Origin of the sequence: Nocardioides sp. YR527 (assembly GCF_900101045.1) — a bacterium.
GTDB lineage: Bacteria > Actinomycetota > Actinomycetes > Propionibacteriales > Nocardioidaceae > Nocardioides.
In genome coordinates this window covers 112,113-168,811 of record NZ_FNFN01000009.1, presented here as the reverse complement: position 1 = coordinate 168,811, position 56,699 = coordinate 112,113, and the positions used below count along the sequence as shown (strand labels likewise).

At 68.6% G+C, this 56,699-nt stretch carries 52 protein-coding genes (2 of these 52 cut by a window edge); 13 read left to right on the top strand and 39 right to left on the bottom strand.

Features of this window, described 5'->3' with window-relative positions; genetic code table 11:
- The 3 genes from BLT25_RS24720 to BLT25_RS24710 all read right to left on the bottom strand — a co-directional run.
- Positions 1-623, bottom strand: the 5' portion of a protein-coding gene (locus BLT25_RS24720) for a DUF1684 domain-containing protein (protein ID WP_256328773.1). Its footprint begins 163 nt before the window's first position; 623 of the gene's 786 nt are visible here — the first part of the coding sequence; its start codon is at positions 621-623; its stop codon lies beyond the left edge, outside the window.
- 65 nt (positions 624-688) lie between these two features.
- Entirely contained in the window at positions 689-1,504 is an 816-nt protein-coding gene (locus BLT25_RS24715) for a hypothetical protein (protein ID WP_091051810.1), read from the bottom strand.
- A 148-nt stretch (positions 1,505-1,652) separates the two neighbouring features.
- Entirely contained in the window at positions 1,653-3,176 is a 1,524-nt protein-coding gene (locus BLT25_RS24710; protein ID WP_091051807.1) for an LVIVD repeat-containing protein, read from the bottom strand.
- A gap of 132 nt (positions 3,177-3,308) precedes the next feature.
- Between BLT25_RS24710 and BLT25_RS24705 the strand changes: the two genes are divergently transcribed.
- Complete coding sequence (locus tag BLT25_RS24705; protein WP_091051805.1) at positions 3,309-3,977, top strand: DUF305 domain-containing protein; 669 nt, start codon at positions 3,309-3,311, stop codon at positions 3,975-3,977.
- A 19-nt stretch (positions 3,978-3,996) separates the two neighbouring features.
- Positions 3,997-4,746, top strand: a complete 750-nt coding sequence (locus BLT25_RS24700; protein WP_091051802.1) for a glycoside hydrolase family 25 protein — start codon at positions 3,997-3,999, stop codon at positions 4,744-4,746.
- A gap of 49 nt (positions 4,747-4,795) precedes the next feature.
- Here the strand turns inward: BLT25_RS24700 and groL are convergent, their stop codons facing one another.
- The 3 genes from groL to BLT25_RS24685 all read right to left on the bottom strand — a co-directional run bounded on the left by groL (position 4,796) and on the right by BLT25_RS24685 (position 7,743).
- The gene (gene groL, locus BLT25_RS24695) at positions 4,796-6,415 is read right to left on the bottom strand and encodes a chaperonin GroEL (RefSeq protein ID WP_091051800.1); all 1,620 of its coding nucleotides are present in this window, start codon (positions 6,413-6,415) and stop codon (positions 4,796-4,798) included.
- Between the two features lie 90 nt (positions 6,416-6,505).
- Positions 6,506-6,799, bottom strand: a complete 294-nt coding sequence (gene groES / locus BLT25_RS24690; RefSeq protein WP_008362423.1) for a co-chaperone GroES — start codon at positions 6,797-6,799, stop codon at positions 6,506-6,508.
- Positions 6,800-6,987: 188 nt separating this feature from the next.
- Entirely contained in the window at positions 6,988-7,743 is a 756-nt protein-coding gene (locus BLT25_RS24685; RefSeq protein ID WP_091051797.1) for a hypothetical protein, read from the bottom strand.
- Between the two features lie 134 nt (positions 7,744-7,877).
- Between BLT25_RS24685 and BLT25_RS24680 the strand changes: the two genes are divergently transcribed.
- Positions 7,878-9,056: a class I SAM-dependent methyltransferase gene (locus BLT25_RS24680; protein WP_091051794.1), complete on the top strand. Its 1,179-nt coding sequence runs from the start codon at positions 7,878-7,880 to the stop codon at positions 9,054-9,056.
- Between the two features lie 12 nt (positions 9,057-9,068).
- Here BLT25_RS24680 and tsaD read toward each other — a convergent pair whose 3' ends face one another.
- From tsaD to glmS, 10 genes are all read right to left on the bottom strand, one after another.
- Positions 9,069-10,130, bottom strand: a complete 1,062-nt coding sequence (gene tsaD / locus BLT25_RS24675; RefSeq protein ID WP_091051793.1) for a tRNA (adenosine(37)-N6)-threonylcarbamoyltransferase complex transferase subunit TsaD — start codon at positions 10,128-10,130, stop codon at positions 9,069-9,071.
- A gap of 345 nt (positions 10,131-10,475) precedes the next feature.
- A complete protein-coding gene (locus BLT25_RS24670; RefSeq protein WP_091051790.1) occupies positions 10,476-11,039 on the bottom strand; it encodes a hypothetical protein in 564 nt (187 codons plus the stop codon).
- 45 nt (positions 11,040-11,084) lie between these two features.
- Positions 11,085-11,540 carry a ribosomal protein S18-alanine N-acetyltransferase gene (gene rimI, locus BLT25_RS24665; protein ID WP_091051789.1) on the bottom strand — a complete coding sequence of 152 codons (456 nt, stop codon included), beginning with the start codon at positions 11,538-11,540 and terminating at the stop codon, positions 11,085-11,087.
- The gene (gene tsaB / locus BLT25_RS24660; RefSeq protein ID WP_091051786.1) at positions 11,537-12,187 is read right to left on the bottom strand and encodes a tRNA (adenosine(37)-N6)-threonylcarbamoyltransferase complex dimerization subunit type 1 TsaB; all 651 of its coding nucleotides are present in this window, start codon (positions 12,185-12,187) and stop codon (positions 11,537-11,539) included. The genes rimI and tsaB overlap by 4 nt, the downstream gene beginning before the upstream one ends.
- Positions 12,188-12,197: 10 nt before the next feature.
- A complete protein-coding gene (gene tsaE, locus BLT25_RS24655) occupies positions 12,198-13,142 on the bottom strand; it encodes a tRNA (adenosine(37)-N6)-threonylcarbamoyltransferase complex ATPase subunit type 1 TsaE (RefSeq protein ID WP_091051783.1) in 945 nt (314 codons plus the stop codon).
- Positions 13,139-14,236 (bottom strand): alpha/beta fold hydrolase, encoded by a 1,098-nt coding sequence (locus BLT25_RS24650; protein WP_091051782.1) that lies wholly within the window; start codon positions 14,234-14,236, stop codon positions 13,139-13,141. The genes tsaE and BLT25_RS24650 overlap by 4 nt, the downstream gene beginning before the upstream one ends.
- On the bottom strand, positions 14,233-15,420 hold the full coding sequence (gene alr / locus BLT25_RS24645; RefSeq protein WP_091051779.1) for an alanine racemase: 1,188 nt from the start codon (positions 15,418-15,420) through the stop codon (positions 14,233-14,235). The genes BLT25_RS24650 and alr overlap by 4 nt, the downstream gene beginning before the upstream one ends.
- Before the next feature lie 20 nt (positions 15,421-15,440).
- On the bottom strand, positions 15,441-16,880 hold the full coding sequence (locus BLT25_RS24640; RefSeq protein ID WP_256328772.1) for a bifunctional ADP-dependent NAD(P)H-hydrate dehydratase/NAD(P)H-hydrate epimerase: 1,440 nt from the start codon (positions 16,878-16,880) through the stop codon (positions 15,441-15,443).
- A gap of 112 nt (positions 16,881-16,992) precedes the next feature.
- On the bottom strand, positions 16,993-17,346 hold the full coding sequence (locus tag BLT25_RS24635; RefSeq protein ID WP_091051775.1) for a holo-ACP synthase: 354 nt from the start codon (positions 17,344-17,346) through the stop codon (positions 16,993-16,995).
- Between the two features lie 13 nt (positions 17,347-17,359).
- Positions 17,360-19,207: a glutamine--fructose-6-phosphate transaminase (isomerizing) gene (gene glmS / locus BLT25_RS24630; RefSeq protein WP_091051772.1), complete on the bottom strand. Its 1,848-nt coding sequence runs from the start codon at positions 19,205-19,207 to the stop codon at positions 17,360-17,362.
- Positions 19,208-19,277: 70 nt separating this feature from the next.
- Between glmS and coaA the strand changes: the two genes are divergently transcribed.
- Positions 19,278-20,243: a type I pantothenate kinase gene (gene coaA, locus BLT25_RS24625; protein WP_091051771.1), complete on the top strand. Its 966-nt coding sequence runs from the start codon at positions 19,278-19,280 to the stop codon at positions 20,241-20,243.
- 141 nt (positions 20,244-20,384) lie between these two features.
- Here the strand turns inward: coaA and glmM are convergent, their stop codons facing one another.
- The 4 genes from glmM to BLT25_RS24605 form a co-directional block, all read right to left on the bottom strand.
- On the bottom strand, positions 20,385-21,740 hold the full coding sequence (glmM, locus tag BLT25_RS24620) for a phosphoglucosamine mutase (protein WP_091051768.1): 1,356 nt from the start codon (positions 21,738-21,740) through the stop codon (positions 20,385-20,387).
- Positions 21,741-21,844: 104 nt separating this feature from the next.
- Complete coding sequence (rpsI, locus tag BLT25_RS24615; protein ID WP_176884242.1) at positions 21,845-22,345, bottom strand: 30S ribosomal protein S9; 501 nt, start codon at positions 22,343-22,345, stop codon at positions 21,845-21,847.
- 14 nt (positions 22,346-22,359) lie between these two features.
- The gene (gene rplM / locus BLT25_RS24610) at positions 22,360-22,803 is read right to left on the bottom strand and encodes a 50S ribosomal protein L13 (protein ID WP_091051763.1); all 444 of its coding nucleotides are present in this window, start codon (positions 22,801-22,803) and stop codon (positions 22,360-22,362) included.
- 282 nt (positions 22,804-23,085) lie between these two features.
- Positions 23,086-23,478 (bottom strand): hypothetical protein, encoded by a 393-nt coding sequence (locus tag BLT25_RS24605; RefSeq protein ID WP_091051761.1) that lies wholly within the window; start codon positions 23,476-23,478, stop codon positions 23,086-23,088.
- Between the two features lie 183 nt (positions 23,479-23,661).
- On the opposite strand from BLT25_RS24605, the gene rocD reads away from it, so the two are divergent.
- Positions 23,662-24,900 (top strand): ornithine--oxo-acid transaminase, encoded by a 1,239-nt coding sequence (gene rocD / locus BLT25_RS24600; RefSeq protein WP_091051758.1) that lies wholly within the window; start codon positions 23,662-23,664, stop codon positions 24,898-24,900.
- Positions 24,901-25,006: 106 nt separating this feature from the next.
- Here rocD and BLT25_RS24595 read toward each other — a convergent pair whose 3' ends face one another.
- From BLT25_RS24595 to BLT25_RS24585, 3 genes are all read right to left on the bottom strand, one after another.
- Positions 25,007-26,077: a nitrate- and nitrite sensing domain-containing protein gene (locus BLT25_RS24595; protein ID WP_091051757.1), complete on the bottom strand. Its 1,071-nt coding sequence runs from the start codon at positions 26,075-26,077 to the stop codon at positions 25,007-25,009.
- Positions 26,074-26,610 (bottom strand): SigE family RNA polymerase sigma factor, encoded by a 537-nt coding sequence (locus BLT25_RS24590; RefSeq protein ID WP_091051754.1) that lies wholly within the window; start codon positions 26,608-26,610, stop codon positions 26,074-26,076. Before BLT25_RS24590 ends, BLT25_RS24595 begins: the two co-directional genes overlap by 4 nt.
- Positions 26,611-26,754: 144 nt before the next feature.
- Positions 26,755-27,345 carry a TetR/AcrR family transcriptional regulator gene (locus tag BLT25_RS24585; protein ID WP_256328771.1) on the bottom strand — a complete coding sequence of 197 codons (591 nt, stop codon included), beginning with the start codon at positions 27,343-27,345 and terminating at the stop codon, positions 26,755-26,757.
- Positions 27,346-27,394: 49 nt separating this feature from the next.
- On the opposite strand from BLT25_RS24585, the gene BLT25_RS24580 reads away from it, so the two are divergent.
- The 3 genes from BLT25_RS24580 to BLT25_RS24570 are packed head-to-tail and all read left to right on the top strand — an operon-like array spanning position 27,395 to position 30,290.
- Entirely contained in the window at positions 27,395-28,918 is a 1,524-nt protein-coding gene (locus tag BLT25_RS24580; protein ID WP_091051750.1) for a flavin-containing monooxygenase, read from the top strand.
- Positions 28,915-29,751 carry an SDR family NAD(P)-dependent oxidoreductase gene (locus BLT25_RS24575; protein ID WP_091051748.1) on the top strand — a complete coding sequence of 279 codons (837 nt, stop codon included), beginning with the start codon at positions 28,915-28,917 and terminating at the stop codon, positions 29,749-29,751. The genes BLT25_RS24580 and BLT25_RS24575 overlap by 4 nt, the downstream gene beginning before the upstream one ends.
- Positions 29,752-29,765: 14 nt before the next feature.
- The gene (locus tag BLT25_RS24570) at positions 29,766-30,290 is read left to right on the top strand and encodes a ribonuclease FAU-1 family protein (RefSeq protein WP_091051746.1); all 525 of its coding nucleotides are present in this window, start codon (positions 29,766-29,768) and stop codon (positions 30,288-30,290) included.
- Here BLT25_RS24570 and BLT25_RS24565 read toward each other — a convergent pair.
- Positions 30,285-31,628, bottom strand: coding sequence for a threonine/serine exporter family protein (locus BLT25_RS24565; RefSeq protein WP_256328770.1), 1,344 nt, complete (start codon positions 31,626-31,628; stop codon positions 30,285-30,287). The genes BLT25_RS24570 and BLT25_RS24565 overlap by 6 nt on opposite strands.
- An 82-nt stretch (positions 31,629-31,710) precedes the next feature.
- Here BLT25_RS24565 and BLT25_RS24560 point away from each other — a divergent pair, with 82 nt between their 5' ends.
- Positions 31,711-32,838, top strand: a complete 1,128-nt coding sequence (locus tag BLT25_RS24560) for a glutamate--cysteine ligase (RefSeq protein ID WP_091051742.1) — start codon at positions 31,711-31,713, stop codon at positions 32,836-32,838.
- 98 nt (positions 32,839-32,936) lie between these two features.
- Here BLT25_RS24560 and BLT25_RS24555 read toward each other — a convergent pair whose 3' ends face one another.
- From BLT25_RS24555 to BLT25_RS24535, 5 genes are all read right to left on the bottom strand, one after another.
- Positions 32,937-34,052 (bottom strand): FUSC family protein, encoded by a 1,116-nt coding sequence (locus tag BLT25_RS24555; protein WP_091051739.1) that lies wholly within the window; start codon positions 34,050-34,052, stop codon positions 32,937-32,939.
- 129 nt (positions 34,053-34,181) lie between these two features.
- On the bottom strand, positions 34,182-34,832 hold the full coding sequence (locus BLT25_RS24550) for an HNH endonuclease family protein (protein WP_091051738.1): 651 nt from the start codon (positions 34,830-34,832) through the stop codon (positions 34,182-34,184).
- Positions 34,833-34,942: 110 nt separating this feature from the next.
- Positions 34,943-35,755, bottom strand: coding sequence for an MBL fold metallo-hydrolase (locus BLT25_RS24545; protein WP_091051735.1), 813 nt, complete (start codon positions 35,753-35,755; stop codon positions 34,943-34,945).
- Between the two features lie 18 nt (positions 35,756-35,773).
- A complete protein-coding gene (locus BLT25_RS24540; RefSeq protein ID WP_091051732.1) occupies positions 35,774-37,015 on the bottom strand; it encodes a site-specific DNA-methyltransferase in 1,242 nt (413 codons plus the stop codon).
- Between the two features lie 10 nt (positions 37,016-37,025).
- Entirely contained in the window at positions 37,026-37,595 is a 570-nt protein-coding gene (locus BLT25_RS24535; RefSeq protein WP_091051729.1) for a hypothetical protein, read from the bottom strand.
- A 77-nt stretch (positions 37,596-37,672) separates the two neighbouring features.
- On the opposite strand from BLT25_RS24535, the gene BLT25_RS24530 reads away from it, so the two are divergent.
- Positions 37,673-38,248 carry a mismatch-specific DNA-glycosylase gene (locus BLT25_RS24530; protein WP_091051727.1) on the top strand — a complete coding sequence of 192 codons (576 nt, stop codon included), beginning with the start codon at positions 37,673-37,675 and terminating at the stop codon, positions 38,246-38,248.
- A 101-nt stretch (positions 38,249-38,349) separates the two neighbouring features.
- Here the strand turns inward: BLT25_RS24530 and BLT25_RS24525 are convergent, their stop codons facing one another.
- Positions 38,350-39,507, bottom strand: a complete 1,158-nt coding sequence (locus tag BLT25_RS24525) for a hypothetical protein (protein WP_143033848.1) — start codon at positions 39,505-39,507, stop codon at positions 38,350-38,352.
- A 139-nt stretch (positions 39,508-39,646) separates the two neighbouring features.
- Positions 39,647-43,627: a carboxypeptidase regulatory-like domain-containing protein gene (locus BLT25_RS24520; protein ID WP_091051721.1), complete on the bottom strand. Its 3,981-nt coding sequence runs from the start codon at positions 43,625-43,627 to the stop codon at positions 39,647-39,649.
- A gap of 394 nt (positions 43,628-44,021) precedes the next feature.
- On the opposite strand from BLT25_RS24520, the gene BLT25_RS30050 reads away from it, so the two are divergent.
- Complete coding sequence (locus BLT25_RS30050) at positions 44,022-45,857, top strand: hypothetical protein (protein WP_176884239.1); 1,836 nt, start codon at positions 44,022-44,024, stop codon at positions 45,855-45,857.
- Positions 45,858-45,861: 4 nt separating this feature from the next.
- On the opposite strand, the gene BLT25_RS30045 is transcribed toward BLT25_RS30050, so the two are convergent.
- Positions 45,862-46,401, bottom strand: a complete 540-nt coding sequence (locus tag BLT25_RS30045) for a TOPRIM nucleotidyl transferase/hydrolase domain-containing protein (protein ID WP_176884236.1) — start codon at positions 46,399-46,401, stop codon at positions 45,862-45,864.
- A gap of 75 nt (positions 46,402-46,476) precedes the next feature.
- On the opposite strand from BLT25_RS30045, the gene BLT25_RS30040 reads away from it, so the two are divergent.
- Entirely contained in the window at positions 46,477-47,226 is a 750-nt protein-coding gene (locus BLT25_RS30040) for a helix-turn-helix domain-containing protein (RefSeq protein WP_176884234.1), read from the top strand.
- The gene (locus tag BLT25_RS24510) at positions 47,220-48,005 is read left to right on the top strand and encodes a Fic family protein (RefSeq protein ID WP_218131473.1); all 786 of its coding nucleotides are present in this window, start codon (positions 47,220-47,222) and stop codon (positions 48,003-48,005) included. Before BLT25_RS30040 ends, BLT25_RS24510 begins: the two co-directional genes overlap by 7 nt.
- 4 nt (positions 48,006-48,009) lie before the next feature.
- Here BLT25_RS24510 and BLT25_RS24505 read toward each other — a convergent pair whose 3' ends face one another.
- The 7 genes from BLT25_RS24505 to BLT25_RS24475 all read right to left on the bottom strand — a co-directional run.
- A complete protein-coding gene (locus tag BLT25_RS24505) occupies positions 48,010-48,627 on the bottom strand; it encodes a nucleoside/nucleotide kinase family protein (RefSeq protein WP_091051715.1) in 618 nt (205 codons plus the stop codon).
- A gap of 128 nt (positions 48,628-48,755) precedes the next feature.
- Positions 48,756-50,291 carry an arabinosylfuranosidase ArfA gene (locus BLT25_RS24500; RefSeq protein WP_091051712.1) on the bottom strand — a complete coding sequence of 512 codons (1,536 nt, stop codon included), beginning with the start codon at positions 50,289-50,291 and terminating at the stop codon, positions 48,756-48,758.
- Between the two features lie 254 nt (positions 50,292-50,545).
- Positions 50,546-51,568: a LacI family DNA-binding transcriptional regulator gene (locus BLT25_RS24495; protein WP_091051709.1), complete on the bottom strand. Its 1,023-nt coding sequence runs from the start codon at positions 51,566-51,568 to the stop codon at positions 50,546-50,548.
- 118 nt (positions 51,569-51,686) lie between these two features.
- The gene (locus BLT25_RS24490; RefSeq protein WP_143033846.1) at positions 51,687-52,832 is read right to left on the bottom strand and encodes a PP_RS20740 family protein; all 1,146 of its coding nucleotides are present in this window, start codon (positions 52,830-52,832) and stop codon (positions 51,687-51,689) included.
- Complete coding sequence (locus tag BLT25_RS24485; RefSeq protein WP_091051933.1) at positions 52,829-54,772, bottom strand: ATP-binding protein; 1,944 nt, start codon at positions 54,770-54,772, stop codon at positions 52,829-52,831. Before BLT25_RS24485 ends, BLT25_RS24490 begins: the two co-directional genes overlap by 4 nt.
- A 155-nt stretch (positions 54,773-54,927) precedes the next feature.
- Positions 54,928-55,746, bottom strand: coding sequence for a protein NO VEIN domain-containing protein (locus tag BLT25_RS24480; RefSeq protein WP_176884233.1), 819 nt, complete (start codon positions 55,744-55,746; stop codon positions 54,928-54,930).
- Between the two features lie 73 nt (positions 55,747-55,819).
- Positions 55,820-56,699, bottom strand: the 3' end of a protein-coding gene (locus BLT25_RS24475; RefSeq protein ID WP_176884231.1) for a DEAD/DEAH box helicase. The gene runs 959 nt beyond the window's last position; only the last 880 of its 1,839 coding nucleotides appear in the window; the start codon falls outside the window, past its right edge; its stop codon occupies positions 55,820-55,822.

The window sequence follows — 56,699 nt, the reverse complement described above, 5'->3', positions numbered from 1 at the left end:
TCGACGGCTAGCTGGCGGCAGGCGGCGTAGGTCGTCACGCCGCTGGTCTCGTCGGTGAACAGCAGCCACAGCTCGCCGTCGCCACCGTCGAACGCGATCAGCCGCTGCGGCCGACCACCCACCTCGAACGCGACCTCCCCCACGGCGTCGATGACGCTCGAACGGCCCTCGACCACGGAGCCGACCGAGATCGGGCGGCTCGTCTCGTAGGCGGTGAATGCGGCCTTGATCTGCCACGACGGGTCCGGAGCGTACGTCGGTGTGCCGGTGTAGTCGCGCAGGAACGGCCCGTCGGGCTGCCGCGGCCGCAGGACCGGAGTGCCGAAGCGGTCGGCGACCTCGACCGTTCCGCCGTCGAAGGTCGCGGTCACACCGTACGGATCCACGTGACCGAAAACGTACCGACCGGCGAGGGTCGTCCCGCCGAGCTCGAGCCACTCACCTTCGCCGAGCTCGACGACAGCGCCCTCCGGACCGGTCGACCAGACCCCCGGGACCCCGGGAAACCGCACCGGCCTGCGCCCCAGCCAGTGCAGGGCGGTGATCGCGAGGAAACCTTCGGGGCTTCTCAGCTCGGCTTCCCGCTCATCGCGCCACCGTTGCCAAGCCCGCTCGAAAGTCACGCGCTGCACTCTACAAAGAGTTGCGTTGCCAGGTCTTGCAATGATCGCCGAACTTTACCTCGGGTTTACCTTCGGCGCGCCTGATCCTTCGCCCGCGCGAGCCTGGCCAGCCGGATCGTGCCGCGGGCCGCGGTGACCAGGACGAGGTACCAGATCGCCGCCACCACCAGCAGCGGGATGATCAGGTGGTTGCGCTCCTCGAGCGCCTGGACGACCCCGAGCAGGTCGGTGATCGAGAGCACCGAGACCAGGCTCGTCACCTGGAGCGTCGTCACCAGGAGGTCGCCCAGCGCGGTCAGCCGGTCACCACCCGGGAGAGCCCTCGCCGCGTACGCTCCCATCGCCAGCGCCAGCCCCGCGATCGCCGCGTAGACCGGCGTGACCAGCCGGACCGCGTCGATGTGCACCCCCGGGATCCCGAAGGTGATGTCGGGAAAGACCAGCGCGATGTTGCTCCACAGCAGCAGCTGGACGAGCACCGGGACGCTGCCGAAGACCCAGACGTACGCCGCCGCGATCCCGCTCAGCACCGGGTTTCCCGACCTCTCCATCGAGATCGCGACGAGTCCGATCGCCCAGGCCACCGCGAAGACCAGCGCGGTCAGCCGGATCGTGAGCCAGACGCCGGCCAGGACGTCCGGGTGGAGCAGATGCCCGAGGACCGCACCCGGGAGCAGGTTCTCGTTGGCCACCAGGCTCCACAGGAACCTCGCGAGGAGTAGGGCGAGGAGGGCGGCGATCACCCATTCGACTGTGTTGGTCTCGACACGCCTCCGCCTAGCGGCTCCGGCGGCTCGACCAGCGTCCCCGTCGGTCGAGCCGCGAGCGCCAGCGAGCGTGTCGAGACCAACACAGTCGTCGTCGGCAGCCGTCTCGGTCATCGAGGTGAACCATGGCCTCACCTGGTGACCAGAAGGTTTCGACGAGCTGGTCATTCACTGAAATCGCCGAGTCGGCGCATCTGTCCCATCCCGCTCGCTTCGCTTCGCTTCGCGAGACATGGGACAGATGCGCCGACTCGGCTGCTTGTCAGTAGGAGGGCTGAGCCTGGACGTTCAGCTCATCGAACCTGACCCGCTTCGCCGAGGCGACCCGCGGGTCGCGCAGGTCGAAGACGTCGAAGCCGCGCTGGATCTCGTTGGAGTAGATGTAGCCGTTGTAGTAGTAGGTCGACCAGGGCCCGGCGATCGTCGTGGTGTCCTCGAACGGACCACGGTCGAACCAGGCGATCTCCTTCGGGTTGGCGGAGTCGGTGAAGTCGTAGACCGACACACCACCCTGATACCAGGCCTGGACCATGATGTCCTTGCCCTTGACCGGGATCAGCGAGCCGTTGTGGGCGACGCAGTTCTCGGTGTTGGACTGGGTGCGCGGGATCTTGTAGTAGGACTTGAAGACGAGCTGGCCGCCCTCGATGTCGTAGATGCCGTTGGCGCCTTTCTCCATCCCGGTCTCCGGGTTGCAGGTCGGCGCACCGCCGCCGCCTAGCTCGTCGGTGAAGACGACCTTGGTGCCGGTGTTGTTGAAGGTGGCCGAGTGCCAGAACGCGAAGTTCGCGGTGTCGGTGACCTGCTCGGTCACCACCGGGTTCTCACGGTCGGAGATGTCCATCAGGATGCCGTCGCCCATGCAGGCGCCGGCGGCGATGTCCTTGGACGGGTAGGTGGTGATGTCGTGGCAGCCGGCGGTGTTGGTGTATCCGCCGTCAGGGAACAGCACCGGCTCGTTGACCACCGCGGCCCGCTCCGGCGCCCGCTTCGGGATCTTCACGATGCTGATCCGGTCGTGCGGGGGCTGGCAGTCAGGGTACTCAGCGCGCGGACCGTAGGAGGAGACGTACGCATAGACCGATCGTCTGTCCTTGCTCGGCGCCAGCGAGTGGGTGTGGGAGCCGCACTTGGTCTCGACCGCCGCGACGTACTGCGGGTCTCTCGGGTTGCTGATGTCGAAGACGCGGATGCCTTCCCACGACTCCTTGATCGTGGCCGGCTGCGCCACGTTGTCGCAGGTGTTGTTGCTGCGGCTGGAGTCGACCGAGAGGACCAGCAGGTCGTCATAGACGGAGATGTCGTTCTGGGACCCGGGGCAGACGTACTGCTTCACGAGTCGAGGGCGGGTCGGGTTCTTGATGTCGATGACGTTGAACCCGTTGTAGTTGCCCGCGAACGCGTAGCGCCCCTGGAAGGCGAGGTCGCTGTTGAGGGCGGTGGTGGGCGTGAAGGCACCCGACTTGGGGATGTTGGCGATCAGGCGCATGTTGGGTGTGCCGTCGGACTCGCCGGCGGGTACCACCGGATTGTTGGCGCCGAGGTTGGCGAGGTCGTTGCCGGCGACGCAGGCGGAGGCGAAGTTGTCTCCGAGCTTGGTGATCGCCTGCTTCTCCTCGGCGGTGCAGCTCGTCTGGGCCTCGGGAGCATCGGTGGTCTCGGTGCTCTCGGTTCCGTGGGTATGGGACTCGTCTGCGGAGGACGGGGCGGCGACGGCCAGCCCTCCTGCGACAACCATGACCACCGCGATGGGGGCCAGGTATTGGGTGGGTCGTCTAAGCCTCATGTTCGCAAGCCTTCCGAGTCGGCCGCCGTGGGGTGGCACGGGCAGGACCTCTCAACTTTAGTAAAAGTCGTACACGGGAGGCATGGAATGTGAATAAATTGTTCACCTCTGCGGGATCTCGGAAGGAGACACATGCCCGGTCGGCGGTTCGGTCTCATCACCTCGGGTGTCGTCTTGGTGGCGATCTCGCTCGGCGGGTGCGGGGGCTCCTCGGACGCCGGGCACGGCGACCACGGCGGACATTCGCCCAGCCCGGCGGCGGCCACCCAGTCGGCCCCCGTGGTCCAGGGCGGAGCGCCGGGTGAGGCCGCGGCGACGATCTCACCCTCGGCCGCTGCCACGGACCCGTGGACCCAGACCGATGCCGACTTCGTGACGATGATGATCCCGCACCACGCCCAGGCGCTGGAGATGACCCGGCTGGCCCGCGAGCACGGCGTCCACCCCGAGGTCGTGTCCTTGGCCAAGCGCATCGAGTCGGCCCAGGGTCCCGAGATCGTGGCGATGAGCGGCTGGCTCAACACCCGCGGGCTGCGGGTGCCGCGCGCCTCGGACCCCGCGCACACCATGGCCGGCATGCTCACGCCGGATCAGATGAGCGAGCTCGGCAAGGCCCGTGGTGAGAAGTTCGACCGGCTCTTCCTGACCGGGATGATCCAGCACCACCAGGGCGCTCTCGAGATGGTCGAGCCGATGGCCGCCCAGGGCAGCGACGCGCTGGCGATCGAGATGGCGATGGACGTCGAGGCCACCCAGTCGGTCGAGATCGACATCATGGAGAAGCTGCTCCAAGAGCTGTGAGAACCGGTACGGTTCCGCGGTGCCCCTCGCCCCCGCCCGCCGTCGACGCGTCCTGATCGGCTCCGCCGTCGTCCTCTGCCTCGCCCTGATCACGACTGCGCTGGTCTACACCGGCGTCGTGATGCCGACCCGGCTGTTCGCGGCGAAGTACGACGTACGCGGCATCGACGTCTCCCACCACAACGGCACCGTCGACTGGCCACGGGTCGCCGAGCAGGACATCGACTTCGCCTGGATCAAGGCGACCGAGGGCTCGGCGCACGTGGACACACGCTTCGCGGCCAACTGGGCCGAGGCCCGGCGAGCCGGGCTCGCGACCGGCGCCTACCACTTCATGAGCTTCGAGAGCCCGGGCGCCGACCAGGCGCACAACATGATCGCCACGGTGCCCCGTGTGGCCGGCACCCTCGCCCCGGTCGTCGACCTGGAGCCCTATGGCTCCTTCAAGGGGAACCTGCCGCCCGCGACCGAGGTCCGCACCATCCTCGACCCGCTGCTGGCCAAGCTCGAGGCGCACTACGGCATCGCGCCGGTCATCTACACCACGCCGTCGGCCTACCGCGCCTACCTGGTCGACGCCTACCCCGACAACCCCATCTGGTTCCGCTCCGTCGCATGGCCGCCCCGGGTCCCCGACGGACGGTCGTGGACCATCTGGCAGTACTCCAACCGAGACCGGCTCAAGGGCGTCGGCAGCGAGGACGAGGCGTACGTGGACATGAACGTGCTCTCGGACGACACCGATCTCGACGAGCTGGTCGTTCGCTGAAATCGCCGAGTCGGCGCATCTGGGACAGATGCGCCGACTCGACTATGCCTCAGTGGCCGTGACCGTGGCCGTGACCGGCCGCGGGCGCCTCTTCCTCTTCCGGCTTGTCGACGACCAGGGTCTCGGTCGTGAGCAGCATGCCCGCGATCGAGGTGGCGTTGATCAGCGCGGAGCGGGTGACCTTGACGGGGTCGATGACGCCCTGGGCGACCAGGTCGCCGTACTCACCCGTGGCGGCGTTGAAGCCCTGCCCGACACCGAGGTCGCGGACCTTGGTGGTGATGACGTAGCCGTTGTCGCCACCGTTCTCGGCGATCCAGCGCAGCGGCTCGTCGGCGGCCTTGCGGACGACGCGTACGCCGACCGCCTCGTCGCCCTCGAGGCCGAGGTCCTTCTCCAGAACGGAGACGGCGTGGATCAGCGCGGAGCCACCGCCGGCGACGATGCCCTCCTCGATGGCGGCGCGGGTCGCGGAGACAGCGTCCTCGATGCGGTGCTTCTTCTCCTTGAGCTCCACCTCGGTGTGAGCGCCGACCTTGATCACGCAGACGCCACCGGCGAGCTTGGCGAGGCGCTCCTGGAGCTTCTCGCGGTCCCAGTCGGAGTCGGTGCGCTCGATCTCGGACTTGATCTCGTTGACGCGACCCTCGACCGCGGCAGCGTCGCCGCCGCCTTCGACGATCGTGGTGTTGTCCTTCGTGACCGTGATCCGGCGAGCGGTGCCGAGCACCTCGAGGCCGACCTGGTCGAGCTTGAGGCCGACCTCCTCGGCGACGACCTGCGCGCCGGTGAGGATCGCGATGTCCTGCAGCATGGCCTTGCGGCGGTCACCGAACGCGGGCGCCTTGACGGCGGTCGCGTTGAAGGTGCCCTTGATCTTGTTCACGACCAGGGTCGAGAGGGCTTCGCCCTCGACGTCCTCGGCGATGATGAACAGCGGCTTGCCGGCGGCGATGACCTTCTCCAGCAGCGGCAGGAGCTCCTGGATGGAGCTGATCTTGCCCTGGACGAGCAGGATCAGCGGGTCGTCGATGACGGCCTCCATCCGCTCCTGGTCGGTCACGAAGTACTGAGAGATGTAGCCCTTGTCGAACTGCATACCCTCGGTGAACTCGAGCTCGGTGCCGGTGGTGTTGGACTCCTCGACGGTGATGACACCATCCTTGCCCACCTTGGCGAAGGCCTCGGCGAGGATCTCGCCGATCTTCGCGTCGCGGGAGGAGATCGTGGCGACCGAGGCCATGTCGGACTCGTCGACGACCTCACGGGCGGCGGCACGCAGCGCGTCGCCGACGGCGGCCGCGGCGGCGTCCATACCGCGCTTGAGGCTCATCGGGTTCGCGCCGGCGGCAACCGCGCGCAGACCCTCGTGGACCATCGCCTGGGCGAGGACGGTCGCGGTGGTCGTACCGTCACCAGCGATGTCGTTGGTCTTGGTCGCAACCTCCTTGGTGAGCTGAGCACCAAGGTTCTCGAACGGGTCGTCCAGCTCGATCTCACGCGCGACGGTGACACCGTCGTTGGTGATGGTCGGGGCGCCCCACTTCTTGTCGAGGACGACGTAGCGGCCCTTGGGGCCCAGCGTCACCTTGACGGCGTTGGCGAGGGCGTCGACGCCACGCTCGAGGGCGCGGCGGGCGTTCTCGTCGAACTCCAGGATCTTCGGCATATGCATTTACTCCCTAGTACGCAGTGCGCGGCCGTGGCCCCAGGACTACTAACCCCGTCGGCCCGGCCGCGCTGTGCGAGACGGATGACGTCAGGCGATGACCGCGAGGATGTCGCGGGCCGAGAGGATGAGGTACTCCTCGCCGGCGTACTTCACCTCGGTGCCGCCGTACTTGCTGTAGATGACCTTGTCGCCCACGGCGACGTCGAGCGGGACGCGGTTGCCCTTGTCGTCGATACGACCCGGGCCGAGCGCCAGGACCTCGCCCTCCTGGGGCTTCTCCTTGGCGGTGTCCGGGATGACCAGACCGGAGGCGGTGGTCTGCTCGGCCTCGACGGCCTTGACGACGATCCGGTCCTCAAGAGGCTTGATGTTGACCGACACTGTGTCGACCTCCCCATTTCTTTTCTACGGAGTCAGACTTCGGTGGGTGTTGCTACGTCTGTGCTTGCGATCTGCCACGTACGCCGTCGCGGGGGTCGCACCCGGCTCGCAAGCGCTGGCACACTCAAGGGGAGAGTGCCAGAGCAGACGTTAGCACTCGACTGCAATGAGTGCCAGCAAAGCCCGGTCTATCGCCGTCCGGGGAGCCGCACGAAGATTGCGATCGCCCCGCCGAGGAGACCGACGATGACGATGCTTCCGGCGACGACGAGCGCACGCAGGCTCTCGTCGTCGTCCTCGGCGCGCTCGGCGAGCGAGGTGACCTTGAGCTCTTCGCCGTCGCTCAGGGCCGTCATCTGCGAGCCGTCCGGGGAGACCTCGGCAGAGGCCGAGCGGCTCGGCTCCGACTCGGACGCACGAGCCTCCGGCGTACGTTCCGGCTGCTCGTCCTGCTCAGCGTCTCCCGACGGCGCCGGCTCGACGCTCGTCTGGTTGTTCTGGCCTGCCGGCTCGCTCTGCTCGGGCTCGGCCGACTCTTCGTCACCGCCCGACCCGTTCCCGGCACCCTCGTCCTCGTCATCGTCCGAGCCGTTGCCGTTCCCGTTGCCATTGCCGTTTCCGTTTCCGTTGCCGGGGTCGGGGTCGGGTTGCTCGGACGCCGGGATCTTGACGTACGTCACCGAGTAGCCCCTCAACGGACGCCCCTCGCTGCCCCAGACGGTCGTGGTGCGCTGCGGCGGCTCCAGGGTGTGCACCTCCGAGCGGCCGTGACGGCCATCGCTGTCCACACAGTAGGAAGCGATCAGGTAGCCGTCGGGCGCCACCGCCGTGGCGGAGTACTCACCGTCCAGGTCGTGGTAGCCATCGCTCTGCGAGCAGTAGCGGACCGGGGTCACCGAATCCGCGGAAGCGGGCGCGGCGAACAGTAACGAGAGCAGTGTCATGACTGCTGCGAGTGCCCCGAGGCTCTCCAGGATTCGACGTGGGGGACGGCACACGTGACGGAATCCTAGATCAGTGACACACCGGAAGGTACTGGGATCGTCAGGTCCCGAACACCGGTTGAGAGGATCGGGGTATGGATCTCGACGCCTTCGCCTGGTTATTGACCGATGACGGGCAACGGTTGCTGGCGCGGACCACCGAGATGACGATGTCCGAGGAGTCCGGCAAGGGGTCGGCGCTGGCGGTGCAGACCGCGCTGCGCAAGGACGAGGCGGCCGAGCGCGTGGCCGCGGCGATGACCCAGGTCGACCTGCGCCGGAAGGCGGCCGCCAAGTTCGGAGACCTGGCACCGAGGATGTATTTCACCCCCGACGGCCTCGAGCAGGCCACCCGCCTCGCCGTCGCCCACCACCGGGCGGCGCGGCTGCGGGCCTTCGAAGCGGGGAGCGTCATCGACCTGGGTTGCGGGATCGGCGGTGACCTGATCGCGTCCTCACGTGCCGGGCTCACCGCCGCAGGGGTGGACCGCGATCCGGAGCGGGTCGCCGTCGCCCAGGCGAACCTGGACGCGCTCGGGCTGCCAGGTGCTGTCACCGTCGCCGACGCGACAGGTGTCGACCATTCCCCCTTCGATGTCGCGTACGCGGACCCTGCACGTCGGGGCGCCAGGGGCCGGGTCTTCTCCGCAGAGGGGTGGTCGCCGCCGTGGTCGTGGGTCGAGACGCTCTTCGCACGCGACGCGTGCGTGAAGGTCGCCCCCGGGATCCCGCACGACCTCGTACCCGACAAGGTCGAGGCCGAATGGGTCAGCGACCGCGGCGAGGTCAAGGAGGCCGCACTGTGGTCGGGCTCGCTGGCCAGCACCCACCGGCGGGCCACTGTGATCGGCGAGCGCGGCCTGGCGACGCTCACCTCCGAGGACGACCCCGGCGCCGAGGTCGGCGCGGTCGCCGAGTTCCTCTACGAACCCGACGGGGCGGTCATCCGCGCCGGTCTGGTCACCGCCGTCGCCGCCGGGGTCCAGGGCCATCTGATCGATGAGCACATCGCGTACGTCGCCTCCTCCGCCTCCTTCGAGACCCCGTTCGCCCGCGGGTATCAGGTGCTCGAGGAGCTCCCCTACCGGGACAAGCAGCTCAAGGCGGCGCTGCGCGAGCGTGGGATCGGGAAGCTGACCATCAAGAAGCGCGGCGTACAAGTCGTGCCCGAGCAGCTCCGCAAGCGGCTCGCGCTGTCCGGGTCCGAGGAGGCCACGATCGTGCTCACCCGGGTCGCCGGCGAAGGGACCTGTCTGCTGGTGCGGCCCTTCTGAGGTCGCCGAGGATCAGACCAGGACGGTCGTGATCGGCTGGGAGGAGTCCGCCGGAAGGTCCAGCGCCGAAGGCGTACGCCCCCTCGCCACCATCTCCGCCCCCAGAGCCGCCACCATCGCGCCGTTGTCGGTGCACAGGCCCGGACGCGGGACCCGGACGCGGATGCCGAGCTTGGTGGCGCGCTCCTCAGCGAGCACCCGAAGCCGACTGTTGGCCGCGACCCCGCCGCCGATGATGATGTCCTCGATGCCTTCGGAAGAGGCCGCGTCGAGCGCCTTTCGCACGAGGACGTCGACCACGGCCTCCTGGAAGCTGGCTGCCACATCGGCAACCGGGACGGGCTCGCCGCTGCGCTCCTTGGCCTCGATCCAGCGGGCGACCGCGGTCTTGAGCCCGGAGAAGGAGAAGTCGAAGCGGTGTCGTTCCAGGTCGCGACGGGCGGTGAGGCCTCGGGGGAAGTCGATCGCGATCGAGCTGCCCGACGTGGCGGTCCGGTCGATCACCGGGCCGCCCGGGAAGCCGAGGCCAAGCAGGCGGGCGACCTTGTCGAAGGCCTCGCCCGCGGCGTCGTCGATGGTCGCGCCCATCGGGTCGACGCCCTCGGTGATATCGGTGACCTTGAGCAGGCTGGAGTGGCCGCCGGAGACGAGCATGGCGACGCACGGCTCGGGAAGCGGACCGTGCTGCAGCTGGTCGACCGCGACGTGCGAAGCCAGGTGGTTGACCCCGTAGATCGGCTTGTCGAGCCCGAGGGCGAGCGCCTTGGCCGCCGCCACCCCGACCAGGAGGGCACCCGCGAGGCCCGGCCCCGAGGTCACGGCGATCGCGTCGACGTCGTGGAGCTTGATGCCCGACTCCTCGCAGGCACGCTCGATCGTCGGCACCATCGCCTCCAGGTGCGCGCGGCTGGCGACCTCCGGGACGACTCCGCCGAACCGGGCGTGCTCCTCGACGCTGCTCGCCACCGCGTCTGCCAGCAGCGTGTGACCTCGCACCACCCCGATCCCCGTCTCATCGCACGACGTCTCGATTCCAAGGACCAAGGGCTCATCGGCGGGAGGACCAGCAGTCATAGGGGCATTCTGCCTTGCGGGCGCTGAGCAGTTGGAAAGTGGCGCGGCCAGCGAGCGGGTTCCGCCGGCACCGGAAGGAATTTTCCTTCCGCTCGGCGGCCGTCAGGGCCACGGCTTCAGGGGCACGGCTTCAGGGGCACAGCGTGATCCGGCGACCTCGGCACCGGAATACGTTCACTCCGCGGAAGGAATTTTCTTTCCACTGGCACCGCCAGACCCAGGATCAGACCCAGGATCAGACCCAGGATCAGACCCAGGATCAGTCGATCCTCCGGAAGGAATTTTCCTTCCTGCCAGAGATGAAGCCGTCGGCTGAGAGTAGCGGCGGGCTGAGGGCAACGGCTGTCAGGCCGCTGCAGCATCGCTCGAGAGCTCCGCCAACGACGTATACGCCGCGTCCCACAGGCGATGCGCGAGACCTGTGTCGAGCGGCTCAGCTGCGCACAGACCGTCCCATAGTCCGCGAAGTATCGCTTCCACTCCTGCCATCTCGAAGTCGGTGAGCTCGCGGCCGAGTACTGATCGAAACCAGAACCTCGCGTCATGCCACAGCTCACCCACTGCTTGTCCGACTCCGTCGTCAGAACGGGCAAGCTCCTCAAAGCCCAGCCACGCTCTCAGGAAGAACAGGTCATCTTCGTTCTCCGGCAGAAAGCCTGCCCAGCCGGTCGCATTCACCCGATCTGCGACCCGGGTCCAGAACATGTCCGCGAACGCAGCGGCGGCGTGCGGCAACATCCCCTGCGTCCCGCCGAACCACCGGTGCAACGTCGACACTCCCGTGTTCGCCTCCTCGGCGATCGTCTGAAGTGTGGGCGGACGGAGCCCGCCGCGTCCGATCGTCCTGGCCAGAGCGAGACCCGCTGTCTGCGAGTCGAAGGCGTTGCGTCTGAGGTGCATGACATCCATCGCAGCACAGAGCACCGACAGTTTGGGCTCCGTCAGCCTCGCTGCTCAGGCCGGAGCAACAAGATCGAAGGCCAGTACGATCCCCGTCGCCCCGTCGCGGTAGTAGCGCTCGCGGCGGTCGATCTCGACGAATCCGGCTTGGTGGTAGAACTCGATGGCCCCGGCGTTACCCTCGCGGACCTCGAGGAGAAGTCGCTCGGCTCCCTCGCTCCGAGCGAGATCGATCGACGCCGCGAGGAGCGACCCACCGATTCCGCGGCGGCGCTGCTCCTCGGCCGTCGCGATCCGCTGGAGCTCGGCGATCTCGTAGACGACGCTCACCAGCGCATGACCGATGACCGTTCCCGCATCATCGACGGCAACGAGGATCCGGACTGTCGGCATCTTCCCGTCGATCGCCACCTGCAGGTACTCGGGTGTCCAGGCGTCGTCGGGGAACGCCTCGAGCTCGAGGCCGGCGATCGCGTCGACGTCGTCCGGCCCGGCGGGGCGTACGGTCACTGGGAGACCTTCTTCTGCACCTTTTTCTGGGCAGCCTGCTCCACCGCATCGGGCCGACGCAGGTAGAGCGGCTCGGGATCCATCAGCTCGACCTGCTCCTCGGCGACCGCCCGGGCCAGCCAACCGGCGGACGGCCGCACGGGGCCGAGCGGCGTCGGGAACGCGTCGGGATAGAGCAGCGCTCCCTCACCGACCACCGGTCCCGAGGTGGCGACCTCGGCGGGACGGGCGACGACAGGGCCCTCGAGGCGTACGCCGTCGGGGTCGTAGGAGGCCAGGTAGACCTCCTTGCGCCGCGCGTCCGTCGCTACGAAGAACGGTGCACCGATCCCCGAGGCAACGGCCTCCACCGCCAGCACGTCCAGCGTGCAGGCGGCATAGACCGGGATCTCCAGCGCGAACCCGAGCGTCCTGGCGGTGACCAGCCCGACCCGGAGGCCGGTGAACGGCCCGGGGCCGGCACCGACGGCGATGGCGGTCAGATCCTGGCGTACGATCCCGGCCTCCGCGAGGACGTCCGCGATCAGCGGCGCGAGCTGCTCACCATGCTTCATGGTGCGGTCGGAGACGACCTCGGCGACGACGTCGTCGCCATCGTGGAGCGCCACAGTCACCTGGGGCGTGGCGGTGTCAAAGGCGAGAAGCACAACTCACACCCTAGAGCGCGCTGAGGTCCACGCCGCGCCAGCGGGCCCCGACCGGGAGGATCTCCACGCGCCGAGGATCCGCACCGTCGGGCGCCTCGACCAGATCCAGCGGGGCCTCGTCGGCCTCGGCACGTACGATCCGGATCTCCAGCCGCGCCTCGGAGAGCCCCTCGGCCAAGCCCTCGCCCCACTCGACCACGGTCACCGCGTCGTCGAGATCGGTGTCGAGGTCGAGGTCGTCGAGCTCCTCGATCCCGCCGAGCCGATAGGCGTCGACGTGGACGAGCTCAGGGCCGCCGACCGTGGAGGGATGCACCCGAGCGATGACAAAGGTCGGCGAGGTGATCTCGCCGCGCACCCCGAGCCCCGCTCCGAGGCCCTTGGTGAACGTGGTCTTGCCGGCGCCGAGGCCGCCGGAGAGGACGAGTACGTCACCGGCGGCGACCAACGCGGCCACCCGCCGGCCGAGCTCCGTCATCGCGTCGGCGTCGAGCACCTCGACGACGTACTCGTTCAGCGGTCGATGCAGCCGCACCGCCGGCGACTCCCGCGAGACCTCGCGAAAGCCTTGGCGAACCCAGAACCGCAACGTCTCCGGGAGCTCCTCGCGAGCGATCACCGCGAGATCGTCGAAATCCTCCGCGCGCGCGACCCCGGCGGCGTACGTCACCATCTTGTGCGCGACCCCATGCCCCTGCTGATCAGGCAGAACAGCGAAACGACGCAGCCACAGGGTCGAGTCCGCAGGATCCATGACGACGGCCCCGACGGCGACCCCGTCCAACCGCGCCACCACTCCGCCGAAGCCGGAGAGGCGCTCCTTCATCGACCCCTCGGTCTCCCCGAGCGCGTCGGCGGGCGGATCCAGCGGCGGGCGGGCCGAGAAGGCCGCCCGGACGATACCGAGCACCTCGGTCGCGGCCTCCGGCCCGACCCGCTCGAAGACGAGCGTCATGCCGAGGCCGCATCCCGGGTGGCCGAGGCGAGCAGCTGGTCGAGCTCGGCGTTGACCTGACCGTGCCGCTCGAGGATGACCATGTGGCCGGCCTTCTCACACTCGACCAGCCGGGAGCCCGGGATGTAGGAGTGCAGCTTGCGGCTGTGGCCGACCGAGGTCAGCCGGTCGGCGGTGCCGCAGATGATCGTGGTCGGCACCCGGCCGAGCGTGGCGATCGACTCGAACTTGTCCAGCGCACGGAAGCTCGGGAAGAACTCCGCGACGACCTCGAACGGCGTCTGCGAGAGCAGTCCGTCCACGAACTCGACGTACGTCTCCGGCACCTCGTCCCCGAAGGCGAACACATCGGTGAAGACGGTCGCCACCGCCGACCCCATGACACGGAATCGGTCGACGATCCCGTGTCCCCGGGCCAGCGTCCGCATGGTGCTGTTGGCGATCCCGCCGGACAGCTTGGCCGGGAGCACCGGGATCAGCAGCCGACTCGGGTCGAGACCACCAGCGGTCGTCGAGATCAGGGCGGTGCCGATGATGCGGCCACCCTTGTCGTACGGCGCGAACAGCTCGGGGTGGTCCTCGGCGAGCGCGGCGATCGTCATCCCGCCCATCGAGTGTCCGACCAGGATCACCGGACCCTCCGGCACGACCGCGTCCAGCACCCGGAGCAGGTCGTCACCGAGCTGGTCGATGGTGGCGTTGCCCAGCGAGGAGCGGCCGCTGCGGCCGTGGCTGCGCTGGTCGTAGAAGACCGACCGCACCAGGCCACGGTAGGCGGCGCGCTGGAAGTGCCAGCAGTCGAGGTTGAGGCAGTAGCCGTGCACGAAGACGAGCGTCACCCCGTTCGCCTCGCCGGGATGCGTGTGAGCCGGGTCGACCTCGTCGACCTCGACATGAAGAGGTACGCCGTCGGAGGTCACCACGGTGACCGGGCAGGACCGCAGCGTACCGAGCGGGGTCCGGTCCTCGGGGCGTTCCTCGATCGCGCGGCGGCGCTTCCTGACCACCACCGCGCCGCGGGCCGCGGCAGCGACCGCTGCCGCTCCCAGAGTCCCCGCCGCGATCTGGCCGATCCGTCCTGCGATGCTGCTCATCTGTCGCCTCCCTGCTCGGTGTCGACGTCTGTGTCAACATAACGGCGCTTCATCCGTCCTCCGATCCTGGTGACGACCTCGTAGGCGATGGTCTCGCTCGCCTCGGCCCAGTCCTGGGCGGTCGGCTCGCCATCGGCACCGGTGCCCCACAGGACCACCTCGGCACCGCGTTCGACCGAAGCCTCCCCGAGATCGACGACGATCTGGTCCATGCAGACGGTGCCACGCACCGGGTATCGGGTTCCGTCGATCCACACCTCGGCGCGGTTCCCGGCACGACGCTGGATGCCCTCGGCGTACCCGACGGGGACCAGCCCCACCGTCGTGGGCTCCTCGGCCACCCAGGTGTGGTTGTAGGAGACACCCGCACCGGCCTCGATCGGCTTCACCAGCGCCAGCTCGGCCCGCACGGTCATCGCCGGGACGAGTCCGAGCTCGGCCCACGGCGATCCCTCGACGCCGGGCGCCGGGTCGATGCCGTACGTCGCGATCCCGACCCGAACCAGGTCGAGCCGCGCGCTGGGGCGAAGCAGCGCTCCCGCCGAGTTGGCGAGGTGACGCACCTCGGGCCGGAGACCGGCCTCCTCGGCGACGGCGAGCGCCTCGCCGAAAACCTTCTCCTGGAGGGCGCTGGCCGGATCGGCGGTGTTCTCGCTGGCGCTGAAGTGCGACCAGATCCCGGTGACCCGGATCGCCCCCTCGGCCTCCAGGATGCGCGCCAGCCCGACCAGCTTCGACCAGTCGGCGAACGCCGCGCCGCCCCGGGAGAGTCCGGTGTCGACCTTGAGCTGCACCCGCGGCGTTCGGCCCAGGGTGTCGCCGGCGGCGGCGTACTTCTCCAGGTCGGCGATCGTGTAGGCAGTGACGTCGATGTCCGCGGCCACGAGCTCCTCGGCGGGCTCGCTGGGCATGATCAGCCAGGCCAGCAGCCGGCCCTCGTCGCCGGCCGCGCGCAGCGCGAGCGCCTCGTCGGCCGAGGCCACGCCGAGCCAGTCCGCGCCGCCCTCGCGGGCGGCCCGCCCGGCCTCGACCAGACCGTGCCCGTAGCCGTCGGCCTTGACCACCGTCATGATCGGCGTGCGCAGGTGCTCCCGCAGCCGCGAGACGTTGTGTCGGATCGCGGCGAGGTCGATGACGATCTCGGCTCGCCGAAGCGGAGCCCGAGGCGCTGGGCTCGGTGACATGGCGTCAAGGATAGTTGTTGCTAACTCGAGACAGCAGGAAGGGATCGGATAACGGCGGGTATCGCCGCGGCCACGCCGCTCGCGGTCACCGGCCCACCCGCGCTCGCGAGAGTGGCTGCGGTCCCGTGCAGCCAAGCCCCGGCAGACGCGGCATCGATGGGCGCGAGCCCCGCCGCGAGCAGCGACCCGATCAGCCCGCCGAGCACATCCCCCGAGCCGGCGGTGGCCAGCCAGGAGGTGCCCGTGGTGTTGACCCGTACCGGCGCGTCGGGGTCAGGTGAGGCGATCGTGGTGCGCCGCCCCTTGAGCAGCACCACCGCATCGAACCGCTTGGCCGCGAGCCGCGCGTAGTGCAGCGGACGAGCCTCGACGTCGCCCCGATCTTCTCGGATCAGCGCCGCGAGCTCGCCCGCGTGCGGAGTCAGGATCGCGGGCACCCCGAGCGGCCCGTTCAACGCGCGCAGGCTGTCGGCGTCGATGACCAGAGGTACGCCGCTCGCCCGGGCGAACGCGAGCGCGCTGTTGGCGCCGTCGGCGCTGCCGGAGCCGACGACCCAGGCCTGTGCCTGGCCGTCGCCGACGACCTCCGGGTTGTGCCGCTTGACCCATTCCGAGGCGGTGCCGACGTAGCGGACCATCCCGGCCAGTCCGGTGTTGGCGCCGGAGACGGCCAGCAGCGCGGCACCGGGATAGGTGGCGCTGCCGACGCGAAGACCGACCACGCCGCGGGTGTACTTGTGCCCGTCCGGCGCGGGACGCGGCACCAGGTCTGCCACATCGGCGGCCTCGAGGCTCTCGATCACCGGCTTCGGGAGCCGGAGGCCGATGTCGACCAGCTGCACCGTTCCGCACGCCGAGGCGGCCGGGTCGAGCAGATGACACGGCTTGTGGGTTCCGAAGGTGACCGTCAGGTCAGCGGTCACGTGCGCGCCGTCGATCTCGCCGGTGTCGACGCAGACCCCGCTCGGTGTGTCCACGGACACCACCGGAACCCCGGCCAGCATCGCCAGCGCCTCCTCGGCATCCGGCCGCAGCCCAGGCTTCCCGCCGATCCCGACGATCCCGTCGACCACGAGATCGACTGTGTTGGTCTCGACACGCCTCCGCCTATCGGCTCCGGCGGCTCGACCGACGAGCGGGCCGCTGGTCGAGCCGGATTCGTGAGGGACGAGCGAATCCGTGTCGAGACCAACACAGTCACCTCCCGCCGCCTTGAGCGCAGCGACCCCACCCGAATGCGCCCGGTCCGCCAGCAACCACGCCTCGACCTGTACGCCACGGCGCGCAAGGATCGCCCCGGCGTACAACGCGTCTCCGCCGTTGTCGCCGCTCCCGACCAGGAGCACGACGCGCTTGCCGTAGACCCCGCCGAGACCCAGCCCACGCAGGTGGCCGATGACCGCGTAGGCCAGCCCGGCCGCCGCACGCTGCATCAGGGCACCGTCTGGCAGGCTCGCCATCAAGGCCTTCTCTGCCGCTCTGACCTGCTCAACCGAGTGCGCACGCCGCATGGTCCAAGCCTACGCGCCCATGCGCTGGCGGGGCTGGGCCGTAGGGCTCGAACAAGCCCCGTCAGTCCTCCAGGACGACCATCGCCGAGGCGATGCCGGCGTCGTGGGAGAGCGAGAGGTGGACGGTGGCGACGCCGAGCTTCGTGGCCTGCGCCAGCACGGTCCCGCGGAGCTCGAAGCGCGGCTGTCCGGAGGACTCCGAGATCACCTCGGCGTCGTGCCACTCCATCCCCTGCGGCGCGCCGAGCGCCTTGGCGAGCGCCTCCTTCGCGGCGAACCGGGCCGCCAGCGAGGCCATCGGCTTCGTCGCCTCGGCGGGCGTGAACAGGCGCTCGCGCAGCCGCGGCGTACGCTCCAGCGACTCTTCGAAGCGCTCCAGGTCGCAGACGTCGATCCCGACTCCGAGGACAGCCATCAGTGGACCGCCATCACTCGACCGTGACGGACTTGGCGAGGTTGCGCGGCTGGTCCACGTCGTAGCCGAGCTCGGTGGCGAGCTGGCAGGCGAAGAGCTGCATCGGCACGACCGCGACGAGCGGCTGCAGGAGCACCGGCACCTTGGGCAGCCGGATGATCGTGTCGGAGACCGAGTCGACCGAGTCGTCGCCCTCCTCGACCAGGGCGATGGTGCGGGCGCCGCGAGCGCGCACCTCCATGATCCCCGAGCGCATCTTGTCGTGCAGGAAGTCGCGGCCGCGCGGCGGCACGATGCACCAGATCGGCAGGCCCTCCTCGACCAGCGCGATCGGACCGTGCTTGAGTTCACCGGCGGCGAACCCCTCGGCGTGCAGGTAGGCGAGCTCCTTGAGCTTCAGCGCACCCTCGAGCGCCACCGGATAGCCGGCGTGGCGGCCCAGGAACAGGAATGCGCGGCGATCGGCGTACTCACGCGCCAGGTCGTAGACCTGCGGCGCGGTCTCCAACACCTTCGCCACGGCGTCGGGCATCGCCTCGAGCTGGGTCATCACGCCGTCGATCTCGTCGCCGTACATCGTGCCCTTGACCTGCGCCAGGTAGAGCGCGAGCAGGTAGCAGGCGACCAGCTGGGTGACGTACCCCTTGGTCGAGGCGACCCCGATCTCCGGGCCGGCGTGGGTGTAGATGACCGCGTCGGACTCGCGCGGGATCGTGGAGCCGTTGGTGTTGCAGATCGCCAGCACCTTCGAGCGCTGCGAGCGCGCGTGCCGGATCGCCTGGAGGGTGTCGGCGGTCTCGCCGGACTGCGAGATCGCCACCACCAGGGTGGAGTTGTCGAGGATCGGGTCGCGGTAGCGGAACTCGGAGGCCAGCTCGACCTCGACCGAGATCCGGCACCAGTGCTCGATGGCGTACTTCGCGACCATGCCGGCGTAGAACGACGTCCCCGCGGCGATGATGATGATCTTGGTGACCTCGCGCAGCTCGTCGTCGTCGAGCCGCATCTCGTCGAGATGGAGAGACCCCGAAGGCGTACGTCGCCCCAGCAGCGAGTCCGCGACAGCACGAGGCTGCTCGAGGATCTCCTTGCGCATGAACCAGTCGTGGCCGTCCTTCTCGGCGGCGGCCAGATCCCAGTCGACGTGGAAGCGGCGGCCCTCGGCAGGGGTGCCGTCGAAGTTGGTGACCGTGGCACCGGACCGGGTGATCGTGACGACCTGGTCCTGGTCGAGCTCCATCGCCTCGCGGGTGTGCTCGATGAAGGCGGCGACGTCGGAGCCGAGAAACGACTCCCCCTCGCCCAGACCGACCACGAGCGGGCTGTTACGGCGCGCGGCGACGACCCGGTCGGGGTCGGACGCGTCGATCGCGACGAAGGTGAACGCTCCGTCGAGGATCGAGCAGACCCGCTGCATCGCGACGGTCAGGTCGGCCCCGCCGACGACCTCGCGCTCGAGCAGGTGGGCGGCCACCTCGGTGTCGGTCTGCGAGCTGAACTCGTGGCCCTCGGTCTCCAGCGAGGCCCGCAGCTCGGCGAAGTTCTCGATGATCCCGTTGTGGACGACCGCGACCCGGCCGGTGCGGCCGACGTGCGGGTGGGCGTTGTCGTCGGTCGGACCGCCGTGGGTCGCCCAGCGGGTGTGGCCGATCCCGGTCGTCGACGCCGGCAGCGGTGTGCCCGCGATCGCCTTCTCCAGGTTGGCGAGCTTGCCGGCCCTCTTGTCCACCGCCAAGGCCCCGTCAGCCGAGATCAGCGCGATCCCGGCCGAGTCGTAGCCGCGGTACTCCAACCGCCGCAGGCCATCGATCACGACGCCCTGCGCCGACCGGTCTCCGACGTACCCAACGATGCCGCACATGGCGGCTGATCCTACGGCTCTCGTGGACCCCAGCAGGAAGCGGCGGCGCATGTGCGTAACAATCGTTGCCATGTCACACCCCGGGCCACACGGCGACGACCGCGGCTCTTCGCCCTACGTCGAGCTCGACCGAAGCGCGTGGGCGGAGCTCGCGACCGAGACCGAGAGCCCGCTGACCGAGGCGGAGATCGAGTCTCTGCGGGGCCTGGGCGACCAGATCGACCTCAAGGAGGTCGAGGAGGTCTATCTGCCGCTGAGCCGGCTGTTGAGCCTCTACGTGAGCGCCTCGGACAGGCTCCATGACCAGCAGGAGCTGTTCCTCGGCAAGACGATGCCGGAGCGTACCCCGTTCGTCATCGGCGTCGCCGGATCCGTCGCCGTCGGCAAGTCGACCACAGCCCGTGTGCTCCAGCAGATGCTCGCCCACTGGCCCGAGCATCCCAACGTCGCCCTGGTGACCACCGACGGGTTCCTCTACCCCAACGCCGAGCTCGAACGTCGCGGCCTGATGGAGCGCAAGGGCTTCCCGGAGTCGTACGACCGCAAGGCCCTGCTCCGCTTCCTCGTCGACCTCAAGTCGGGTGAGGACGAGGTGCGCGCGCCGATCTACTCGCACCTGACCTACGACGTCACCGACCAGACCGTGCTCGTCAAGAAGCCCGACATCGTCATCCTCGAGGGCCTCAACGTCCTGCAGCCCTCCCGGGTCCGCGCCGACGGCACCATCTCGCTGGCGCTCTCGGACTTCTTCGACTTCTCCGTCTACGTCGACGCGGGGTCGCGCGACATCAAGCAGTGGTACGTCGACCGCTTCCTGCGACTGCGCGAGACCGCCTTCCGCGACCCGTCGTCCTACTTCACGAAATATGCGGCCCTGAGCCACGACGAGGCCATCACCCGCGCGACCGAGATCTGGAACGAGATCAACGGTCCCAACCTCCGCGAGAACGTCCTCCCCACCCGCTCCCGCGCCACCCTCGTCCTCCGCAAGGACAGCGACCACTCGGTCCGCTACGTGCGCCTCCGCAAGATCTAGCCCCGCTGGTCGAGCCGCCGGAGCCGCTAGGCGGAGGCGTGTCGAGACCAACACGGCGCCCTCCGCGCTCGGACGGGACCTGTTGGTCTCGACACGCTCGGCCGCAGGCGGCCTCGCGGCTCGACCAGCGGTGGTGGCCAGTCAGAGAGCGAGCCGCTCGCGCACGACGTCGGCGAGCCGCTCGGCGCACGCCTCGGCCTCGTGATGCGTAGGGGCCTCGACCATGACGCGTACGAGGTTCTCGGTGCCCGAGGGACGTAGCAGGATCCGCCCGGAGCCGGCGAGGGCCGTCTCCTCGGCGGCCACGGCCTCGAGGAGGCCGTCGTCGGTCTTACAGCGGGCCTTGTCGACGCCCTTGACGTTGAGCAGGACCTGCGGGAGGCGGGTGACGACGGAGGCGAGGTCGGCGAGGGTGCGCCCGGTGAGGGTCATCCGCTGCAGGACGTGCAGCGCGGTGAGGATGCCGTCGCCGGTGGTGGCGTGCTCGCTCATGATGATGTGGCCGGACTGCTCGCCACCGATGGCGTAGCCGCCGCGGCGCATCTCCTCGAGCACGTAGCGGTCACCCACGGCGGTCTGCTTCACATGGACGCCGGCGGCGTCCATCGCCTTGACGAAGCCGAGGTTGCTCATCACGGTGACGACGACGGTGTCGTCCGGGAGCCGGCGGGCGTCGTGGAGCCCGAGCGCGAGGATCGCGATGAGCTGGTCGCCGTCGACCAGGTTGCCGTCACCGTCGACGGCCAGGCAGCGGTCGGCGTCGCCGTCCCAGGCGAACCCGACGTCGGCGCCGTGCTCGAGGACCGCCTTCTGGAGCATCTCCGGGTGGGTCGAACCGACCCCGTCGTTGATCGAGAGGCCGTCGTTGACGTCGTTGATCGCGATCACCTTCGCCCCGGCCTGGTCCAGGGCCAGCGGACCCGCGGCAGCGGCCGCGCCGTTGGCGCAGTCGACGACGACGGTCAGCCCGTCGAGGCGGCGCTCCAGCGTGGAGATCAGGTGGGCCGCGTACGTCTCCACGGGGTTCTCGTGGGTCGAGATCCGGCCCACCGACGCGCCGGTGGGGCGGTCCCAGGGCTCGTCGAGGTGTGCCTCGATCCGATCCTCGAGCACGTCGTCGAGCTTGTGCCCGCCGCGCTGGAGGAACTTGATGCCGTTGTCGGGCATCGGGTTGTGCGAGGCCGAGATGACCACGCCGAGGTCGGCCTGGAGGGCCGCGGTGAGGTAGGCGACCCCGGGCGTCGGCAGCACGCCGACGTCGATCACGTCGCAGCCGGCCGAGGCCAGACCACCGGCCACCGTCGCCTGCAGGAACTGCCCGGAGACGCGCGAGTCGTTGCCGACCACCGCCAGCGGTTTGCGTCCGCTGCCGGAGACGCGCAGTTCCTCGGTCAGGACCAGTGCCGCCGATGTCGCCAGGTTCTGGGCGAGCGAGGCGGTGAGGATCTCGCCGTTCGCGAGACCGCGAACTCCGTCAGTGCCGAAAAGGCGTGCCACGTCCGTGTGACCTTCTTTCGTACGTCGGCCCCCGCCCGAAAAATGAGTCGGGGTGCCTCGGCGAGCCGAGGCACCCCAACAATGCTAGGCGATCTGCAGGGCGATCAGCGCTTGCTGAACTGCGAGGCCTTGCGGGCCTTCTTGAGACCGGCCTTCTTCCGCTCCACGACGCGGGCGTCGCGGGTGAGCAGACCGGCCTTCTTCAGGGTCGGGCGGTTGGCCTCCTCGTCAACGATGTTGAGCGAACGGGCCACGCCGAGACGCAGCGCGCCGGCCTGGCCGGCGATGCCGCCGCCGTCGATGCGGGCGATCACGTCGAAGCGACCCTCGAGCTGCAGCGCGGCGAACGGCTCGTTCGCGATCTGCTGGTGCAGCTTGTTGGGGAAGTAGTCCTCGATGGTGCGACCGTTGATGGTCCACTCGCCGGTGCCCGGGACGATCCGGACGCGGGCCACGGACTCCTTGCGGCGGCCGGTGGCGGCCGCCGGGGCGATGGTCGCCGGGCGCTCGGGGGTGTCGGCGGACGGGGCGCTCTCGGAGGTGTACGCGAGGCCCTGCTCGTCGGTCTCGAAGGTCTCCTCGACCTCTACGGTGTTCTCAGTCATGTCCTGGTCCTGGCTCACTGGGCGATCTGCTTGATCTCGAACGGAACGGCCTGCTGCGCGGCGTGCGGGTGCGTCGGACCGGAGTAGACCTTGAGCTTCTTGAGCATCTGGCGGCCGAGCTTGTTCTTCGGCAGCATGCCCCACACAGCGGACTCGATCGCCTTGCGGGCGTCCTTCTCGAGGATCTCGCCGATCGGGGTCGCGGTCAGACCACCCGGGTAGCCGGAGTGGCGGTAAGCCAGCTTGGTCTTGGCCTTGTTGCCGGAGAGGGAGACCTTCTCGGCGTTGATGACGATGACGAAGTCGCCGGTGTCCGCGTTGGGCGCGAAGATCGCCTTGTGCTTGCCGCGGAGGAGCTCAGCGGCCTGGACCGCGAGGCGGCCGAGACGGACGTCGGTCGCGTCGATCACGAGCCAGGCGCGCTCGATGTCGCCCGGCTTGGGAGCGTAAGTACGCACGTGTGCCTTCTTAGTTCGTTGGACCCGGCGCACGGATGCGCACCGGGATGGTGCTGCGTGGCTTCTGACGAACACGGCCCGGCTTGCCCTGTCCTCTGGGTGGTCCCAGCGACAGTCATCCGGATCTGCGCCACTGACCGTGCGCAGTTCTTATCGAACCAGGGATCAGGACGCGGCAGGAGTCACGACCTCACAAGGTTACGAGCCCCCGCACGGCGGAGACAAATCAAGACGTACGCCGCCGGTCGGGGAGCCGGGCGGCGTACGCGATCTTGGGGCTGGTCAGCTCGACTGACCCTGGGACTGCCCGTCTGGCTGGTCCTGCGGCTGGCCGAAGCCGCCGGGGCCGCGCTCGCCTTGACCGAAGTCAGGCATCTGGCCATCCGGCATCTGGCCACGGTCGGGCATCCGGCCCATCTCCCGAGGGCCCTGGTCGGAGCCACCGTCGACGACCGCGGCGACTCCCGCCGCGACACCACCGCCGAGGACGAGACCCACGGCCGCGGCGGCCGCGACGCTCTTCCACCCGAAGACCCGCTCGGAGAGCTTCTTCTTCGGCGCGGCAGCAGGCGGAGGGCCGTACGCGGGCGGGGCGTACGCCGCCGCCTCCGGCTCGGGTTGCTCGGCCGGCGGCGCCGGCTCGGGAGCCTCGTCGTCCGTACTCTTGTCGCTCATGCTGCCAGAGTGCGCCGGGTTCCTGTGGTGAGGCTGTGCCAGGCCTTTGGCACTGCTGAAAAACGCAGACGTACGCCTGGCGACAACGATGAGGCATCTGGGCTAGCCTGATCGTAGGATTGTCTGACAATCAGATGATCTTGATCAGATCACCGAGAACGCCCCATGAGATGGAGGAGTGCGATGACCCTGCTCAACGAGGCTCAGGCCACCGCTGCGACCAGCCTGACCCCCACCGCCTTCGCGGCCGCCGAGGCGCACTCCGCGCACAACTACCACCCCCTCGAGGTGGTGATCAGCCACGCCGAGGGCGCCTGGGTGACCGACGTCGACGGTCGCCGCTGCCTCGACATGCTGGCCGGCTACAGCGCGCTGAACTTCGGTCACGGCCACCCGGCCCTGCTGTCCGCGGCCCGTGAGCAGCTCGACAAGGTCACCCTGACCTCGCGTGCGTTCGTGCACGACCAGTTCGCCGAGTTCACCGCTCGCCTCGCCGCGATGTGCGGCAAGGACATGGTGCTGCCGATGAACACCGGCGCCGAGGCCGTCGAGACCGCGATCAAGGTCGCGCGCAAGTGGGGATACGACGTCAAGGGCGTACCCGCCGACCGGGCCGAGATCATCGTGATGGCCGGCAACTTCCACGGCCGCACCACCACGATCGTCGGCTTCTCCGACGACGCCGACGCGCGCGACGGCTTCGGCCCGTTCGCCCCCGGCTTCGTGATGGTTCCGTACGCCGACCTCGCCGCGATCGAGGCCGCCATCACCCCCAACACGGTGGCCGTCCTGGTCGAGCCGATCCAGGGCGAGTCCGGCGTCGTCATCCCCGGCGACGACTTCCTGATCGGGCTGCGCGAGCTCTGCACCCGCGAGAACGTGCTCTTCGCCGCCGACGAGATCCAGGCCGGCCTGGGCCGTACCGGCTACACCTTCGCCTGCGACCACGCCGGCGTGAAGCCGGACATGTACATCCTGGGCAAGGCCCTCGGCGGCGGCATCGTCCCCGTCTCCGCCGTGGTCGCCGACCGCGACGTCCTCGGCGTCATCGGCCCCGGCCAGCACGGCTCCACCTTCGGTGGCAACCCGCTCGCCTGCGCCGTCGGCACCGCCGTCATCGAGCTGCTCGAGACCGGCGAGTTCCAGGCCCGCGCCGAGGCGCTCGGCCAGGTCCTGCGCGACCGGCTGCTGGCGATGGTCGGCAAGGGAATCGTCGGGTTCCGCTCCCGCGGCCTGTGGGCCGGTGTCGACATCGACCCCGCCATCGCCAGCGGTCGCGAGATCTGCGAGCGCCTCCTGGCCCTCGGCGTACTCGCCAAGGACACCCACGGGTCCACCATCCGCCTCGCGCCGCCCCTGGTGATCGCCGAGGACGACCTCCACTGGGCCCTCGACCAGCTCGAGGCGGCCGTCTCCGCCTGACCCCGGCGAGCCCGTAGTTCTGGCGGGCCGAATCTGTAGTTGTGGGCGACGAAACTCAACTTTCGTCGCCCACAACTGCTATCTCGGCGGTTTCGCCAAGCCGGGCTCAGTCGACCTCGGCGAGGTCGGCGATGAGCTCGTTCGCCGCGGCGACGGACAGCTCCTGCAGCCCGCGGAACAGCTCGGTGCAGGACTGGGCATGCTGGTCCGGCGTCATCGTGACCCGGTCCAGGTTGCCGTTGGCCAGGACCTGGTTGACCGCCCGTTGCGCGGGAACCCCGACGGCCCCGTTGGTGGCAGTGTTCTTGGTGATCTCGTCGAGGGAGTCACGCTGAGGTTCCGAGCTCGACGCGTAGAGCGCCGAGAGCGACAGGCGCCACTCAGCCTGGGCCCGAGCAAGCTCGGCGAACTCCTGCTTGCTGAGAGCATCCGCGCCCGCAGCGCCCGCACGCTGCAAGGCCTCACGCTTGGCGAGTGCCGTCACCATGATGTTCCGCTGCTCGCCGAGCGACCGGAAGGCCGGGCCCAGGTGGCCGAGCGCCTCGATCTCGTCGTCGATCTCGGCGTCACCGACATACGGCACGAGCGTCGAGATCGCGAGGACGTCGCTGGAGAGTGCCGAGAGGGCCAGCACTCCCTGCAGCCGAGTCTCCTTCGTACGGGCCCTGGATCGCGTCTCCGGTAGAGCGGCCAACGACTGCTGGATCTCGGAGGCGAGATCAGCGAGCTCCTGGTCCCCGCCGTCGACCTTCTCCGCCTTCGCGGTCCAGGTCACGACGGCCTCGTCGGTCTTCTCCTGGATCGGCTTCATCACCACGTCAGGGACGTCCGCGAGGGCGGCGTCGCGCTCGAAGATCAGGTTGATCGCCAGGCTGAACGTGCTGGGCAGCACCTGCGCGACCGACTCGGCCCGGCGCACCGACGAGGACGATGTGGAGGTCGGGGAAACGGCCGGGTCGGTGGCCCGATCCGCGACGAGAGGCCGCAGCGCGACCCCGGCGATGCCGATGATCCCGACCGCCAGGACGGTCCCGGCGGTGGCGAGCATCCGGGCCCGGCGCGCGCGGCGGCGGCCGCGGCGTACGTCCTCGGAAGGGTCCGAGGGTGGGACCGGAGCGGTGGCGCCGATGCGGTAGAGGCGCTCGCGCAGCAGCGTGTCGTCGTCGAAGGTGTTCATCGCCGGCCTCCTCGGGCAGTATCGGGGGCAGTATCACGGGCAACGTCGGGGGCAGCGAGGCCGGGACGGAGGGCGCGGCGCAGGCCGGCCAGGGCGGCCGAGGTCTGGCTCTTGACCGTGCCGCTGCTGATACCGAGGTCGGCGGCGGTCTCCTCGACCGACAGGCCCCAGTAGTGCCGGAGCACGACAACCCGGCGCTGACCTGCGGGAAGGGACCGCAGTGCGGTCCAGAGCTCGTCGAGGTCCTCGGCACCGAGGCCGACCGGCGCCGGTCGGTCCGAGATCTCTCCGGCGCGCTCGCGCCGCCACGGGCGACGGCCCTCGTCCAGGTGGCTGTTGACCAGCACGCGGCGTACGTAGGCATCGACGCTGTCGGCCTTCTGCACCCGTCGCCACGCCGCGTACACCTTCGACAGCGTCAGCTGCACGATGTCTTCGGCGCGATGCTCGTCGCCGCACAGCAGGTAGGCCGCGCGGTACAGGTGCGCGCGTCTCTCCCTGACGTAGGCGGTGAACTCCTCGTCCCTGCTCAACGTCTCTCCTCCTCCGGTTCCGACCCCCGACGCCCTACTGACGTAGCCGGAACCGGATCGGTTGGGCCTCGTCGCCCCTGTAACACGTCGTTCGTAGGACTGTTCGCCCTATCAGAACGACCGGATAGACCTACGAACGACGTGTTACAGCTCGCCAGACGGCAGCATCTGAAGCAGCACCGGCAACGACCCCGCCAGCATCCCCAGCAGATCCTCGCGTGACAGCCCCGCCGGATCGGCCTTCCAGGAGAGCACGAGCTCCTCCGACATCGCTTGCCACCCGCGCACCACCAGCCGCGCGGCAGGGGTGTCCTCGACAAAGTTGGCACCGGCATCGAAGATCCGGAGCCCCAGCGCGCCGAAGGCCTCGTCGTAGATCTCGCGCAGGACCGGGTCGCTCGCGGCGCCGCGGACCATCGAGACGTACCCCTCGTAGTTGGCGTCGACGAAGTCCACATAGGCCGTCATCGACGCCAACAGCCGCTCTACGGGCTCCCCCGTCGAAGGCGGGGCGGTCTGGGCGACGAGGGCGTCGGCGGCGCGGCGCACGACCGCCTCACGGAAGGCCATCTTGTCGCCGAAGTAGTGGTAGAGCAGCCCGCGCGAGATGCCGGCCTCACGCGCCACCAGATCGATGGAGATCTCATCGAGGGAGTGGTGCGCGAAGAGGCGAATGCCCAGGTCGAGCAGCTGCTCACGGCGCTGCTCGGGCGTCAGTCTCGTCCGTCGGCTCATGCTGACGATTCTATTGACACCCGTTCAATAAGCAAGACATACTCGAAGTATGACCACTGCTGACCTCACCCATGTCGACCACCTGATCGTCGGTGCCGGCTTCGGAGGCCTGTGCGCGGCGATCAAGCTCGAGGAGGACGGCGAGCGCGACTTCGTCGTCATCGAGAAGGGCTCCGGCGTCGGCGGCACCTGGCGCGACAACACCTATCCCGGCGCCGCCTGCGACGTCCCCAGCCAGCTCTACAGCTACTCCTTCGCGCTCAACCCCGACTGGTCGATGAGCTTCTCGCCGCAGCCGGAGATCGAGGCGTACATCAACAAGGTCGCCGAGAAGTCCGGCACCTTGGACCGCTTCGTCTTCGACACCGCGATGACCGCCGCGACCTGGGACGAGAGCCGGCAGCGCTGGCTCGTCGAGACCGAGGGGAAGAACGGCAGGAAGACGTACGCAGCGACCACCGTCATCGCCGGCCCCGGTGCCCTCTCCGAGCCCAAGCTCCCGGACATCGCGGGCATCGAGGGCTTCCAGGGCGAGATCTTCCACTCCGCGCAGTGGAACCACGACGTCGACCTCACCGGCAAGCGCGTCGCGGTGATCGGCACCGGCGCCAGCTCGATCCAGATCGTCCCGGAGATCCAGAAGAAGGCCGCTCGCCTCGACGTCTACCAGCGCACCGCGCCCTGGGTCCTCCCCCGCAACGAGCACCGTTACACCAAGCTCGAGAAGGCCGCGTTCCGCCACGTCCCGGGCGTCCAGCGGCTCGCCCGCGCGGCCGTCTACTGGGGCCTCGAGGTCCGCGTCCTCGGCCTCGCCGTGCAGCCCAAGCTCACCCTGGCCCACCAGCTGATGGCGCAGAACAACATCCGCCGCGGCATCAAGGACCCCGAGCTGCGCCGCAAGGTCACCCCCGACTACACGCTCGGCTGCAAGCGCACGCTGATCTCCAACGCCTACTACCCGGCGCTGGCCGCCGACAACGTCGACCTGATCACCGACGGCATCGCCCGGGTGAGCGAGAACGCGATCGTCGCCAAGGACGGCACCAGCCGCGAGATCGACGTCCTCGTCGTGGCGACAGGCTTCTACACCACCGACCTGCCGATCGCCCACGCGATCACCGGCAGCAAGGGCCGCACCATGGCCGAGCGGTTCGTCGAGACCGGGATGAGCGCCTACAAGGGCACCACGGTCCCGGAGTTCCCCAACCTCTTCTTCGTGGTCGGCCCGAACACCGGCCTGGGCCACTCCTCGATGGTCTACATGATCGAGTCGCAGGTGGCCTACATCCGCGACGCGATCCGCACGATGCGTACGAACTCGTACGCCACCGTCGAACCCACCGAGGACGCCACCTCCGCCTGGAACGACGACCTGCAGCGCAAGATGGACAACACCGTCTGGTCCGAGGGCGGCTGCGCGTCGTGGTATCTCGACGAGCACGGCCGCAACACCACCCTGTGGCCGAGCTTCACCTTCCTGTTCCGCTACCTGACCAGCAAGTTCGACGTCGACAAGTACGCCGTCACCGCCGCCACGACCCCGATCACGACCCAGGAGAGTGTCCCCGCATGAAGTCCTTCGACGACAAGGTAGTCGTACTCACCGGAGCCGGCTCCGGGATCGGCCGCGCCCTCGCGGTCAACCTCGCCGGCCGTGGCGCCCGGCTGGCGCTCTCCGACGTCAACGAGGCCGGCCTGGCTGAGACCGTGGAGCTCGCCAAGCAGGCCGGCGCCCGCGAGATCAAGTCGGACCTTCTCGACGTCGCCGACCGCGAGGCCTTCAAGACGTACGCCGAGGGCGTGATCGCTCACTTCGGCCAGGTCAACCTGGTGATCAACAACGCCGGCGTCGCGCTGTCGGGTCGGGTCAACGACCTCGACTGGGAGGACATCGACTGGATCATCGGCATCGACTGGTGGGGCGTCGTGCACGGCACGAAGTTCTTCCTCCCGGCTCTGATCGAGTCCGGCGACGGGCACATCGTGAACATCTCCTCGCTCTTCGGGCTGGTCTCGATGCCCGACCAGGCCTTCTACAACGCTGCGAAGTACGCGGTGCGCGGTTTCACCGAGGCGCTGCGCGAGGAGATGCTGATCGACGGCCACAAGGTCGGCGTCACCTCGGTCCACCCCGGCGGCATCAAGACCGCGGTCGCCCGCAGCGCCCGCGTCTCGGCCAAGGACGACCAGGCCGCGACCGCGAAGTTCTTCGACGAGAAGCTCGCCAAGATGGAGCCGGCGCGCGCCGCCGAGATCATCGTCAAGGGCATCGAGAAGAAGCAGGCCCGCGTACTGGTCGGCCTCGACGCCCACGTGATCCACAACTTCGGCAAGTTCACCGGCTCGCGCTACCAGGACCTCATCGCCCTGGGGGCCAAGTACGTGATGCCGAAGAAGCAGGGCTGAGGCAGACTGACGCCATGCGCTTCGAGGCCGGTCACCCTGTTCGTGTCGAGTTCACGAAATGGGGTGGCCGGCCGCATTGGTCCTTCACGGGCCTCTACCTCGGCGAGGACGAGCACGGCGAGTGGATCGGCCACCCGATCGGCACCGAGTTCGCCCGCCCCGGTCGTGGCTGGGTCGCCGACTGGGAGTCGGTCAGCCTGGTCCCCCACCACGACGCGGCCCACTTCCCGGCGTTCAACCGGCCCAACGACCGGGTGAGCTCGCAGATATATGTCGACATGTGCACCCCGCCAGTGTGGCAGGACTCGACGGTCACCTGCATCGACCTGGACCTCGACGTGGTGAAGAAGTTCGACGGCTCGGTCTACATCGACGACGAGGACGAGTTCGAGCACCACCAGCTCGAGTACGGCTACCCGCCCGAGATCATCTCCATGACCGAGGGCTCCGCCGAGCGCGTCTTCCTCGCGGTCAAGGAGAGCCAGGCGCCGTACGACACGACCCCCGAGCGCTGGTTCGAGGTGCTGGGCGGCCTATGAGTCGGTCTCGGCGACAGGCACCGGGGTGGCCCGGTCCTTCCGCAGCGGACCGACCAGGCGCGGCCCCGACAGGCGTGTCTCGATCCGCCACGACCGGCGACTGAGCGGCTGGGCGATGAACTCGCCCAGGTAGACGCCGGAGGCGAGGGCGAGCGCGACCGACGCCGCGGTGAAGAGGGCGACCAGGCCGACCGAGGTGGTCGCCGGCGTCTCCTGGGCGAGCATCGTGAGTCCGCGGTAGATCGAGTAGCCGGGCAGGAACGGCACGACTGACGAGACCACGACGACCAGCGGCGGCACCTTCAGCCGGGTGGCGACCGAGTAGGCGACCAGACCGATGAAGAGAGCGGCCACGGCCACCCGCCACGTACGTCCGACGTCGCCGGGCACGACGATCGACAGCACCACCGCGATGCCGGCGATGACCGCGATCGGGATCAGCGTCCGCTTGGGGGCGTACGCCGCGTAGGCGAAGGCCGCGGCGCCGATCGCCCCGCCGACGGTGGCAAGGGTGATCGACTGCAGCGAGGTGACTCCACCCGAGACCGCTCCGTGGATCGGAACCCCGACGGCGCCCGCGAAGACGAGGCCGCCAGTGACTCCGGCGATGATCCCCGCCGTGGAAACCAACGCCTCCATGATCCGCGCGCTGGCGGTGACATGGAACCCGGTCAGGGCGTCCTGAAGAGCACCCATGAAGCTGATCCCGGCCAGCATCACGGTGATGTTGGCCGTGATCGAGGTGGAGACGTCCAGGTCCGGCGGCAGCGCCGCGGCGAGAACGGCGAGCAGGGTGGCCAGGCCCGCGCCGGCGACCTGCAGGTAGAAGAGCGGCAGCCGCCAGCGGCGGTGGAGGAGATGCTGCAGCTGGTCGATCGCCGCGCCGGAGATGAAGGCGAGGACGACGACGGCGGGCTCACCGCCGACGTAGACGGTGAACGCGGCGGCCATCACCGCCATGCCGAGGGTGACCGCCCAGCGCGGCCGGCGGTGGCCGCCGGAGATGATGCGACCCAGCGCGATCCGGGCGCCCTGGAGGTCGACCTCGTCGCGTACGACCTGGCGGACCAGGTGGTCCACGGCGGTGAGGTGGTCGTAGTCGATCGTGCGGTTCTTGACCTGGCGGGTGGTGTGGACCGGGATCGCCTCGGGATCGGCCTGATAGCTCATCGAGAGACTGGTGTAGGTGACGTCGACCTCGGCTCCGCGGAGCCCGAGATGCTGCGAGAGCGACCTCATCGTCGCGGTCACGTCAGCGGCCCCGGCGCCGGTGGAGATCAGTAGCTCACCGACGCGGAGGCAGAAGTCCAGAGTCAGGTTCACCTCGCGCGCGTCCACCGTCACAGGGTGCCATCAAGCAGGTGAACGACAGGCATGGGGGATGCTCGACAAACGGCCCCGTGCAAGGAACGCTCGATACATGCGGATCGACTTCCACCCCTCCCCCCGGCCGACGCTCGGCGTCGAGTGGGAGCTTGCGCTCGTCGACCGCGAAACCAGGGATCTGGTCAACGTCGCGGACCATCTCTTCGCCCGGGCCAAGCCCCGGGTCCCCCATCCCGGCCGGATCCACAAGGAGCTGCTGCGCAACACCGTCGAGGTCGTCACCGGGGTCTGCGAGACGGTCGAGGAGGCCATGGACCAGATCCGCGAGACGACCGTCGGCGTGGTCCGTGCCGGTGACGATCTCGGCGTAGATCTCTTCGGCGCCGGGACCCACCCGTTCGCGTCCTGGACCACTCAGGAGCTGTCTGCGGGGCATCGCTACGAGGAGCTGATCAACCGCACCCAGTGGTGGGGGCGACAGATGCTGATCTGGGGCGTGCACGTGCACGTCGGGATGCCGGAGCGGGACCGGCTGCTCCCGGTCCTCAACGGGCTGCTGACCTACTACCCCCACTTCCAGGCGCTGTCGGCCTCCTCACCGATCTGGGCGGGCGTGGACACCGGCTACGCCTCCAACCGGGCGCTGATGTTCCAGCAGCTGCCGACCGCCGGGCTGCCGTTCCAGTTCGCGACGTGGCAGGAGTTCGAGGCGTACGTCTCGGACCAGACGGTCACCGGCGTGATCGAGGACATCTCCGAGATCCGGTGGGACATCCGGCCCTCGCCCCGGATCGGCACCATCGAGAACCGGATCTGCGACGGGGTCTCCACGGTCCAGGAGCTGGCCGCGATCGCCGCCCTGGCCCACTGTCTCTGCGTCGACCTGGACTCCCGGGTGGCGGCCGGCGAGCCGATCGCGACGATGCCGCCGTGGCACGTCCAGGAGAACAAGTGGCGCGCCGCGCGCTACGGCCTCGACGCGATCGTGATCCTCAACGACGCCTCCGAGGAGCGACTGGTCACCGAGGACCTCGCCGATCTACTGGTGCGCCTGGAGCCGGTGGCCGCCCGACTGGGCTGCGAGAAGGAGCTCGCCGGCGTGCACGACATCATTCACAAGGGTGCCTCCTACCAGCGACAACGCGCCATCGCTGCCTCCACCGAGGGCGATCTGGTCGCGGTCGTCGACTCGGTCGTACGCGACCTGCGCGGGTCGCTCTAGCGTGGTGGATGTTCACCGAGGTGACTCGGTAGACCGTCGCTTCCCTCGTGGAGTTCCCCGAGGGGAGTACGCGTTCACCGAGTTACCTCGGTGAACATTCAGCGCGACGGCAGCGGCGGCAGGGCGTCGGTCGCCTCGAACTGCCCCATCCCGGTGACCCCGAGCAGGTCGACGATGATCGACCTGATCTGGACGAGGATGACCTCGGCGTTGAGCGATTCCGTACGCTCCACCTCGGCCGAGTGCTCGCCGACCGCGAGCAGCACCGACCTGGCCTCCTGGCTCAGTCCGTCCGGGCCGAGGCCGGCGGCGAGCTCGGCCTCGACGACGTCGACGGCGTCGGCGAGCCCGAAGGCGAGCTGGTAGTAGCTCTCCGGCACGACATCGCCGCGGTAGGCGGACACCGCCGTCCGCCGCACCAGCACCCGGGTGCTGCGCAGCGCGCGGTCGAGCGGCTCGACGAGCTCGGCCATCCGGTGTACGTGGCTGCGATGTCGGAACCGGAACGGCGAGACGGCCAGCACCGACATGCCCTCGTCGGAGGCGTCCTGCAGCTCGCGGATGAGCGGGTCGGTGGCGCGCGCGTCGGCGAGCACCTTGAGCCCGTAGACCGCGTCCGCGTCCAGCATCACCTGGCCGGCGGCGCGCAGCAGCGAGGCGATCTTCTTGGCGACCACGGCCGCCTGCTCACCGGGCCGACGCAGCGGCGCGGCGGGCACGATCGAGGCGGCCACCAGCGCGACCGCGCCGCCGATCAGCGCGTCGGTCCAGCGCGTGAACGCCGCGCCCGGCGTCGGCAACAGGCCCATCACGAAGATCGACTGCACCGCGGCCTGGTTGCGGAAGACCTGACCCGAGGAGATGAAGATCCCGACGGCCATGGCCATCGCCACCACGAGGGTCATCTGCCAGGCACCCTCGCCGATGACCTGCACCACGATGTCGCCCAGGAAGACCCCGAGCGCCACCCCGATGGTCACCTCGGTCACTCGCCGCAGCCGCTGGCCGTAGGAGGTGCCGAGGCTGACGACCGCGGCGATCGGCGCGAAGACGGGTTGCACGTGGCCGAGCAGGGTCGCCGCGATGAACCAGGCCGCCCCGGCTGCCCCGGCGGCCTGCAGCACGTGCCAGCGCTTCGACTTCAGTCGCGCCAAGCGGCGACGTACGTCGGAATCGACCTGCTCGCGAGTCAGTCGCGGAGCAGAGAACGCCATGCCCGAGATCCTATCGGCCCCAACCCCCGCCGAGGCGTCACTCCCGCCGGCCGAGAAGTCAGCCGCGTCGGTCGAGTGGGCATGGGGGCGCCCACTCGGCCGACGCGGGTGACGTCTCGGCGGGGCGGGTCAGCGGGCGAGGGTCACCGAGACGGTCTGGCTGCCGCAGCCGTTGGCGGAGGTGAGGTTGGTGAGGGCGGACTTCTCGGTGCTGTCGACGGAGAGGCGCCAGCGGATCTTCACCGAGACGTACTCCTTCAGGTAGCGGCACTTCTGCAGGTCGGGCATCCACTCGGCGGGGTCGGCGTCGGACTTCTCCTGGTTCTCGTTGTCGGTGACGCCGACCAGGGAGCCGTAGTAGCCGAGGTCGTTGGCGTAGTCCCGGCGCTCGGTCGAGGTCCAGGTGCGGGCCCCGGAGTCCCAGGCCTCGGCGAGCGGGACCATGTGATCGATGTCGATGTCGCTGGTGGCGGTCCAGGAGACGCCGTCGTAGTAGGAGTACCAGCGGCCACCCGAGAGCGAGCAGCTGGAGCCGACCGTGGGGGCCTCCTCGGCCTCCGCGATCAGCACCTCGTTGCGGGTGCTGCAGCCGTCGCCGTCGGCGTCGATCCAGTGCTGGAAGAGGTCACGGCTGTAGCCGGTGCGGTTCTCGGAGGCGACCGTCAGGGACGAGATCGCCGAGGTGAGGGTTCCGGAGTAGGACGCAGCGTTGGCTGCCGTCGGAATCGTGAGCGGCACCAGGGCGCCGCAGGCGAGGATGAACAGGCCACGGAGTTTCATGGGGGTCTCCCGAGGTGAGGTGTTCTGTCGCCCCCTCACGATGCCCCTTTTTACGCACTCCGTGTAACGGGGTTACCAGATGTTTCGAGAAATTCACCCCAGTGGCGCGATCACGCCGAGACGAACGGCTCCGTCAGATGCGGCGTCGCCAGGTGAAGCGTGGTGGCGGCTTCGCGGCTGAGCATGCGCTCTCTCGAGTGCCTGGCCGCCTCAGGGTCGATCTCGTGTGCGTAGGCGAGCTCGGGGTGGAGCAGTTGCAGCGCGTGCACCAGGAGGTCTCCAGTGACGAGCACCAGCTCGCGCCCCTCGGCGACCAGCACGCTCTGATGCCCGGGCGTATGACCGGGCGTGGCGACCGTACGCCCGGTCCGCAGGGGTGTGTCGCCGTCGAGGAGCCGGAGCCGACCAGCCGCTGCGAGCGGGTCGGTGAGGGTCTCGCGAAGCTGGGGGTTGAGCGCGTCGAGGGCGTCGTACTCGGCCCGCTGGAGCAGGTATTCAGCGTTCGGGAAGTAGGGACGGCGGCCGTTGGCCTCGGTCACGACCGCCCAGCCGACGTGGTCGGTGTGCAGATGGGTGAGCACCACCGTGTCGACCTCGTCCGGGTCGATGCCCGCGGCCTCGAGCGACCGAGGAAGCACACCGGGCACCGGCGCCCACGAGGCGGCCGGGCCGTCGGCCGGACCGATCCCGGCGTCCACGACGGTGAGGCCCTTGTCGCCGCGGATCGCGTAGGCACGGAACTGGAGACGCCAGCGGCCCTCGGCATCGACCGCGCCCGGATCGTAGTGGTCGACCTCGGCCCATTGATCGGCCGTCGCCCCAGGGAAGGCGTCGGCGCGCGGGGAGAAGAACGGGCCCTCACCGTCGGCGAGGGCGATGATCTCGGTCGAGCCGATCCGGAGGCGGGGGACGCTGAGAGCCATGGCCGCGATCCTGCCCTCCTACGCGCCCCGCGTCACGCCAGTTGTCTCGAGAAGCTCACCCAGGTCGCGCTCGACCAACCCCTCCACGCCGCCGTTCCCGTGGGCCGCGACCACGGCCCGCAGCCGTGCGCGGGTGACGTCGGAGACGTACGCCATATCGGCCTTGGCCGCGTTCGAGCCGGGCCGGGTGGTCTCGGCGATCTGGACGGACCAGCACGTACGCCGCGCCCCGTCCTCCACGTTGGCGAGCGCGACCGCGTGGCCGGTGGTGCCGGAGCCGGCGAAGAAGTCGAGGACCCGCGCGTCGGTGGGCATCGTGGCCAGGATCCTCCGGATCAGGCCGGTCGGCTTCGGCGACTCGAACAGCGGCCCCACCAGGGACTTCAGCTCCGCGACGGCGGAATCGGTCGAGCCGATCTCCTCGGCCATCCAGATCGTGGTGAGCTTCTTGCGCCTCGCCTCACCGGAGGCGTCGCGGGCGAGCCAGTCGCGCTGGTAGACGTCGACGCGCTCCCCCAGCTTCCCGCGTACGCGACGGCACATCAGGTCGTCAGGACGGGCCGCGATCAGCGGGGCGCTCCACCGCCAGACCGCGGGACGGCCGTCACCGAAGACCGGCCAGATCTCCTGGCCGCCCTCGAACGGCTCGATGCCGACGCGACCGGTCTCCGGGTCTCCCCACACCGGGAAGTGGAGCGTCCGGGCGGTCGCCGGGTTGAACTTCTTGTTGGTGTTGCGCAGCGGCAGCCGCCGGTAGTGACGGCCGTCGTCGGTGACGAGCGGGAAGTCCTGCTCGTTGACGGCCTCGGGGATGCTCGACTCCAGGGCGCAGGCCCGGGCGTCCTTGGCGTAGACCAGCAGATACTCGTGGGAGGTGGCGAACCCGTTGCCGAGCTGGCGGCCCTTGGGGTTGAGGTTGACCACGATCTGCGCGAGCTGGTTGCGCTCCTCGAAGACCTCGTCCATCAGGACCTTCAGGTGGGCGGCCTCGTTGTCGTCGATGGAGACGTAGATCGCCGCGCGCTCCGACATCACGGTGCGCGCCGCCTCCAGCCGGGGCCTCATCATCGTGATCCAGGCCTCGTGGCGGCCGGCCCGCTTGCCGTCCTCCCCGCGACGGTCGTCGTGGTAGGCGAAGAGGCTGCCGGTGTTGTAGGGCGGGTCGATGTAGATCAGGTCGAACTTCTCCCCCGCCTTCGCGAGCGCCTGGAGCACATCGAGGTTGTCGCCCTCGACGAAGGTGTTCCACGGCTCCCGCACGCGGGGAACGTTAGCCGACTGCGATGTCGGTCGAGAGCAACGCGACCGATCGCTCGGCCACCAGGCACTGGATCTTGGTGCTCTTCGGCGGGGTGACCTGGAGGACCACGTCGGCGCCGGACGTGGTGGCGGTGATGGTCGCCGGGTCCGGGGCCTCGCAGCCGTCGTAGACCGTCTGGGCATAGAGGCGCTGGCCCGCCGGGACGTGCGCGAGCAGGGTGGACGCCTTCGTGGTGAAGGAGGTCTGGAGCGAGGTGCCGAGGGTGGCTGCGTACGTCCTGATCGCGGCCTCGTCCGGGAGGGGCGTCGCGGTCTTCTCCAGGTCGCCCTCGGCCGCGCCCCCGGCGGAGACCAGGCCGCGTACGGGCTTCTCCGAGCTCGGCGGGCGGGACGGCTCGGGCTGGGGCTTGGGCTTCGGGGTCCCGGATGGGGACGGCGAGGCCGGCGCCGGGGAAGACGACGAAGAGGCCGAGGGCGACGGGCTCGTGCCCGGGTCGCTCGCCTCATCAGAGGTGCCGCAAGCGGTGACCAGGAGCGCCGTCGCAGCGAGTGCGAGTGGGAGAAGACGCGTGGGGTACATATTCCACATACTCCCCACGGCACCCCGCTGTTGCACCCCCACCGGCCCGCTCGTTACCCAGATGGAAGGATCGCGCCGTGGCCCGCTACACCCAGGCCGAGCTCCAGACCTACTACGGCGCCTCGGTCCCCGATCTCCTTCCCGCAGACGACCAGCCCCTGCGCCTCCTCTTCGTCGGTATCAACCCCGGCCTGTGGACCGCGGCGACCCAGACCCACTTCGCGCACCCGCTCAACCGGTTCTATCCGGCGATCTTCCGCGCCGGGATCACGACCCGACCGATCGACGCCTCCGCCGGGATGACGGCGGAGGACCGCGACTACTTCCGGGCCCGGGGCATCGGCTTCACCAACATCGTCCGGCGCGCCACGGCGAAGGCGTCCGAGCTCGACAACGCCGAGCTGAAAGAGGGTGGTGCCGAGCTGTTCTCCCTGGTTGCACGGAGAAAACCGGCCGTCGTCGCGATCGCCGGGATCACCGCCTACCGGACCGCGTTCAACCGTCCCAAGGCCAAGCAAGGCCGCCAGCCCGAGCCGCTGGCCGGCGCCGAGCTCTGGGTCGTACCGAACCCGTCCGGCCTCAACGCCCACGAGACCGTCCCCACCCTGGCCGCCGCCTACGCGGACGCAGCCCGCGCCGCCGGCCTGATCTGACCTGCCGAGGCGTCACCCCCGTCGCTCGAGGCGTCACGTACGTCGGTCGAGTGCGCACACATGTGCCAACTCGGCCGACGCAACTGACGCCTCGGCCGGGGTCAGAAACCGGAAGGAGGTTCCGGCAACTCCGGGACGCCGAGCTTGGCCAGCAGCGCGACCGCGGTGTCGGCCGAGACCCGCGAGGACTGGGAGTGGAGCATGTCGTCGACCGCGAGGTCGACCTCGGCGGTGAGGCAGACCAGCACGTCCTCTCCCTCGGCCTCGGCAGGCCCCTGGAAGGCGAGCACGGGCAGGTAGGCGAGGTCGAGGGAAGCGGTCTTCTGCAGGAGGCGTACGGCGGCGAGCACATCGGCCCGCGGATCGGCGACCTCCAGGGGGCGGCCGTCGACGGATGCCGCGCCCGTGGCCGGCACCTCGACCATGCCTGCGGTCGAGGGGATGTCGTGCTGCTCGATGACCGCGACCCCACCTGGGTGCACCACGACCGCCTCGAGCTCCCGCGACCCGATGCTGACGTTGAGCACGACCAGCGCCGACTCGAGCTGACCGAGCGCCTGGCGGAGCTTCTCCTCGCCGAAGGTCTCCGGCGCGCCGAGGTCGAGCATCCAGCCGCCCGCGGCGGTGGCGACCCAGGAGGCGGTCTCCTGCTCCTTCAGCGCGACCAGCTTCTCGGCCTCCTGCCGCAGCCGGTCCCGCTCGAGGGCCGCGTCGTGGGCGCGCCGCCGCTCGTCGTCGAGCTCGGCACGCAGCATCGCGACCTCGCTCTCGGCCAGCTGCTGCAGCTCCCGGCGCCGCTCCGCCTCCCGGGCACGCTCCTCGGCCTGCTGCTTCTCCGCCTTGAGCCGGGCGACCTCGAAGCGGCGTACGCCCTCTTCGAGCAGCCCGAGCGTGCGGTCGGAGACAGCCACGTCTGCGCCCGACTCGAGCCGGTCCCGCAGCGCACCCCAGTTGACCTCGGGGTGGTCGGTGACCAGCGCCTCCAGCACCTTCAGGAGTACGTCACCCTCGACCCCCGCACGCGAAGCCAGCGAGGCCTGGTTGAACCGAGCCGGCGCGGGCGCCGCGGTCGAGGCAGGAGCCAGGCTCCACTGCCCCGGCGGCCCTTCGACGAAGCCGCCCGACTTCAGCACGGCGAGCAGCTCCTCCTCGGTCAGCAGCACCCGTTTGCCCTTCAAAGCGGCGCGCAGAACCTGCAGGCTCAACGGAGCCCGCAGGCGCAGGATCTCGGCGACGGCCGGCATGGAGGAATGAGGCATAGGGGCTGGTTAGGGGGTTGTTCTCGCAGGCGCCGCGATCGTACACCGCAGCACCGACATTCGAGCCGCGCCAGAGCGGTTCCGAACGAACAAGCGAAGGCCCCGGACACCGGCCGGTGCCCGGGGCCTCGCTGTCGAGCTAGTCGAGCGGCTTCAGGTCGAAGTCGTAGACAGTCGTCTGACCAGCCACGATCTGCGCCTTCTTGGTCGCCGGGACGAACCCGTCGGCCGCGACGACCACCTGGAGCGGCGCGTTGGACTTCTGCATCCAGTACCCGTAGGTGCCGTCAGCATCCGTCCGCAGCGTCACGTCGTACGACACCCCGTCGAGAGCCACCACGGCACCCTCGACCGGCGAGCCCGAGCCCGTCACCGTGCCCGTGATCTTGCCCCAGCCTGCGGGCGCCTTCACGATCATGGTCGCCGGGACCGGCGCCACGGTGTAGGGGGTGTTGTTCCCGATGGTCACGTTCGCCGTGTAGGTGCCCGGCTGGTCGACCGTTGCGGCGAACGTGGCGATCGCGGTGACCGACTTGCCCGGCGCCAGGGTGAACGACGGCGGCTGGACGTCCAGCCACGCGATGCCACCACCGGCGCCGCCGGACTCACCGGTCACGTCGAGGATGATGTTGGAGTCGGGGAACCCGAGCTCCGCGGCATCCGTCGGCTCCGGCGTACCGCAGGCGTCGGAGGCCAGGTAGGTCGGCGAGGTCTCGGCGGCGGGGTTGCCGCCGAAGTAGACCGCGCCACCCGCGACAGCGACGACCAGGATGTCGTCCGGCGCGATCTCCGTCGACGCCGCGATCGGCACCGTGTAGGTCGCCCCGAAGTCGCTGGTCACCGTCGTGGTGCCCGACCCGATGGAGGTCAGGTTGGCGAAGGTGAACGCAGCACCGGCCGGGAGCGTGTAGAGCGTCGCCGTCACCGGCGTGCTCCCGTTGGCCGTCTCCTGGACCGCGAAGCTCACGCTGGTGGGCGTGAAGCCTCCGGAGATCCCGAAGTCACCCGGCGAGTAGGTCCGCAGGATCGTCGTGGTCCCCGAGGGGCACGCGACCGAGCTGGCCTGCACGACCTCGTGCGAGCTCGAGTGGGACAGGGTCGTCTCACCCGCGGGCGTGGGCGCGAGCGCCGTGACCGAGGGCTGGCCCGACGAGCCGAGCTTGCTCCCCGCCTTCGACGAGGTCAGACCCGAGGCCTTGGAGCCGGCGCCGGGCTTGGTCTCGACCGAAGTGGCCTTCTTGGTGACGCTCTTGGTGACGCCGGCCGAGGCGGTCTTGTCACCCTGGATGACGACCTCCTCGCCGCTGGCACCCAGATCGACCTCGGCGGGCGCGGACCCGGTGTTGGTGATCTTCAGGTTGCGGGAGACCGAGCCACCCATCGCGAGGTTGGCGTTCAGCGCCGTCTGGGTGACGGCGAGCCGGCCCGCCTTGAGCTGGGCGTTGGAGGTGAGCGTGGTGTCCTCGGCGACGGTGAGGTTGCGGCTGATCGCCTCGTAGTCGGGCGCGGTGAAGCTCACGCCGTACTTTCCGGTGACCATGTCGACGCTGTAGGAGCCGTCGGCGCCGGTCTCGATCGTCTTGACGGACCCACCGGCGGTCGGGGTCAGGGTGACCTCGGCGCCGTCGATGCCTTCCTTGGTGTTGTAGTCCTTGACGACACCGGAGACCGTGCCCATCGGGGCCAGGTCGAAGGTGATCGACTTGTTGTCGCTCAGCGACGCGGTGTTGAGGGAGAACTGCGTGGCGACGGTGCCGGTGGCGTTCTCGATGCCGATCGTGGCCGAGTTGCCCCGGGCGCGATCGGTGCTGGGCAGGTCCCCGTAGCCGAGCTCGACGCGGCCGTCCTCGAAGAGGGTGACCGAGAAGTCGAGCAGGTCCGTGGAGCTGTTCAGCGGGAAGACGTCACGCCACTCGATGACGAACGCGTCCACGCCGTCGACAGTGGTCGCCCCGGTGTAGACGTCCGCGGCGCCGCGGGCGTCGAGGTCGTCCCAGAACGGGTAGATCGCAGCGTTCGGCACGCCCGTGGACGGGATCGCGCCGTTGCTGAAGGCCGTGCTGGAGGCGAGGAAGTTCACGTGACCGTTGGAGGCGACGTACGCCTTGGTGTAGCTGCCGCCGTAGAGCGAGAAGCTGAACGGCAGGTCCACCGAGGCGGCGGCGTCGTCACCCTCGAGCCCGAGCGCGGTGGTGCCGGAGCGTACGCCGCTGGAACCCTCCGAGCAGAAGTACCCGAAGTCGTCGTAGGAGAAGACGACCTTCACGTTGTGGGTCTTGGCGCCCGTGACCTCGATCTCGGAGCTCGTCGCCTCGGCGCAGCCAGACCCCTCGGTGAAGATCGTGTACGTCCCCTCCGGGACGCCCGCGATCGAGTAGGTCCCGTCGGCGCCCGAGGTCGCGGACAGGTTGCCCGGCGACAGCAGAACCTCGGCCCCCGCGATCGGAGCGTTGGTGCTGGCGTTGGTGACGGTACCGCTGACCGTGTGCTTCGGGGCCTCGGCGAGGTCGAAGTCGACGGTCGTGGTGGCGTCCTCGGTGACCGACGCGGTCCCGGTCTCGGTGATGAAGCCGAAGGCAGAGGTGGTCACGTCGTAGTCACCCACGAACACGTCGGCCGAGAAGTGACCCTCGGCGTCGGTGGTGAGAGTGCGGTCGAGAGCCGAGCCGTCGAGCTCGACGGTCGCCCCCTCGATCGGGTCGCCGCCGCTGGTGACGGTGCCGGAGACCGTGCCGCCCTCGGCCGGAGCCAGGGCGATCAGGCGCGCCAGGTCGAGGTAGCCCTCGCCGTACACGTTGTTGTTCTCGGCGGTGCCACCGCAGGTGGTGTCGTCGACGTCGGTCGCCGCCTCGTTGAGCAGGCGACGGGTCTCCTCGACGTTACCGATCAGGGTGGGGTTGTAGCTCCAGAGCGCCGCGACCGCGCCCGCGAGGTGCGGGGCCGCCATCGAGGTGCCGTTGTAGTTGGCGTACCCACCACCGGGGATGGACGAGCGCACGTTCACGCCCGGCGCCGCGATGTTGGGCTTGACCAGACCGTCCTGACCCGGACCGCGGCCCGAGAACGAGGCGACGGTGCCGGAGGAGTCGACCGCACCCACCGAGTAGGTGAGCGTGTTCGCGCCCGGTGAGGACGTCCCCTGGCACATGGAACCCGGGTTGCCCGAGGCCCACGAGGAGAACTGGCCGGCTGCGTTCCAAGCGGCGTTCACATCGTCGAAGAACGAGTCGATGTAGCCGACGCCGTTCCAGCCCCACGAGTTGTTGATGACCTGCGGGCGCTTGGAGACGTCCGGGTTCTCCCCGTTGTGGTCGGTCGGCTCGAGGAGCCACCAGCCCGACTCGAGGAGACCGGCGTCGGTGCCGCAGCAGCCGTTGGTCTCGATCCACTCGGCGTCGGGTGCGACACCGATCTGGTTGCCGGCGCCGTCGTCGCCGACCATGGTGCCCATGGTGTGGGTGCCGTGGCCGTCGAGGTCGCAGGGACCGCTGGTGCAGTCGCCGTAGGCGTCGAACCAGTTGTAGTCGTGGGTGAAGGTGCCGTCGCCGTTGTTGCCGCGGTACTGGTTCACCAGGGCCGGGTGGGTGTAGTCCGTCCCGGAGTCGACGCTGGAGACGGTGATCCCGGCACCGGTGGCACCCTGCTCCCAGGCCTCAGGAGCGTTGATGAAGTCGAGGCCCCACTCGATGCCCTGCGGCGCCTTGGTGGCCGTCTCCTCCTTGACCGGCTCCACGAGCGAGAGCTTGGCCCGCTCGTGGACGGTCTTGATCTCCGGGTCGGCGGCCAGCTTCAGCGCCAGGTCCTCGGAGCCGTCCTTCACCAGGATGGCGTTCGAGATGGCGTACGTCTTGTAGGAGACCTTGGCGGAGTCGAGCTCGGCGACGGCGCCGGCCTGAGATGCCTTCGCCGTCTTCTCCAGTGCGTCGACGACGTACTGACCGCGCTCGGTCCAGTCCTTGATGGACGAAGCGGGCCCGAGGTTGGCCTTGTCGGAGAACCGGAGCCAGAAGTCGGTCGAGTCCGACTTCTCGAACTTCGACTCGAGAACGGACGAGAGCTTGGCCGAGGGGGCCTTGTCGTCGGCTGTAGGGGTGCCGGCGAATGCGGGGGTGGCAAGCATCGCAGCCGCTGCGGCGAGTATGCCTGTGGCTGCTACGGCCGATCGGCCGAGGCGTGAATATCTCAAGGTGGGTCTCCTTGCGGAAACCGTCGGCAAAGCCCGTGACAGATCGTGCGCGTTTCCCGGGTAATGCGGACGGATCGAATATTGCCGAGGGAAAGCGTTCTCCGGATTTGTTACAGCCGCAGTCATTCGGGCCGCTGGAACGCGGCAGATACCTGCCAATGTCGCAAATGCGTCACACCTCTAGATAAAACTGGCGAGGCAAATATGACACCGGCGCGTCATTGACAGCCACCCCCGGTATCGGCATCGGCCGAATGCTCCGTCAAAGGCCGGGTCGTTGACGTAGGTCCGCTTTCCGTTCGCTGTAAGTTTTTGTGAAAGGAGGGGCATGTCTGCGATCAAGCGCGTGACGAACACGTCCGAGGCCGAGGCCCTGGCGGCATTGCTCAACGGCGACTCCCGCACGAAGCCGACCGTGGTGGTGACGGTCGCGTCGGGGCACACCGATCCCTACGCCGACGTCGAGCGGATCGCCGCCGAGATCGGCGACCTCGCCGACCTCTACCTGGTCACGACGGGCGGGCACACCTGGGCCTTCTCCAACAAGATGACGCCGGGCACGCAGGTCTACGGCGGCGCCGGTCGGGTCTACCCGGTCGGTCTGGGGTGGAACGTCGATCTGAAGCAGGCGCCGCTGCGGTTCGCATGGAGCAAGTCCGAGGGCCGCAAGCTCACCGGACAGCTCATCGACGACGCCCTCGACATGGCCGCGGCGGCAGGCCTCTTCGACAGCGCCCGCACCGCATCCACCCGCGAGCGACGCGCCGGCACGGTCCGCTCGATCATGAGCGAGCGCGCGCTGGTCGACCTCGTCGGTGGCGACATGGCCTCGGTCCCGCCCCAGCTCGCCCAGGCAGGTGTCCCGATCGAGCGCGTCCTGGCACCCGGGATGCACGTCGACGGCGTACTGGAGAAGAAGTCCCGCTGGCTCGACATCCGGGAGAGCCGCCCCACCGCCGACGAGGCACTGAAGACGTACGCCGCCGGGGACGTCGTCCCCGCCGAGGTCCGCTCCGTCCTGGCCGGCTCCGCGGACCTGCGCCTGCACCCCGACGTCACCGTCGAGCTCTTCCGCTCCGATGTGACCGGCGACCCCGACGACGACCTCTCCGCGCTCCTCACCCCCGGTGAGGTCGTGCTCGCCCGCGTCGTCGCCACCGGACCCAAGTGGCGGCTGTCGCTGCGCGAGGTCCGCGAGCACGACACTCCCCGCGAGGCCCTGGCCCTGTACGCCGGTGGTCCGCCCTGGCTCGACCCGGATGCTCCGCCGCCTGCGGTCGTCGAGCATGTCGAGACCGTGCCTGAGGCGGTCGAGCCCGTCGAAGCGGTCGAGCCTGTCGCTCCGGAGCCCGAGGTTCTGGAGGCACCGGCGGCTCCGGTCAAGCCGGCGATCCCGAGCCCAGCGATGATGCCGCGCCGCAAGGGCGAGCCGGTGCGCGCGGTCCGGCCGGCTCCCGCACCCACGCCCGAGCCCGCGCCGATGCCGGAGAAGGAGCCCGCACCGGCGAAGAAGGCCGCGGTGCAGTCGATGTCGCTGCAGGTCACCGCGATCAAGGCCGAGAAGGCTCATCTCGAGACCGAGCTGACCGAGCTCCGCGACCAGGTCTCGGGGCTGCGCAACGAGCGCGTGCAGTTCGCCAAGGACCTGGCTCGGGCCGCCCGCCAGGTCGAGACCCGCGACGCCGAGCTGGCCAGGATGCGCTCCCAGCTGCGCCGCGCCAAGCAGCGCACCGCACCACCCGAGGTCGCCCTGCCGGTCTTCGCCGACCGCGAGCGCGGCTTCCGCCACCTGGTCGAGGCCGCCTGGGCCCGCCGGATCCCGGTTGGCGAGCAGCCGACCCGCCCACTGCCCGACTATGCGATCGGGGAGAGGTTCCTCGGCAGCGTCGACGCGCTCGAGGGCATCACCGTCGACAAGATCGCCGACGTGGTCATGGAGGTGCTCACCGGCCTCGCGGAGCAGTCGACCGGGCGCGAGCTGCACCAGCTGCGTACCTCTGCCGGGGGCAACTCCGCGCCACAGTCCCGCCCCGACGGCGCGGTCTGCTACCGGGTCTCGATGCAGATCCACACCCCCAGCGCCCGCCGGCTGCACTTCTGGAAGTGCCCCGACGGCACCATCGAGCTCTCCCGCGTCGTCGTCCACGACGACATGGAGCCCTAGGGGTCTAGCCCCAGCACCAGGTCAGCAGCCCGATGAGCGGGTCCGGGATCGACTCGAGCTCGACGGCCTCGCCGAGGATCGTGCCGTAGCGGATCTTGCGCCCGGATGCAGTGCCGAAGAAGCGGTGCAGCTGGTCGGCGACCTCCTCGCCGCGGTGCTCGGGCTGGTTCTGCAGCGTACGGAACTTGCCGCCCTCGCCGTTGGCCTCGAGGATCTCGACGATCCGCGCGGCTCCGATCGCCCGGATCATCTCGTCCTCGAGGTCGCGCCGGCAGGCGAAGAAGCCCTGCCCGGAGAGGTCCTCCCCGACCTGGCGGCCGAGCGCGTTGGTGACGAAATGCTCCTCGGCCTCGTCGTAGAGCCCGCCGACGCGATGTCCCGCCGCCGTCGTCTCCCGGATGTACCGACCCGCGTTCCCGGCGCCGTTCATCGAGACGACCTCGATCCCGAGGTCGTCGAGGTCCACCCCGTAGCGCGGCGCCAGCGCCTCCACCAGAGCCTTGTCCGACTCCCCTTCGACAAGCAGCGTGATCGGTCGCGTCATGCCGCACACCTTAGAAGAAACGTACGTCGGCACGCCTGTTCCATATATGCAACCGATCACCCTAGGGTTGCATATATGGAACAGCAGGTCGGCAGCCTCGTCGCCGCGTGCATCGAGCACTCGGGGCTCAACGCACGCCAGGTGGCCGCGCGCGCCGGGGTGTCCGCCTCGACGGTCCACCGGATCCTCAACGACCGGGTCAGTCCGTCGGTCGTCACGCTCGACAACATCGCGACCGCGTGCGGCGTCGGCCTCTCGATGAGCACCGCGCCGCTGGCGACCCCGGCGGCCGCCGCGGCGGCGCGAGCGATCCTCGACGATCGCTACCCGGCCGACGTGGACCCCGTCATCGACCGGTGGGCCGAACGGCTCGACACCTGGACCGACGGCGACCCCGTCCAGATCATCGAGGAGGCTGCGCGGGCCTCGGGCGTACTGCACCGACCGGAGGCCGTCCGGCTCACCGGCGAGGCCACCGTCGGGCGGCTCGCCTCCGCCGGGGACTCCTCCGGGCAGCGGTGGGCACTCTCCGGCGCGGCCGGACTCGAGCTGCCCGCGTTCGACGAAGCCGTCCCGCCGATCTCCGTGCTGTGGTGCGAGGACCCGGACGCGATCCGGCCACTTCTCGCCGGCGGAGCCCTCCGTCCGGCGTCCGCCCCGCACCGATCCACCGTGGTCGTCGCCGCCGCCGAACCCGACCTGTTCCTCGGCACGTTCGAGCGCGACCGGGTCGTCTACGCGGCTCCGATCCAGATCGCCATCGATGCCATCTCGGTCGGCGGCGACGCCGCGGCCCGCGCCCGCGAGGAGATCCGGACATGGTGACGAAGCAGCCCCGCTGGGCCCCCGACCCCGAGACGTACGCGGCCCGCAAACCGGCCGCCGACGACACCTACCGCCCGGTCGCGGACCGCGACGACCAGCTGCACGACACCGGCGTCTGGTGGACCGACGTCGACACCGCCCGCATCCTCCCGACCGACACCGAACGCGCCTGGCGTCGGCTCCGCGAGAGCCTGCCCGAGCTGGTCTGGAACGCCGCGAAGCTCGAGGGAAACGACTTCACCCTCTCCGAGGTTCGCACCCTCCTCGCCGGCGTCACCGTCGGTGACCACAGTGCCGAGGACGAGCTGCAGGTGCTGGCACTCAGCGAGGCCTACGGCGCGCTCCGCGACCTGATCGGCTACGGCAGGTTCCAAGTCGACAAATCGACGTCCGACCGCCTCAACCGCATCGTCGCCCGCCACGAGACACTCGACGCGGGACGGTTCCGCGGCGAGGGCACCTTGCGCCGCAACGGCAGCGAGCTGCTCCGGGCCCGCTTCGCGACGCTGCAGGGACGCCTCGCCGAGACCGGTGACCCGCGGCTGCAGGCGCTGATCTACTTCTGCTCCGCCACCCGGACCCGGTACTACCCCGGCGGCAACAAGCGCACCGCCCTGCTGATGATGACCGGCATCCTGATCTCGAACGGCTTCGACGCCATCGCCATCCCCCACGTCCGGCGCCTCGAGCTCGACCACGCCCTCGACACCCTCGTCGTGACCGAGGACGCCACCGAGCTGATGTCGTTCCTGGTCGACTGCGGCACTCCCGAGAGCTGAGGACTCAGAGCACCAGATCCGCGCGATCCCGCGTCGCCCGCACCAGCGCGGCATTCCGCAGATCGCTCTGCGCGATCTTCGCCTCCGCCTCCTCCGGCGACCTCCCGCCGGCGAGGAACCGCTCGAGCAACCTCGGCACCAGGATCTCGTCGGGGACGTCGACGAACCAGGCCTCGTCCAGCAGCCCGCGTACATCCTGCCACGGCCCTTCGTCCAGGAGCAGGTAGTTGCCCTCGGTGATCACGATCGGCTCGCCGTCGATCACCACCCCGCCGGGGACGGGTTCGTCCGTGACCCGGCTGAAGGTCGGCCACTCGACCCGCCGTCGCTGCTCCCGCACCTGGCGCAGCGCGGCCACATACCCCTCGGCGTCGAACGTGTCCGGCTCCCCCTTGCGCGCTCGCGCGCCCATCGAGTCCAGCTCCGCGTTGCTCCGGTGGAACCCGTCCATCGGCGCCACCACGGCAACCCGCCCGTCCTCATTGAGTACGTCCCGCAGCCGCTCTGCCAGGGTCGACTTCCCTGCTCCCGGCGGCCCGACGATGCCGAGGACGAACCTGTTGCCGGTCTTCTCCGATATCTGCTGCGCCAACCGAAGGAGTCCGCTCTCAGTGAGGGGCACGGTAAACCTCCATGACGGACCCGGAGTCGCTCGGCAATCGGGCTTTTACTAGACGATGACACTTTGTGAACTGTTCACAGAGTGTCATCGTCTAGTAAAAGGACACGCCGGAGTCCCCGCCGGAGCCGTCAGGACACCGCCACCTCGAGCTCGACGACCGCCCACGACAACGGCGGCAGATTCAGCCGCACGCTCCCGTCCTGGACGCCGACACCCGCGAAAGGCGTGAGGCCCACGGCGTCAGGCGCCGACTCGACGTTCGAGGTGTGCCGGTCGCCGCCCTCGGGGATGGTGAGGACCTCGGAGCTGACCACACCAGACACGCCGAGTCCGCGCAGGTCGACCGTCACGTCCGTGGCCTCGGAAAGACCCCGGTTGGCGACAAAGAGAGCCACCCGTCCCTCCTGCTCCGACCAGGTCGCGGCGGCGTCGATGACGTCGACGTCGCCGAATTTCTCGGTGGCGAGCTGGTCGGCAGAGACGGCGAGCCGGAGGATCCGGCCGCGAGCGAGAGCGGCCATCCGGGCGAACGGCCAGAAGATCGTCTGCCGCCAGGCCGGACCACCCTCCTCCGATCGGATCGGGGCGATCACGTTGACCAGCTGCGCCTGGTTGGCGATGCGTACGCGGTCGCCGTGGCGCAGCAGGCTGTTGAGCAACGTCCCGACCACCACGGCATCCGTGACCGAGTAGGTGTCCTCGATCAGCCGCGGGTGCTCGCGCCACTCCTTCTTCACCTGATTCGGCTGGTCGTCGGAGTCGATGCCCTCGGCGTACCAGACGTTCCACTCGTCGAAGGAGATGTCGACCTGCTTGGCGTGCTTGCCGGCCGCCTTGACAGCGTCGATAGTCGCGACGACACCGTCGATGAAGGCGTCCATCCCGACCGCCTCGGCGAGGAACGAGGCGGCGTCTCCGGAGCGCTCCTGGTAGTACTCGTGCATCGAGATGTAGTCGATCTCGTCGTACGCGTGGGTCAGCACAGTGTGCTCCCAAGTCCCGAACGTCTCCATGTAGCGGTTCGAGGAGCCGACCGCGACCAGCTCGATCGAGTCGTCGACGAGCTTCATCGCCTTGGCCGTCTCCTGGGCCAGCCGGCCGTACTCGCGCGCTGTCTTGTGGCCGATCTGCCACGGCCCGTCGAGCTCGTTGCCCAGACACCACAGCTTGATGTCGAAGGGCTCCTCGGCGCCGTTCTTCCGTCGAAGATCGGACCAGTACGTCCCACCGGGATGGTTCGCGTACTCGACCAGCGCCCGCGCCTCCTCGACCCCACGCGTACCGAGGTTGATCGCCTCCATCACCTCGACATCGGCCTCACGCGCCCAACCCACGAACTCGTGGAGCCCGAACGCGTTGGTCTCGATCGTGTGCCAGGCGCCGTCGATCCGTCGCGGCCGATCCGCAAGAGGCCCGATCCCGTCCTCCCAGCGATAGCCGGAGACGAAGTTGCCGCCGGGGTAGCGCACGACCGTCGGGCCCAGCTCCCGGACGAGCTCGAGCACGTCCTTGCGGTAGCCACGGTCGTCGGCCGTCGGGTGGCCGGGTTCGTAGATGCCGGTGTAGACGCACCTCCCCATGTGCTCGACGAACGAGCCAAAGAGACGACGGGGTACGTCGGCGATGGTGAAGTCACGGTCGATGGTGATACGTGCGTGGGTCATGGAGCTCCTCTCATTGCGTGTGCACGATTACATCGTTGTAATGGTGCTGGCAAGGGACTCGTCGTCCCCTATTCGGTGGATCCCTCCCGACCCCGACCGGTCGGGTCTCGATCACGAGCGCCAATGGGAAGCATGACGACCCGAAAGCCAGTGCCCCGATGAGCATGACGCTCCTCATCGGCGCGGGTATCGGCTACCTGCTGGGCATCCTCGTCGGCGCGTGGATCGCACGCGGCCGCCGGACCGCCCACTAGCTACCGCGTGGTGCTCCCCCGGACGACCAGCTCGTGCGGGATGGCCACCGCGCGCGGCGGGGACGTACGGTCGCCGATCCGGGTCAGCAGCAGATCGACCGCCGCCTCGGCGTACGCGCGCCGGTCCAGGGCGACCGTGGTCAGCGTCGGATTCATGAAGCGCGCGTGCTCGACATCGTCGAAGCCGCTCACCAGGACGCCGCCCGGCACCTCGAGCCCATGCTCCTGGAGCACGTGCACCGCCCCGAACGCGATCGAGTCGGTGAACGCCATGACCGCGTCGAACTCGACACCGCGGGCCAGCAACTCCTCCGCCGCCGCGGCTCCACCCGCCATCGACCAGTCCGCGATGTCCACCTCGAGCGCCTGGTCTGGCTCGATGTCGTGGTCGCGGAGCGCGCGGTGATAGCCCTCGAGCCGCTGGATGCTGGTGGCCGGGGCGTCGGCTGCACCCGTCGCCCCACCCAGGACGGCGATCCTCCGCGCTCCCTGGTCCAGCAGATGAGCCGCCACCTCGTACCCCGCCTGCCGGCTGTCGATCAGCACCCGGTCGACCTTGTGCTGCTCGACCTCCCCGATCAGCACCACCGGCGGCAGCCGATCATCATGGACGAGGACGCTGTCCTGGAGCCGGATAGGATTGAGGATCAGGCCGTCGACAAGGTGCTCGCGGGCACGCGAGACGAGATCGTGCTCCCGCTTCGGCTCGGCGCCCGTCTCCTCGATCTGGACCGCCATCCCCCGCGCGTGCGCCACCTGCACCACCCAGTGCACCATCTCGGCCGAGAAGGCCGTCGACAGATCCGGCAGCGCCAGCGCGATCGCCCCGGTCCGGCCGTTGCGCAGGCTCCGGGCACTCAGGTTCGGTACGAACCCCAGCTCCTCCACCGCCTGCAGCACCTTCTCGCGGGTGTCGGGACGTACGAACACCGTCTCGTTCATCACGTTCGAGACCGTCTTCGGCGACACCCCCGCCAGCGCCGCGACATCCTTCACCGTCGCCCGCCGCGGTCCGCTGGTCATGAGGCCAGATTAGTCAACGCTGCCCACACAACTGGCCCCGCTGACGTCGCCCGCCCCCACGCCGCCTCGGCACGTTCCCGAATCTCAGCAGCCGATCCATCGGTGCCACCCTCAATGCCTACGCCCGGTCATCTGCGGCCCAGGCGAGATACGCCGCGCGGTCGTAGTGCGCAAGCTCGAGAAGGTCTGCGCTCTCGGACGTTAACCTCTCGCGCGCGGGCGCATCTGCACTCAGCAGAGCGTCGATATCAACCACCCTGGCAACGTGATGCGGAATCGGCGCGGCCAGCATGCACTCGTCCAGCCTAGTGGGCACCTGGCTTGCGAGAGCGGCCGGATCGCCCATCGGCATGCCGCCTTCGGGGATGAACCTAAACACGAGCGACGCCATGTCTACATCGCCCGATCCTCCGTAGACCTGATACGCCGCCACACTACTTAGCTCCATATGAGCATGCATACCAATGGCGTATTTGAGCATCCACTTCGACAGCGCCGCGACTGTGACTTGGAAAAAGGCCCGCTGACTGCAGCCATCCAAATCCGCTTCCATAGAAGGAGTGACCTCGAACTCCTGGCCGACGGCATTCGCAAACTCGGCACACTGGTCCAGGTTCTGAGCGAACAGTGCGAAAAGTTTGGCACGGACTTCGGGATGAATCTTGTCGCTCCCTACTCTGGTGGTCAGAAAAATGGACCACGGCCGTCGTTGATATCGCTGGAGACCCATAAGAGCTAAGATCGCGTCGTAGTTACTTAGAGTAAGGTCCGGCTCCTCTAGCGTCAGCGATCCACAAAGGTCTAGATTTATGAGATCAAAGCACTCGAATTCGTCAGCAGCTTGCCAGGCGACAGAGTCTTCCCTTGCCAACAGTTTAAACTCGTCAGCGTACACTTTCGAGCGGTCGTCGACCATCGGAAGGTCACGCAACTCTCGCTCGGAAATGTTTAGACGCTCGCTTCCTGGCGTTCCGGCCTTGGCGGATTGGTCGAATCCGAGAAATCGAAGGATCTGGTTTCGCTGACGCGCGGCCGGGTGCGCCGTTAGATAGCGCAGGTCAAGCATATCGGCGCCAGGAAGACCGAGGTACCTAATTGTGGCACCATCCGGCCGCTGCCCGCCTAGCCACTGATATTCGCTGAGCCATTGTTCTTCCCGCACATACTGTTTGCGAGGTCGGTGCCAGGGCTCAAACTTGAGCGCGCTCGGAGGTCGCTGCTGGGAATAGCTTTGAACAGCGAAGATGTCGTCAGTATCGCTCATTCGAACACCCGCAGCAACCTCGAAATAGCCGCCATCAGTTCGTCACGGTCCGATTGCTCCAGGGTGTCGAGCAGTTCATACGCATCTAGGAGTCGCGCGATCGAGCCGACCTTAAGCTGCGCCAAAGCGCGACGCTCCACCCAATTGGCGCCCGAGAATTCCCCCAAGACCTTTTCCGAGTTAAGGCGGATTCCCTCTGCCGCCGCTCGTTCTGTTGTTGAAAAGGTGACTGGTGGAGCCCCCGCATCCTCGCCTCGCACACGGCGCCAGAGCTCGTCGATGATGTCTTGGGCTTCTTCGCCCTGTTCGCCCATGTCTTTAGCGCGTTTCTGGGTGCGTGCAGCCTTTCCCAGGCGCTTCTGCTCAGCGATCACGGTCCTCAGCGAGCGATGGACCCAATGCGTCAAGGCAACTACGTGCGGGTGTGCAAAGTTGAATGACTCGCGATCGATGTTTAACGCACCGTCGAAACCTTCTGTTATGAAGACCTCACAGGTGATCTGTGCCATCCGCTGGCGTTCAGTGACTGGATAGAGCAAGAAGTCTGGATCGAACGAGGTCCCGCTCGCCTCATTTACTCTGATAAGCACTCCCTGCGATTCGACAGGCGCAACCTTAGGCGCCCACAGAAGGTAGCTTTGGAACGCAAGTGGCCCGCCACTTAACTCAGGGTCGATGCCAGGGAACTCTTCGCGATATGAGCCCGCAAACATGATCGGTTGTCGCAGCGCGTTCTGAGTAGGTGGGAGATCCGTCATGTCCAACGGTCTCTTCAACTCCAGATCGTCGAGAAAGACCTTGAATCCTGCAACACTGGCAACTTCATTTCCGAGATTGGCAGCCTCGCGAAGACTCGAGCCTTCGGATACGTCGATCCGATCCGCCCGTCGGCCGCCATCGAGCAAGCGATAGAAGAGCGTGTTGTCAGTTCCGTCCAGGTCGAACGGATGTTTTTTGACGTACGGAAGAGGGACGGCCAGCGCCAGATTCCAGGCCATCTTCAGGTAATAGTCAAAGAGCCGATCCAAACGAGGATTTGGCTCACCTTCGTATATCGCATTCCACACCGATCGGACAAGACTGTCGAACGCGCCTGATTGGGATTCCGCCCGTGCCCACGGAAGACTGCTCGTCGAGTCCTTCCCGATGCGCTGTAAGAACGAATCACTTCCGGGTTGCATCGCTCCGATGTGGTACTTCGGCGGCTGCAACTTGCGACCGGTATCAGCCTCTGAATGCTCAACAGCCTCCCAGACGTCCTGGCTCCGCAGCGTTTCTCGGGTCTGCGGGCGCATCGATGTCAGAATGATCGAGGTTCCTTGCACTTCGGCGTCAGCGGCCTCTTGACGCCAGACCAGAACCTTTCCGGCTTCGTACTCCGTGCTTCCCGCGTTGTCGGATCCACCCCCTTCCTGACCATCGTGCTTCGCCTCGATCGGACTCGAATCGGAGTACTGCTTCAATAGCACGCTCGCGACGTTCCAGTGAGAATCCCCGCGTTGCTTGGTAACGATCTGGAACGACTGCGTGAGCTGAGCCACGCTGAATATCCCGATCCCGATCTTGCCGATCAGCGGTCGCCCGCCTGGACTTAACTGGGAGTTCCCTGGACTCGTCATCCCCAGCCGGGTACCAAGCTGCGTTCGCTTCGCACTGCCGCCAATGTGGTAGAGGAGGTGTAGAAGCGTCTCCTGAGACATTCCGATCCCGTCGTCGTCGACGGTGATCCGCTCGAAGCGCGGCCGATCCGTCCGGATCGTTACTCGGGTCGCATCCGCATCGTATGCGTTGGCGATGAGCTCACGAAGGGCCGATGCCGGGTGGCGATAAATGCCATCGGTGACGCGCGCCAAGACTCGCTCGTCAGTCTTGAGCACCGTTGCGAGAGGCGAAGTCGTGGACGCCCCGTCAAGCAGCCCCAGTACCTCGTCCTCGCTCATCCAAGAGACGTCGCGAGGTTCGGTGTCGTCATGGTTCGCCACCATCGGAGCGTATGACATACATCGACTGCATGTGCGCAGTTGTGCTCAACATAAAGGCAGCGTTCCGCCACACGGACCGCTCCTCATCCGCGAGAGGCCATCGGCACGGTCTACTAACCCGCTGCGGGGTCAAAGGGGGGAGAGCATCGTCTCGACTCCGCCGTTGGCCAACCGGCGACCTTAGGCGTGTCCCACGCCGGCAGCGGCGAAGCAAGGAGGTTGGCGATGCAGGGAACCCCGCTCTCGATGACGTCTTGGGGCACCTCGAACTTGCACGACTCCCATCGCCCGCCGGTAGATGCGTCCTTCGGAGCATTCTGCCCAAGCCACCCCTTATGCACTGACCCCGTGCCGCGGAGAGTGAGGTCGTCATCTAGGCGCACAACGACAAGCGCCCATTGCTCATCGCGGAGCATCACCTCGTACTCGTTGCGTGAGAGGTGGATGGTTAGCCTGCCGAATCGGGTGGTGGACTTCACCTCGAGGTGGGCGGAGGTTCTTCCATCCGTCACTGCGATGTCGTAGCCGAACCCGTCAGACCAAGTGGAGACTTGTTCGACGTTCGCGGCGCTGAGCGATCGTAGCTGGTCGACTAGGGCCGCTTCGCCAGCCGCTCCAACACGCTCTCGCGCTGCTGTGTCGACCTTGCCCCATGCGCCGCAGAGCAGGCCATAGACGTCGGACGCGCCAAGCCCGAGTGTCGCTCCAGCGTCGAGGACGTCAGTCGGCAGATCATCCGGCGACTGGACCAAGATGTCCGCATCTCTTACCCAGGCTAGGTCGCCTCTCTCGAAGACAGCGCGGAGCATTGCAGCGGAAGCGGGTTGGCCGCACCCAGCTGTGTCGAGAAGGCCTATCTCCCGCACCCATGCGAGCGCTGTGGCGTACTGCGTGGGAGTGAGATCGCTGTAGTTCGGGAGGTTGGTTAGCATCGCCTGCGCACGCGCTACTCCCCCACTGGTTGGAAGGAGTTCAAGCCACCGCTGAGCGGCCACCAGGACCGGTTCAGGCGGAAGCCGCATGGAAGTGGCCCATCAGCGCCTGCAGATCAGCTGGCTCCAAGCCGCCGCCCACCGTCGGCTCTTCGTCCAAATCGGCGAGCTGCTGGACAGCAGGATCGTCCAGGATCCCGCCCATGAAGGCCAGCTTTGCCGCGAGACGGCTGGCTACGACCTCGTCGATGGTTCCCTCCGAGGCGAGGACGGTGACGCGCGTCTTGACATCCGGCGCGAGCCCGAGCCGGTGGATCCGGTCGAGGCTCTGTAGGAACCTCCCTGCCGCGAAGTCGCGATCGATGAACACGGCGTCGTGGCACTCATGGTGGAGACTGATCCCCTCGCCGAGCGTTGCTGGGTTGGAGAGGAGCACCATGCATGAGGGGTCGGCACGGAACCGCTGAATCTGTTCATCCCGGTCATCAGTTCCGCCATGGACTATCGCCGGATTGAACTGGGCGAGCACGCGCTGGAGGGTGTTCAAACTGCGGATAAAGGTCGACCACACAAGCGTCTTTCGGCCCTGCCTGGCGTTCTCTGCCACAATCGCGAGAACCTCTTTGTACTTGGGAGACATTTCATACGCCGGCAGGTCCTGCATCAACTGATAGAGAGAGGACCCCTCAGGGACCGACAAGGGCGGCACTCGGTACTCCAATGCTTCATGCTTGCTTGCGCCGACAGCCAGCAGGGCGGGACTGGTCGCGGCCATCAGCATGTAGACGATGATCCGTCCCAACGTCTGGAAGTCACCCTCGGCCCCTGCGGCGCGCGCTGAGAACTGGCCAACAAGCGCCGCATATATCTCGCCGTGCAGCGGCGGAAGCGGAACGGTCCGAAGCGTCGTCTCCACAGGTGGGAGGTTTAGCTCACCTTTTGTCGTGCGCGTG

Excerpts from the sequence above, each read along its gene's own strand:
- BLT25_RS24715 (WP_091051810.1), bottom strand. The coding sequence starts at position 1,504 with ATGACCGAGACGGCTGCCGACGACGACTGTGTTGGTCTCGACACGCTC.
- BLT25_RS24710 (WP_091051807.1), bottom strand. The coding sequence starts at position 3,176 with ATGAGGCTTAGACGACCCACCCAATACCTGGCCCCCATCGCGGTGGTC.
- BLT25_RS24705 (WP_091051805.1), top strand. The coding sequence starts at position 3,309 with ATGCCCGGTCGGCGGTTCGGTCTCATCACCTCGGGTGTCGTCTTGGTG.
- groL (WP_091051800.1), bottom strand. The coding sequence starts at position 6,415 with ATGCCGAAGATCCTGGAGTTCGACGAGAACGCCCGCCGCGCCCTCGAG.
- BLT25_RS24685 (WP_091051797.1), bottom strand. The coding sequence starts at position 7,743 with ATGACACTGCTCTCGTTACTGTTCGCCGCGCCCGCTTCCGCGGATTCG.
- BLT25_RS24680 (WP_091051794.1), top strand. The coding sequence starts at position 7,878 with ATGGATCTCGACGCCTTCGCCTGGTTATTGACCGATGACGGGCAACGG.
- tsaD (WP_091051793.1), bottom strand. The coding sequence starts at position 10,130 with ATGACTGCTGGTCCTCCCGCCGATGAGCCCTTGGTCCTTGGAATCGAG.
- BLT25_RS24670 (WP_091051790.1), bottom strand. The coding sequence starts at position 11,039 with ATGGATGTCATGCACCTCAGACGCAACGCCTTCGACTCGCAGACAGCG.
- tsaE (WP_091051783.1), bottom strand. The coding sequence starts at position 13,142 with ATGACGCTCGTCTTCGAGCGGGTCGGGCCGGAGGCCGCGACCGAGGTG.
- BLT25_RS24650 (WP_091051782.1), bottom strand. The coding sequence starts at position 14,236 with ATGAGCAGCATCGCAGGACGGATCGGCCAGATCGCGGCGGGGACTCTG.
- alr (WP_091051779.1), bottom strand. The coding sequence starts at position 15,420 with ATGTCACCGAGCCCAGCGCCTCGGGCTCCGCTTCGGCGAGCCGAGATC.
- BLT25_RS24640 (WP_256328772.1), bottom strand. The coding sequence starts at position 16,880 with ATGGCGAGCCTGCCAGACGGTGCCCTGATGCAGCGTGCGGCGGCCGGG.
- BLT25_RS24635 (WP_091051775.1), bottom strand. The coding sequence starts at position 17,346 with ATGGCTGTCCTCGGAGTCGGGATCGACGTCTGCGACCTGGAGCGCTTC.
- glmS (WP_091051772.1), bottom strand. The coding sequence starts at position 19,207 with ATGTGCGGCATCGTTGGGTACGTCGGAGACCGGTCGGCGCAGGGCGTC.
- coaA (WP_091051771.1), top strand. The coding sequence starts at position 19,278 with ATGTCACACCCCGGGCCACACGGCGACGACCGCGGCTCTTCGCCCTAC.
- rpsI (WP_176884242.1), bottom strand. The coding sequence starts at position 22,345 with ATGACTGAGAACACCGTAGAGGTCGAGGAGACCTTCGAGACCGACGAG.
- BLT25_RS24605 (WP_091051761.1), bottom strand. The coding sequence starts at position 23,478 with ATGAGCGACAAGAGTACGGACGACGAGGCTCCCGAGCCGGCGCCGCCG.
- rocD (WP_091051758.1), top strand. The coding sequence starts at position 23,662 with ATGACCCTGCTCAACGAGGCTCAGGCCACCGCTGCGACCAGCCTGACC.
- BLT25_RS24595 (WP_091051757.1), bottom strand. The coding sequence starts at position 26,077 with ATGAACACCTTCGACGACGACACGCTGCTGCGCGAGCGCCTCTACCGC.
- BLT25_RS24585 (WP_256328771.1), bottom strand. The coding sequence starts at position 27,345 with ATGAGCCGACGGACGAGACTGACGCCCGAGCAGCGCCGTGAGCAGCTG.
- BLT25_RS24580 (WP_091051750.1), top strand. The coding sequence starts at position 27,395 with ATGACCACTGCTGACCTCACCCATGTCGACCACCTGATCGTCGGTGCC.
- BLT25_RS24575 (WP_091051748.1), top strand. The coding sequence starts at position 28,915 with ATGAAGTCCTTCGACGACAAGGTAGTCGTACTCACCGGAGCCGGCTCC.
- BLT25_RS24570 (WP_091051746.1), top strand. The coding sequence starts at position 29,766 with ATGCGCTTCGAGGCCGGTCACCCTGTTCGTGTCGAGTTCACGAAATGG.
- BLT25_RS24560 (WP_091051742.1), top strand. The coding sequence starts at position 31,711 with ATGCGGATCGACTTCCACCCCTCCCCCCGGCCGACGCTCGGCGTCGAG.
- BLT25_RS24555 (WP_091051739.1), bottom strand. The coding sequence starts at position 34,052 with ATGGCGTTCTCTGCTCCGCGACTGACTCGCGAGCAGGTCGATTCCGAC.
- BLT25_RS24550 (WP_091051738.1), bottom strand. The coding sequence starts at position 34,832 with ATGAAACTCCGTGGCCTGTTCATCCTCGCCTGCGGCGCCCTGGTGCCG.
- BLT25_RS24545 (WP_091051735.1), bottom strand. The coding sequence starts at position 35,755 with ATGGCTCTCAGCGTCCCCCGCCTCCGGATCGGCTCGACCGAGATCATC.
- BLT25_RS24535 (WP_091051729.1), bottom strand. The coding sequence starts at position 37,595 with ATGTACCCCACGCGTCTTCTCCCACTCGCACTCGCTGCGACGGCGCTC.
- BLT25_RS24525 (WP_143033848.1), bottom strand. The coding sequence starts at position 39,507 with ATGCCTCATTCCTCCATGCCGGCCGTCGCCGAGATCCTGCGCCTGCGG.
- BLT25_RS24520 (WP_091051721.1), bottom strand. The coding sequence starts at position 43,627 with ATGCTTGCCACCCCCGCATTCGCCGGCACCCCTACAGCCGACGACAAG.
- BLT25_RS30050 (WP_176884239.1), top strand. The coding sequence starts at position 44,022 with ATGTCTGCGATCAAGCGCGTGACGAACACGTCCGAGGCCGAGGCCCTG.
- BLT25_RS30045 (WP_176884236.1), bottom strand. The coding sequence starts at position 46,401 with ATGACGCGACCGATCACGCTGCTTGTCGAAGGGGAGTCGGACAAGGCT.
- BLT25_RS30040 (WP_176884234.1), top strand. The coding sequence starts at position 46,477 with ATGGAACAGCAGGTCGGCAGCCTCGTCGCCGCGTGCATCGAGCACTCG.
- BLT25_RS24510 (WP_218131473.1), top strand. The coding sequence starts at position 47,220 with ATGGTGACGAAGCAGCCCCGCTGGGCCCCCGACCCCGAGACGTACGCG.
- BLT25_RS24500 (WP_091051712.1), bottom strand. The coding sequence starts at position 50,291 with ATGACCCACGCACGTATCACCATCGACCGTGACTTCACCATCGCCGAC.
- BLT25_RS24495 (WP_091051709.1), bottom strand. The coding sequence starts at position 51,568 with ATGACCAGCGGACCGCGGCGGGCGACGGTGAAGGATGTCGCGGCGCTG.
- BLT25_RS24490 (WP_143033846.1), bottom strand. The coding sequence starts at position 52,832 with ATGAGCGATACTGACGACATCTTCGCTGTTCAAAGCTATTCCCAGCAG.
- BLT25_RS24485 (WP_091051933.1), bottom strand. The coding sequence starts at position 54,772 with ATGAGCGAGGACGAGGTACTGGGGCTGCTTGACGGGGCGTCCACGACT.
- BLT25_RS24480 (WP_176884233.1), bottom strand. The coding sequence starts at position 55,746 with ATGCTAACCAACCTCCCGAACTACAGCGATCTCACTCCCACGCAGTAC.